Source organism: Herbaspirillum seropedicae (genome assembly GCF_001040945.1).
In the GTDB taxonomy this organism is placed as follows: Bacteria; Pseudomonadota; Gammaproteobacteria; order Burkholderiales; family Burkholderiaceae_D; genus Herbaspirillum; species Herbaspirillum seropedicae.
On the sequence record NZ_CP011930.1, the window covers coordinates 5,134,186 to 5,191,856 of the forward strand.

45 protein-coding genes (2 of these 45 only partly in view) are annotated in these 57,671 nt (G+C 65.6%); 22 read left to right on the forward strand and 23 right to left on the reverse strand.

The features are described from left to right. Both ACP92_RS22400 and ACP92_RS22405 read right to left on the reverse strand, forming a co-directional pair. On the reverse strand, positions 1 to 682 hold the 5' portion of the coding sequence (locus ACP92_RS22400; protein WP_013236411.1) for an aldose epimerase family protein. It extends 383 nt beyond the left edge of the window; the window shows 682 of its 1,065 coding nt (coding positions 1-682); its start codon is at positions 680 to 682; its stop codon lies off the left edge, out of view. Next, complete coding sequence (locus tag ACP92_RS22405; RefSeq protein ID WP_041311335.1) at positions 679 to 1,935, reverse strand: XylR family transcriptional regulator; 1,257 nt, start codon at positions 1,933 to 1,935, stop codon at positions 679 to 681. Before ACP92_RS22405 ends, ACP92_RS22400 begins: the two co-directional genes overlap by 4 nt. 377 nt (positions 1,936 to 2,312) lie before the next feature. On the opposite strand from ACP92_RS22405, the gene xylF reads away from it, so the two are divergent. The 7 genes from xylF (at position 2,313) to ACP92_RS22440 (ending at position 11,506) form a co-directional block, all read left to right on the forward strand. After that, positions 2,313 to 3,293, forward strand: coding sequence for a D-xylose ABC transporter substrate-binding protein (gene xylF / locus ACP92_RS22410; RefSeq protein WP_374726462.1), 981 nt, complete (start codon positions 2,313 to 2,315; stop codon positions 3,291 to 3,293). Positions 3,294 to 3,395: 102 nt separating this feature from the next. Continuing rightward, positions 3,396 to 4,952: a D-xylose ABC transporter ATP-binding protein gene (gene xylG, locus ACP92_RS22415; protein ID WP_013236414.1), complete on the forward strand. Its 1,557-nt coding sequence runs from the start codon at positions 3,396 to 3,398 to the stop codon at positions 4,950 to 4,952. A 25-nt stretch (positions 4,953 to 4,977) separates the two neighbouring features. Continuing rightward, complete coding sequence (locus ACP92_RS22420; protein WP_013236415.1) at positions 4,978 to 6,135, forward strand: sugar ABC transporter permease; 1,158 nt, start codon at positions 4,978 to 4,980, stop codon at positions 6,133 to 6,135. Between the two features lie 263 nt (positions 6,136 to 6,398). Next, positions 6,399 to 7,190, forward strand: coding sequence for a D-xylose 1-dehydrogenase (gene xylB / locus ACP92_RS22425; protein ID WP_013236416.1), 792 nt, complete (start codon positions 6,399 to 6,401; stop codon positions 7,188 to 7,190). A gap of 33 nt (positions 7,191 to 7,223) precedes the next feature. Next, the gene (locus tag ACP92_RS22430) at positions 7,224 to 9,008 is read left to right on the forward strand and encodes an IlvD/Edd family dehydratase (RefSeq protein WP_013236417.1); all 1,785 of its coding nucleotides are present in this window, start codon (positions 7,224 to 7,226) and stop codon (positions 9,006 to 9,008) included. 1 nt (position 9,009) lies between these two features. Then, complete coding sequence (locus tag ACP92_RS22435) at positions 9,010 to 9,936, forward strand: L-fucono-1,5-lactonase (protein ID WP_041311336.1); 927 nt, start codon at positions 9,010 to 9,012, stop codon at positions 9,934 to 9,936. A 142-nt stretch (positions 9,937 to 10,078) separates the two neighbouring features. Beyond that, positions 10,079 to 11,506, forward strand: coding sequence for a sensor domain-containing diguanylate cyclase (locus tag ACP92_RS22440; RefSeq protein WP_013236419.1), 1,428 nt, complete (start codon positions 10,079 to 10,081; stop codon positions 11,504 to 11,506). Between the two features lie 10 nt (positions 11,507 to 11,516). Here ACP92_RS22440 and ACP92_RS22445 read toward each other — a convergent pair whose 3' ends face one another. After that, positions 11,517 to 12,674 carry a serine hydrolase gene (locus tag ACP92_RS22445; protein ID WP_013236420.1) on the reverse strand — a complete coding sequence of 386 codons (1,158 nt, stop codon included), beginning with the start codon at positions 12,672 to 12,674 and terminating at the stop codon, positions 11,517 to 11,519. A 213-nt stretch (positions 12,675 to 12,887) separates the two neighbouring features. Here ACP92_RS22445 and ACP92_RS22450 point away from each other — a divergent pair, with 213 nt between their 5' ends. Next, positions 12,888 to 14,189, forward strand: a complete 1,302-nt coding sequence (locus ACP92_RS22450) for a UDP-N-acetylglucosamine 1-carboxyvinyltransferase (protein WP_013236421.1) — start codon at positions 12,888 to 12,890, stop codon at positions 14,187 to 14,189. Between the two features lie 597 nt (positions 14,190 to 14,786). Next, positions 14,787 to 25,514 carry an adhesin gene (locus ACP92_RS22455; protein WP_156181824.1) on the forward strand — a complete coding sequence of 3,576 codons (10,728 nt, stop codon included), beginning with the start codon at positions 14,787 to 14,789 and terminating at the stop codon, positions 25,512 to 25,514. Between the two features lie 220 nt (positions 25,515 to 25,734). Here ACP92_RS22455 and ACP92_RS22460 read toward each other — a convergent pair whose 3' ends face one another. After that, on the reverse strand, positions 25,735 to 26,856 hold the full coding sequence (locus ACP92_RS22460; protein WP_013236423.1) for a hypothetical protein: 1,122 nt from the start codon (positions 26,854 to 26,856) through the stop codon (positions 25,735 to 25,737). Positions 26,857 to 27,116: 260 nt separating this feature from the next. On the opposite strand from ACP92_RS22460, the gene ACP92_RS22465 reads away from it, so the two are divergent. The 3 genes from ACP92_RS22465 to ACP92_RS22475 all read left to right on the forward strand — a co-directional run bounded on the left by ACP92_RS22465 (position 27,117) and on the right by ACP92_RS22475 (position 29,274). After that, a complete protein-coding gene (locus ACP92_RS22465; RefSeq protein ID WP_041311337.1) occupies positions 27,117 to 27,776 on the forward strand; it encodes an HAD family hydrolase in 660 nt (219 codons plus the stop codon). 309 nt (positions 27,777 to 28,085) lie between these two features. Then, positions 28,086 to 28,661: a TMEM175 family protein gene (locus ACP92_RS22470; protein WP_013236425.1), complete on the forward strand. Its 576-nt coding sequence runs from the start codon at positions 28,086 to 28,088 to the stop codon at positions 28,659 to 28,661. Positions 28,662 to 28,896: 235 nt separating this feature from the next. Next, positions 28,897 to 29,274 (forward strand): glyoxalase superfamily protein, encoded by a 378-nt coding sequence (locus ACP92_RS22475; RefSeq protein WP_013236426.1) that lies wholly within the window; start codon positions 28,897 to 28,899, stop codon positions 29,272 to 29,274. A gap of 97 nt (positions 29,275 to 29,371) precedes the next feature. Here the strand turns inward: ACP92_RS22475 and ACP92_RS22480 are convergent, their stop codons facing one another. Then, positions 29,372 to 30,076 (reverse strand): YoaK family protein, encoded by a 705-nt coding sequence (locus ACP92_RS22480; RefSeq protein ID WP_041311338.1) that lies wholly within the window; start codon positions 30,074 to 30,076, stop codon positions 29,372 to 29,374. A gap of 319 nt (positions 30,077 to 30,395) precedes the next feature. Between ACP92_RS22480 and ACP92_RS22485 the strand changes: the two genes are divergently transcribed. After that, a complete protein-coding gene (locus ACP92_RS22485) occupies positions 30,396 to 31,016 on the forward strand; it encodes a response regulator transcription factor (RefSeq protein WP_013236428.1) in 621 nt (206 codons plus the stop codon). Positions 31,017 to 31,038: 22 nt separating this feature from the next. On the opposite strand, the gene ACP92_RS22490 is transcribed toward ACP92_RS22485, so the two are convergent. Then, complete coding sequence (locus ACP92_RS22490; RefSeq protein WP_013236429.1) at positions 31,039 to 32,274, reverse strand: MFS transporter; 1,236 nt, start codon at positions 32,272 to 32,274, stop codon at positions 31,039 to 31,041. Between the two features lie 265 nt (positions 32,275 to 32,539). On the opposite strand from ACP92_RS22490, the gene ACP92_RS22495 reads away from it, so the two are divergent. After that, positions 32,540 to 33,061 carry a hypothetical protein gene (locus ACP92_RS22495; protein WP_013236430.1) on the forward strand — a complete coding sequence of 174 codons (522 nt, stop codon included), beginning with the start codon at positions 32,540 to 32,542 and terminating at the stop codon, positions 33,059 to 33,061. 25 nt (positions 33,062 to 33,086) lie between these two features. Here the strand turns inward: ACP92_RS22495 and ACP92_RS22500 are convergent, their stop codons facing one another. From ACP92_RS22500 to ACP92_RS22535, 8 genes are all read right to left on the reverse strand, one after another. Beyond that, positions 33,087 to 35,516 carry a TonB-dependent siderophore receptor gene (locus ACP92_RS22500; protein ID WP_232284883.1) on the reverse strand — a complete coding sequence of 810 codons (2,430 nt, stop codon included), beginning with the start codon at positions 35,514 to 35,516 and terminating at the stop codon, positions 33,087 to 33,089. Positions 35,517 to 35,667: 151 nt separating this feature from the next. Next, positions 35,668 to 36,696 (reverse strand): FecR family protein, encoded by a 1,029-nt coding sequence (locus tag ACP92_RS22505; protein ID WP_013236432.1) that lies wholly within the window; start codon positions 36,694 to 36,696, stop codon positions 35,668 to 35,670. Between the two features lies 1 nt (position 36,697). Continuing rightward, positions 36,698 to 37,225, reverse strand: a complete 528-nt coding sequence (locus tag ACP92_RS22510; RefSeq protein WP_081441950.1) for a sigma-70 family RNA polymerase sigma factor — start codon at positions 37,223 to 37,225, stop codon at positions 36,698 to 36,700. Positions 37,226 to 37,363: 138 nt separating this feature from the next. Continuing rightward, positions 37,364 to 38,248, reverse strand: a complete 885-nt coding sequence (locus ACP92_RS22515; protein ID WP_013236434.1) for an AraC family transcriptional regulator — start codon at positions 38,246 to 38,248, stop codon at positions 37,364 to 37,366. A gap of 108 nt (positions 38,249 to 38,356) precedes the next feature. After that, complete coding sequence (locus ACP92_RS22520) at positions 38,357 to 38,890, reverse strand: Dps family protein (RefSeq protein WP_041311340.1); 534 nt, start codon at positions 38,888 to 38,890, stop codon at positions 38,357 to 38,359. 2 nt (positions 38,891 to 38,892) lie between these two features. Beyond that, positions 38,893 to 39,720, reverse strand: coding sequence for an alpha/beta fold hydrolase (locus tag ACP92_RS22525; protein WP_013236436.1), 828 nt, complete (start codon positions 39,718 to 39,720; stop codon positions 38,893 to 38,895). A gap of 136 nt (positions 39,721 to 39,856) precedes the next feature. Further along, a complete protein-coding gene (locus ACP92_RS22530) occupies positions 39,857 to 40,279 on the reverse strand; it encodes a DoxX family protein (RefSeq protein WP_013236437.1) in 423 nt (140 codons plus the stop codon). A 13-nt stretch (positions 40,280 to 40,292) separates the two neighbouring features. Next, entirely contained in the window at positions 40,293 to 42,176 is a 1,884-nt protein-coding gene (locus tag ACP92_RS22535) for an amidohydrolase (protein ID WP_013236438.1), read from the reverse strand. Positions 42,177 to 42,481: 305 nt separating this feature from the next. On the opposite strand from ACP92_RS22535, the gene ACP92_RS22540 reads away from it, so the two are divergent. The 5 genes from ACP92_RS22540 (at position 42,482) to ACP92_RS22555 (ending at position 45,736) form a co-directional block, all read left to right on the forward strand. Then, entirely contained in the window at positions 42,482 to 43,171 is a 690-nt protein-coding gene (locus ACP92_RS22540) for a hydrolase (RefSeq protein ID WP_013236439.1), read from the forward strand. 95 nt (positions 43,172 to 43,266) lie between these two features. Next, on the forward strand, positions 43,267 to 43,431 hold the full coding sequence (locus ACP92_RS24455) for a DUF1427 family protein (protein WP_013236440.1): 165 nt from the start codon (positions 43,267 to 43,269) through the stop codon (positions 43,429 to 43,431). A gap of 12 nt (positions 43,432 to 43,443) precedes the next feature. Further along, positions 43,444 to 43,686: a DUF1427 family protein gene (locus ACP92_RS22545; protein ID WP_013236441.1), complete on the forward strand. Its 243-nt coding sequence runs from the start codon at positions 43,444 to 43,446 to the stop codon at positions 43,684 to 43,686. Positions 43,687 to 43,729: 43 nt separating this feature from the next. Next, on the forward strand, positions 43,730 to 44,107 hold the full coding sequence (locus ACP92_RS22550; protein WP_013236442.1) for a response regulator: 378 nt from the start codon (positions 43,730 to 43,732) through the stop codon (positions 44,105 to 44,107). A gap of 54 nt (positions 44,108 to 44,161) precedes the next feature. Further along, positions 44,162 to 45,736, forward strand: coding sequence for a sensor histidine kinase (locus ACP92_RS22555; protein WP_013236443.1), 1,575 nt, complete (start codon positions 44,162 to 44,164; stop codon positions 45,734 to 45,736). A gap of 12 nt (positions 45,737 to 45,748) precedes the next feature. Here ACP92_RS22555 and ACP92_RS22560 read toward each other — a convergent pair whose 3' ends face one another. The 3 genes from ACP92_RS22560 to ACP92_RS22570 form a co-directional block, all read right to left on the reverse strand. Further along, complete coding sequence (locus tag ACP92_RS22560) at positions 45,749 to 46,648, reverse strand: helix-turn-helix transcriptional regulator (RefSeq protein WP_013236444.1); 900 nt, start codon at positions 46,646 to 46,648, stop codon at positions 45,749 to 45,751. Between the two features lie 63 nt (positions 46,649 to 46,711). After that, on the reverse strand, positions 46,712 to 47,350 hold the full coding sequence (locus ACP92_RS22565; RefSeq protein WP_013236445.1) for an FMN-binding negative transcriptional regulator: 639 nt from the start codon (positions 47,348 to 47,350) through the stop codon (positions 46,712 to 46,714). A gap of 82 nt (positions 47,351 to 47,432) precedes the next feature. Continuing rightward, positions 47,433 to 47,885 (reverse strand): PACE efflux transporter, encoded by a 453-nt coding sequence (locus ACP92_RS22570; protein ID WP_013236446.1) that lies wholly within the window; start codon positions 47,883 to 47,885, stop codon positions 47,433 to 47,435. A 181-nt stretch (positions 47,886 to 48,066) separates the two neighbouring features. Here ACP92_RS22570 and ACP92_RS22575 point away from each other — a divergent pair, with 181 nt between their 5' ends. Beyond that, the gene (locus ACP92_RS22575) at positions 48,067 to 48,972 is read left to right on the forward strand and encodes a LysR family transcriptional regulator (protein WP_013236447.1); all 906 of its coding nucleotides are present in this window, start codon (positions 48,067 to 48,069) and stop codon (positions 48,970 to 48,972) included. 485 nt (positions 48,973 to 49,457) lie between these two features. Here ACP92_RS22575 and ACP92_RS22580 read toward each other — a convergent pair whose 3' ends face one another. Beyond that, positions 49,458 to 50,429, reverse strand: a complete 972-nt coding sequence (locus ACP92_RS22580) for a 3-hydroxyacyl-CoA dehydrogenase NAD-binding domain-containing protein (protein ID WP_013236448.1) — start codon at positions 50,427 to 50,429, stop codon at positions 49,458 to 49,460. Between the two features lie 168 nt (positions 50,430 to 50,597). Between ACP92_RS22580 and ACP92_RS24940 the strand changes: the two genes are divergently transcribed. Beyond that, positions 50,598 to 50,756: a hypothetical protein gene (locus ACP92_RS24940; protein ID WP_167578398.1), complete on the forward strand. Its 159-nt coding sequence runs from the start codon at positions 50,598 to 50,600 to the stop codon at positions 50,754 to 50,756. 13 nt (positions 50,757 to 50,769) lie between these two features. Continuing rightward, entirely contained in the window at positions 50,770 to 51,357 is a 588-nt protein-coding gene (locus ACP92_RS22585) for a disulfide bond formation protein B (RefSeq protein ID WP_013236449.1), read from the forward strand. A 109-nt stretch (positions 51,358 to 51,466) separates the two neighbouring features. Here the strand turns inward: ACP92_RS22585 and ACP92_RS22590 are convergent, their stop codons facing one another. The 5 genes from ACP92_RS22590 to ACP92_RS22610 form a co-directional block, all read right to left on the reverse strand. Further along, complete coding sequence (locus tag ACP92_RS22590) at positions 51,467 to 52,531, reverse strand: porin (protein ID WP_013236450.1); 1,065 nt, start codon at positions 52,529 to 52,531, stop codon at positions 51,467 to 51,469. Between the two features lie 159 nt (positions 52,532 to 52,690). Beyond that, complete coding sequence (locus tag ACP92_RS22595; protein ID WP_013236451.1) at positions 52,691 to 53,779, reverse strand: ABC transporter ATP-binding protein; 1,089 nt, start codon at positions 53,777 to 53,779, stop codon at positions 52,691 to 52,693. Positions 53,780 to 53,856: 77 nt separating this feature from the next. Beyond that, on the reverse strand, positions 53,857 to 55,668 hold the full coding sequence (locus ACP92_RS22600; protein WP_013236452.1) for an ABC transporter permease: 1,812 nt from the start codon (positions 55,666 to 55,668) through the stop codon (positions 53,857 to 53,859). Between the two features lie 234 nt (positions 55,669 to 55,902). Then, the gene (locus ACP92_RS22605; RefSeq protein WP_013236453.1) at positions 55,903 to 57,009 is read right to left on the reverse strand and encodes an ABC transporter substrate-binding protein; all 1,107 of its coding nucleotides are present in this window, start codon (positions 57,007 to 57,009) and stop codon (positions 55,903 to 55,905) included. A gap of 79 nt (positions 57,010 to 57,088) precedes the next feature. Continuing rightward, positions 57,089 to 57,671, reverse strand: partial view of a Bug family tripartite tricarboxylate transporter substrate binding protein gene (locus tag ACP92_RS22610; protein ID WP_013236454.1) — the 3' portion only. It continues 380 nt past the right edge of the window; 583 of the gene's 963 nt are visible here — the last part of the coding sequence; the start codon falls outside the window, past its right edge — the gene reads right to left on this strand; its stop codon occupies positions 57,089 to 57,091.

Here is a 57,671-nt window from a genome sequence, read left to right on the forward strand (position 1 = left end):
GGCCGATGGGCGCGGGCTGGCGGAAATCGAAGGCGCTGCCGGCCACCTCGGCGCGGCCCACCGGGATGAGCTTGGCATCGACCTGCAGATAGGCGTCGGCATCGATGGCGATGATGTGGTCGCGGATGTCGCTGGCGCCGCCGTTGAGGTTGAAGTAGGCGTGCGAGGTCAGGTTGATGGGGGTGGCGGCGTCGCTGGTGGCGGTGTAGTCGATGCGCAGTTGGCCTTCGTCGTCCAGCCGGTACAGCACCGAGGCCATCACCGTGCCGGGAAAGCCGGCCTGGCCAGCCGGCGAGACCAGCATCAGGCGCAAGCCCTCGGGATCAGGCTGGACCTGCCACAACTGGCGGTGGAAGCCTTCCACGCCGCCATGCAGGTGATTCTCCCCTTCATTGCAATCGACCTGGTGCGCCACGCCGTCGAGGTTGAAACGGCCAGCGGCGATGCGGTTGCCCCAGCGGCCCACGATGGCGCCGAAATAGGCCGGATTGTGCTGGTACTGCTGCACATCGGCAAAGCCCAGCAGGACGTCGGCCTCGCGGCCATAGCGGTCCGGCGCCCACCAGTTGATCATGCTGGCGCCGAGGTTGCTGATGGTCACGCGCATGCCGGTGTGGTTGCGCAGGGTGTAGAGCTGGACGCCGTTGGCGGCGGTGGTGTGGGAGAGTGTGAAGTGCGTCATCGTGTCGGTTCTAGTAGGGTGGTCCCTGCGGATTTCTTTTTCTGCCGGGCGGCAGGCGCGGCTGCGCGCTCCAGCCCGGCGGCGAATTGTTCCTGGTATTCCCTGGGCGTGCAGCCCAGTTCACGCTTGAAGACGGCGTGCATGTATTGCACCGAGGTAAAGCCGCAACTCACGGCGATCTCGGCGGCATGGCTGCCGGCCTGCTCCAGCAGGCGCTTGGCGGCGTCGAGCTTGAAGCGCAGGATCTCGTCGTGGACGCTACGGCCCAGCTCGCGGCGGAAATACCATTCCAGCGAGGAGCGCGAGATGCCCACGTAATCGGCCACCTGGTCGGTCTTGATGCCCTGGCAGGCGTACTGCCGGATGAAATGCAGCGCCTGCATCACATGCGGATGGTTGCGCACCTCGTGGCGGCTGGAGGCCAGCACATTGATGCCCACCGGCGGCACCATGATGCGGGTGTCGGGAAAACGCGCCCCATGCAGCATCTGGTGCAGCAGGTGGGCAGCGGTGCGGCCCATTTCCACGCTGCCCTGGATCACCGAACTGAGCGGAATGCGCGTCAACACCCGCGCCAGCGGATCATTGTCGATGCCGATCAGGGCCACCTGTTCCGGCACGGCAATGCCGGCGAACAGGCAGGCCTGCAGCAACTGCCGCGCGCGCGCATCGGTCACTGCAATGATGCCTACCGGCTTGGGCAGGCTGCGCACCCAGGCGATCTGCTGCTCCACGGCGGTATCCCAGGACTGCGCGCTGGTGCCCACGCCCCGGTAGATATGGCCAGCGATGCCGTCGGCCCCGGTCAGGTCGGTGAAGATGCGTTCGCGCTCCTGGGCCCAGCGGTTGCAATCGGACTCGGGCAGGCTGAACAGGGCGAAATGCTGCAGGCCGGCTTCGATCAGATGATCGTAGGCCAGCTTGACCATCTTGTAGTTGTCGGTGGCCACATAGGGGCGATTGGCCGGGTATTGGGAGGGATCGGCGTAGGAACCGCCGATGGCCACCACCGGCAGTTGCACCCCTTCCAGCGCGGCCGTGGTGACCGGGTCGTCGAAGTCGGCAATGATGCCGTGCCCGGCCCAGCGCTCGATGCCCTGCGGGCGGCAGCGGAAATCCTCTTCCAGGTACAGGTCCCAGGAAGCGCGGGTGCTGCTGATGTATTCGCCGATGCCGGCGATGATTTCGCGGTCAAAGATCTTGTTGCCATTGAAGAGCAACGCAATCCGGTGCACCGTGGGTGCTTTTGCCACGCTCTGTCTCCTGTCTGGCGGCGTCGCCGGGCGCGCCGTTTTTTTATCTGGTGAGGAATTGTAGCGAGTCATCGCCGTACTGGCCGATATGTGCTCCTGCAACAAAAAGAATCACTATGACGTTTGGTGAATTTCGTAATTGTAGATTGGATTGGCGCGGGGCTAGTATCCCCTTCGCACCATCATGCGGCGTGACCCCCACCGGACCAGCTTGGCCCCACGCGCCCTCCGGAAGCGAATGCCCCAAAAGGGATCACTCTTGGGGATGACTCTTTCCACCGGACAACGCCGCTTCAAAAATCATAATCAATTCAAATTCAATTCAAATCGGAGACTGGACTATGAAGGCAATGCTGAAGAAGACCGTATTGGCGCTGATGACCGTGACCACCCTGTCCATGGTGGCCGGCAGCGCCATGGCCGACGCCAAGAATCCCAAGATCGGTTTTTCCATCGATGACCTGCGCGTGGAGCGCTGGGCCCGTGACCGCGACTTCTTCACCGCCGCGGCTGAAAAGCTGGGCGCCAAGGTCTACGTGCAATCGGCCGACGCCAGCGAGCAGCGCCAGATCTCCCAGATCGAGAACCTGATCTCGCGCGGCGTGGACGTGATCGTCATCGTCCCCTTCAACGCCACGGTGCTGACCAACACCATCAAGGAAGCCAAGAAGGCCGGCATCAAGGTGCTCTCCTATGACCGCCTGATCCTCAACGCCGACGTCGATGCCTACATCTCCTTCGATAACGAGAAGGTCGGTGAAATGCAGGCCGAGGGCATCCTCAAGGTCAAGAACAAGGGCAACTTCTTCCTCCTGGGCGGCTCGCCCACCGACAACAATGCCAAGATGTTCCGCGAAGGCCAGATGAAGGCCTTGAAGCCCTACATCGACAAGGGCGACATCAAGATCGTCGGCCAGCAGTGGGTCAAGGAATGGAACCCGACCGAGGCGCTGTCCATCGTCGAGAATGCGCTGACGGCCAACAACAACAAGATCGACGCCATCGTGGCGTCCAATGACGGCACCGCTGGCGGTGCGATCCAGGCCCTGGCGGCGCAGAAGCTGGCCGGCAAGGTGCCGGTCTCGGGCCAGGACGCCGACCTGGCCGCGGTCAAGCGCGTCGTGGCCGGCACCCAGACCATGACCGTCTACAAGCCCTTGAAGCAGATCGCCACCGAGGCAGCCAAGCTGTCCGTGGAACTGGCCCGCAACGAGAAGCCGACCTACAACGCCCAGTATGACAACGGCTTCAAGAAGGTCGACAGCCTGTTGCTCAAGCCCATCCTGCTGACCAAGGAAAACGTCAAGGTCCTGGTCGATGACGGCTTCTACACCCAGGCCCAGATCGACGGCCGCTGATCCCTGAGTCAAGCATGCCGGCTGCTCCCCCCGTGGCAGCCGGCATCGCCGTCTGCGCATCCTCCGCGCGCAGACCCCGGAGACTTACTGGAAAGAACAGGCATGTCCGAGTATCTGTTAGAAATGAAAGGCATCGTCAAGAGCTTTGGCGGTGTGCGCGCCCTCAACGGCATCGACATCAAGATCCGGCCCGGCGAATGCGTGGGCCTGTGCGGTGAAAACGGCGCGGGCAAGTCCACGCTGATGAAGATCCTCTCCGGCGTCTATCCCCACGGCACCTGGGAGGGCGAGATCCTCTGGGATGGCAAGCCGCTGCAGGCCCATTCGGTGCGCGACACCGAAGCCGCCGGCATCGTCATCATCCACCAGGAACTGATGCTGGTGCCCGAGCTGTCGGTGGCCGAGAACATCTTCATGGGCCACGAGATCACCCTGCCCGGTGGACGCATGAACTACCCGGCCATGTATCGCCGCGCCGAAGAACTGATGCGCGAACTGAACATGCCCGACATCAACGTGGCCCTGCCGGTCTCGCAATATGGCGGCGGCCACCAGCAGCTGGTGGAAATCGCCAAGGCGCTCAACAAGGATGCGCGCCTCTTGATCCTGGATGAGCCGTCCTCCTCGCTGACCGCCTCCGAGATCGGCGTGCTGCTCAAGATCATCAAGGACCTGAAGGCGCGTGGCGTGGCCTGCGTCTACATCTCGCACAAGCTCGACGAAGTGGCCGAGGTCTGCGACACCATCTCGGTCATCCGCGACGGCAAGCACATCGCCACCACGCCAATGCAAGAGATGGATGTGGACAAGATCATCACCCAGATGGTCGGCCGCGAGATCACCGCCATGTACCCCGAACGCAACCACGCCATCGGCGAGGTGGTGCTGGAGGCGCGCAACATCACCTGCTACGACATCGACAATCCGCGCCGCAAGCGCGTCGATGACGTGTCCTTCTCGGTGCGTCGCGGTGAGATCCTGGGCATTGCCGGCCTGGTCGGCGCGGGCCGCACCGAACTGGTGTCGGCCATCTTCGGCGCCTATCGCGGGCGTTACGAAGGCCAGGTGCTGCTGGAGGGCAAGCCGGCCGATACCAGCTCGCCCCTGAAGTCCATCCGCCGCGGCCTGTGCATGGTGCCGGAAGACCGCAAGCACCATGGCATCGTGCCGGATCTGGATGTGGGCCAGAACATCACCCTGACCGTGCTCAACCGTTTCTCGCGCGGCAGCCGCATCGATGGCAGCGCTGAACTCAAGACCATCCAGGACGAGATCGGCCGCATGCGCGTCAAGACCGCCACGCCCTTCCTGCCCATCACCAGCCTGTCCGGCGGCAACCAGCAAAAGGCCGTGCTGGCCAAGATGCTGCTGGCCCAGCCCAAGGTGCTGATCCTGGACGAACCCACGCGCGGCGTGGACGTCGGCGCCAAGGCCGAGATCTATCGCCTCATCTCCGAACTGGCCAAGGCCGGGCTGGCCATCATCATGGTCTCCTCCGAACTGGCCGAGGTGCTGGGCGTGTCGGACCGCGTGCTGGTGATCGGCGAAGGCCGCCTGCGCGGCGACTTCGTCAACGACAACCTGAGCCAGGAAACCGTGCTGGCCGCAGCGATCAACCAACCCGTGCCACAGGCCACGCCCCGTGCGGCGGCGGGCTGAACAAAAACCACAAGGTGAATCCGGTATGACTTCAAGCACCCTGGCCAGCATGGCCGACCTCAAGCAGGTATTCCGCCGTTACAAGATCATTGCGCTCTTGATCGCCATCGCCATCATCTGGGGCTTCTTCAGCTTCATGACCGATGGCGGCTTCGTGACGCCCCGCAATCTCTCCAACCTGTTGCGCCAGATGTCGGTGACCGGCATCCTGGCCTGTGGCATGGTGCTGGTCATCATCGCCGGTGAAATCGACCTGTCGGTGGGTTCGCTGCTGGGCCTGCTGGGTGGCCTCGCCGCGCTGCTGGACGTGAGCCACCACCTGCCGCTGGCGCTGAACCTGGTGCTGGCGCTGGGCTTCGGCCTGGCGCTGGGCCTGCTCAATGGCTATCTCACCGCCTACCTGGGCATTCCCTCCTTCATCGTCGGCCTGGGCGGGATGCTGGCCTTCCGCGGCATCCTGCTGGGCATCACCGGCGGCCTGACCATCGCCCCGGTGTCGGACAACATGGTCTACCTCGGCCAGGGCTACCTGCCGCCGCAGATGGGCGTGGCGCTGGGCATTGCACTGTTCGTGCTGGCGGTCGCGCTGACCTGGATGAGCCGCGTGAACCGCAGCCGCCATGGCCTGCCGCTGGCGGCGCTCTGGCGCGATGCGCTCAAGGTGGTCGTCATCGGTGCGGTGCTGCTGGCCTTCGTGCGCACGCTCAACAGCTATGACGGCATCCCCGTGCCGGTGCTGCTGTTGCTGGCGCTGCTGGGCCTGTTCAGCTACGTGAGCACGCAGACCGTGTTTGGCCGCCGCATCTATTCGGTGGGCAGCAACATGGAAGCCACCCGCCTGTCGGGCGTGAATGTGCAGGCGGTCAAGCTGTGGGTGTTCGGCATCATGGGTGTGATGTGCGCGCTGGCCGGCCTGGTCAACACCGCGCGCCTGGCTGCCGGTTCGCCCTCGGCGGGCAACATGGGCGAACTGGATGCGATCGCGGCCTGCTTCATCGGCGGCACCTCCATGCGCGGCGGCTCCGGCACCATCTATGGCGCGCTGATCGGCGCGCTGGTGATGGCCAGTCTCGACAACGGCATGTCCATGCTGGACGTAGGCACCTACTGGCAGATGATCGTCAAGGGCAGCATCCTGGTGCTGGCGGTGTGGGTCGATGTGAGCACCCGTTCGGGCCGTTGAACCTGGCAAGGCGATGGCCTCAATACCGTTCGGACGACTGACTGACGTGACGCAAAAAACTGACTACCGTTCGGACTGAGTAGGCCCTTGGGCCGTATCGAAGGCGCTCTGGCGCAAACGTAGGAGCGCCTTCGATACGCGGCCATGCCGCTACTCAGTCCGAACGGAAGGGGATGAAAACGACATCCGTTTTCTTCTCCGAATGACCTGATCAATTTTCCGGGCCGCACCTGCGGCCCATCCTATCCTCTGGAGTACCAAGCATGACCGCAGCCACCACCCCCGCATTCGAACACGCCCTCTATCGCAGCCTCGCCGGCAAGCGGGTCGTCATCACCGGCGGCGGCAGCGGCATCGGCGCGGCCCTGGTGGAAGCCTTCGTCGGACAAGGCGCACAGGTGTGCTTCCTGGATATCGCCGCCGAGCCCTCGCAGGCGCTGGTGGCGTCGCTCAAGGATGCGCCGATCGCGCCGCGCTTCTTCCCCTGCAACCTGATGAACCTGGAAGCCTTGCGCGCCACCTTCACCGAGATCGAAACGGTGATGGGCGGGGTGGACATCCTCATCAACAACGCCGCCAATGATGACCGTCACAAGACCGCCGACGTCACGCCCGCCTATTGGGACGAACGCCTGGCGGTCAACCTGCGCCACCAGTTCTTCTGCGCCCAGGCCGTGCTGCCGGGCATGCGCGAGCGCAAGCAGGGCGTGATCCTCAATTTCGGCTCCATCTCCTGGCATCTCGGCTTGCCTGACCTGACCCTGTACATGACCGCCAAGGCCGGCATCGAAGGCATGACCCACGGCATGGCGCGCGACTTTGGCCGCGATGGCGTGCGGGTCAACGCCATCATTCCCGGCGCCATCCGTACCCCGCGCCAGACCCTGCTCTGGCACACCCCCGAAGAAGAGGCGAAAATCCTGGCTGCGCAATGCCTGCCTACCCGTGTCGATCCGCATGATGTCGCTGCCCTGGCGCTGTTCCTGTCCTCCGACAGCGGCGCCAAGTGCACCGGCCGCGAGTACTACGTCGATGCCGGCTGGCTGGGCGCGTAACCTATCCACACGCCTTTCGGCCCCGAGGAATCCATGAACAAGCCAAACGCCACCCCCCGTCGCTTCCGCTCCCAGGACTGGTTCGACAACCCGGACCACATCGACATGACCGCGCTCTACCTGGAGCGCTTCATGAACTACGGCATCACGGCCGAGGAGCTGCGCTCGGGACGTCCCATCATCGGCATCGCCCAGAGCGGCAGCGACATCAGCCCCTGCAACCGCATCCACCTGGAGCTGGCCAAGCGGGTGCGCGATGGCATCCGCGATGCCGGCGGCATTCCCATGGAATTCCCGCTGCATCCCATCTTCGAGAACTGCCGCCGCCCCACCGCCGCCATCGACCGCAACCTGGCCTACCTGGGCCTGGTGGAAATCCTGCACGGCTATCCCATCGACGCCGTGGTGCTCACCACCGGCTGCGACAAGACCACGCCCTCGCAGATCATGGCCGCAGCCACCGTCGATATCCCCGCCATCGTGCTCTCCGGCGGCCCCATGCTGGACGGCTGGATGGATGGCGAACTGGTCGGCTCCGGCTCGGCCATCTGGAAGGGCCGCAAGCTGCTCTCGGCAGGCAGCATCGACAACGAGAAATTCCTGGAGATCGCGGCGGCCTCCGCGCCCTCGTCCGGCCACTGCAACACCATGGGCACCGCCTCCACCATGAACGCCATGGCCGAGGCCCTGGGCATGTCGCTGACCGGCTGCTCGGCCATTCCCGCGCCCTACCGCGAACGCGGCCAGATGGCCTATGAGACGGGCCGGCGCATCGTCGGCATGGCCTACGAAGACCTGCGTCCTTCCGCCATCCTCACGCGCGACGCCTTCCTCGACGCCATCGTGGTCAATGCCGCCATCGGCGGCTCCACCAATGCCCAGCCGCACATCATGGCCATGGCGCGCCATGCGGGCGTGGAACTGCAGTCGGAAGACTGGATGAAGTACGGCTACGACGTGCCACTGCTGCTGAACATGCAGCCGGCCGGCAAGTACCTGGGCGAACGCTTCCACCGCGCCGGCGGCGTGCCGGCCATCATGTGGGAACTGCAGCAGGCCGGCAAGCTGCGCGCCGAGCGCATCACCGCTACCGGCAAGACCATGGCCGAGAACCTGCAGGGCCGGGCATCGAACGACCGGGAAATGATTTACCCATTTGCCGCCCCGCTGCGCGAGCGCGCCGGCTTCCTGGTGTTGAAGGGCAACCTGTTCGACTTCGCCATCATGAAGACCAGCGTCATCTCGGAAACCTTCCGCGAACGCTATCTCAGCACGCCCGGCCAGGAGAACATCTTCGAATGCCGCGCCGTGGTCTTCGATGGTTCGGACGACTATCACGCCCGCATCAACGACCCGGCGCTCAAGATCGACGAGAACACCCTGCTGGCCATCCGTGGCGCCGGCCCGGTGGGCTGGCCCGGTTCGGCCGAGGTAGTCAACATGCAACCGCCCGACGCCCTGATCAAGCGCGGTGTATCGACCCTGCCGACGCTGGGCGATGGCCGCCAGTCGGGCACCTCCGACAGCCCCTCCATCCTCAACGCCTCCCCCGAGAGCGCCGTCGGTGGCGGCCTGGCCTACCTGCGCGATGGCGACCGCGTGCGCATCGACCTCAACACCGGCGAGTGCAACATGCTGGTCAGCGAGGAAGAGCTGGCGCGCCGCAAGAGCGAGGGCATCCCGCCGGTGCCGCCCAGCCAGACGCCCTGGCAGGAAATCTATCGCAGCACGGTCGGCCAGCTGGAGACCGGCGCCTGCATGGAACTGGCCTTGAAGTACCAGGGTGTGGCCCAGACCCTGCCCCGGCACAATCACTGACATGCTGACCCTGCACCGTGAAGTGCGCATGCCAACGCCGCCCGCAGGGCGGTGCAAGACGCCTTTGCGCATCGACGCCCACCAGCACTTCTGGCGCTATCGCTCGGAAGACTATCCCTGGATAGGCGCAGGCATGGACCTGCTGGCGCAGGATCGCCTGCCCTATCAGTTCCAGCCGCTGCTGGAGGCCCAGGGGCTGCATGCGTCGATCACGGTGCAAGCGCGCCAGGGCCGCGATGAAACCGCGTTCCTGCTGGAGATGGCGCGGCGCGACAAGCGCATCGCCGGCATCATCGGCTGGGAAGACCTGTCTGCGCCCGACCTGGCCGAGCAGATGGAGCGCTGGGGCCGTCACAAGTTGCTGGGACTGCGCCACCAGTTGCAGGAACACGATGACGCCAACACCCTGCTCACCCCGGCGCCGCTGGACCAGGGCGTGCGCTGGCTGCAGGAACGCAGCTATACGCTGGATGTACTGGCGCATGAACGTCATCTGCCGCAGCTGCGCCAGTTCTGCGCCCGCCATGACCAGCACTGGGTAGTGCTCAACCACCTCGGCAAACCGGCCCTGAAGGAATTCCGCAAAGGCCGCGCCGCCTTCGAGCGCTGGCGCCAGGAGTTGCGCGAACTGACCGCCATGCCGCACGTGGCCTGCAAGATCTCGGGGCTGCTGACCGAAGCCGATTGGCTGCGCGGCCTCTGCACGCGCGACTTCGAACACATCGTGCAATGCCTGGATACGGCGCTGGACCTGTTCGGCCCGCAACGCCTCATGTTCGGCTCGGACTGGCCGGTCTGCCTGCTGGCCGCCTCCTATTCCCGCGTGGTGACCGTGGTGCGCGAATGGTCCGCCACCCGGCTTTGTCCCAGTGACCAGGACGCCCTCTGGGGCGAATCCTCGGCCCGCATTTATGGGTTATTGACATAGCGTTTTGCTCCTCTGCCTTTTCGTTGTCAAGCACCAAGGCCTATGCGATGTTTATCGAGAGCCTGGTTAAAGAAAAGGTAGGGGGAATAAAATCAAACGGCTAAAACGCACTTTCACATACACCATCTGGGTGCTGGCGCTGATGACGGCCACCGTCAGCTGCGCCGTGCTCTACCAGAGCCACAGGCAGGTCGAACGCGCCGCCATCGAGCATGGCGCCAACATCGCCCGCATTGCCCAGCGCTCCATCTCGCGCAACGTGGAGCTGCTCACGCTGGCCCTGGACAGCCTGACCTGGCGCTACCGGCATACCCAGCTGCACGAGATGCCCTTGCAGCAGAAGATGGAATTCCTGCTGGGCGAAAATATCGAGGCACGCTATGTCGCCGCGCTGGGCATCGTCGATACCGACGGCGAGCTGGTGGTGGGCTCGGCGGCCTTGTCCCAGATCTTGCCCGGTCCCTATGCGCAAAGCGATTTCTTCACGGCCCATCAGACCCATCACGCCCAGGGCGATACCGGGCTCTACATCTCTGCGCCCCTGACGGTACGGCTGGAGCGGCGCATGCAAGTGGTGGTGCTGTCCAAGCGGCTGGCGCAGCCGGACGGCAGCTTTGCCGGCATCAGCCTGATGGTGCTCTACCTCGACTACTTCCGCGATCTGTTCCAGGGCCTGACGCTGGAAAACGACGGCGTCATCTCGCTCTATTCGGCCGATGGCCTGGCCTACATGCGCATTCCCTACAACGAAGCCTTCATCGGCTCGCGGCTCAACATCTCCGAGGACCTCGAACGCATCTTCTCTCCATCGGGTCCGGCCCAGGGCAGCTACTTCGCCCGCGCGCAACAGGATGGGCCGCGCTGGCTCTACACCTTCGCGCGCGTTCCTGGCACCGGCTGGACCGTCTTCATCGGCCGCACCGGGGCGCGTATCTTCCGCGAGTGGTACAACATGCTCTATGCGGTGCTGTTCCTCATGGCCAGCTTCTGCATCGCCAGCATCTACCTGATCCGGCGCGTGCGCGTGGAACTGCAACGGCGCAGCGCGCTGGACCAGCAACTGGAAGAGCTGGCGCGCACCGACAAGCTCACCAGCCTGCTCAACCGGCGCGCCCTGGACGAAGCCCTGGCGCGCGCCTGGAAAAGGGCCGAGGAGAACCCCGACGCCATTTTCTCGCTGCTGTTCGTGGACGTGGATTTCTTCAAGCTCTACAACGACACCTATGGTCACAAGGCCGGCGACTATGCGCTCATGGCGGTGTCGCGCTGCATCGTCGCGGCGGTCTCGCGGCTGTCCGACCAGTCGGGACGCTATGGGGGCGAGGAATTCGTGGTGCTGCTCAATGGCACCGACACGGTGGGCGCGACCCATGTGGCCAAGCGCATCATCAGCGCCATCCAGAGCCTGAAGATCCCGCACGAGCGCAGTCCCTTTGACATCCTCACCGTCAGCATCGGCGTGACCTCGCTGCTGCGCGAGCACCACAGCAGCATCGAAGACGTCGTCAAGGACGCCGACGCCGCGCTCTATCGCGCCAAGCAGGACGGCCGCAACAAGCACAGCCTGTAGCGGCGCTGGCTCAATTGAGCGAGCAGTTGAGCCACTTGGCGATGCGCACGCCGTCCAGGCGCGAGCCATCGGCGCTGCCGCTGCCCAGCATGGTGACGATCACCGGACGGCGGTCATGCACCAGCATGCGCAAGACCATGTTATGGCCGGACTCGTTGATGAAACCGGTCTTCTGCACGCTGGCATTGACCTGGCCATAGCGGATCAGGCGATTGGAGTTGATGTATTGCAACTGGCCGCGGCCGATGTTGATCATCTTCTGCTTGTCCAGCGAGTCATTGCGGATCAACTGGTAGCGGTTGGCCGCCTGCACCAGTGCAGCCAGCTCGCGCGGGGTGGAGACGTTCTCCGGCGAGAGGCCGGTGGCGTTCTCGAAGTGGGTATGGCTCATGCCCAGCGCCTGGGCGCGGGCGTTCATGGCCGCGATGAAGGCCGGGCGGCCGCCCGGATAGTCGCGGCTCAGCGCTGCAGCGGCGCGGTTCTCGGACGACATCAGGGCGATGTGCAGCATGTCCGCGCGCGACAGGCTGGCCCCCACGCCCAGGCGCGAATGGGTGAACTTGAGGGTATCGAGGTCATCCTCGGTCACTTCCAGGCGGTTGCCCATGGCCAGCTGCTTCTGGTCCAGCCAGACGATGGCCGTCATCAGCTTGGTCACCGAGGCGATGGGCGCGACGGTATCGGCATTGCGCTCGAAGAGGGGCGTGCCGGTCTGTTCATCGAGGACATAGACCCCGCGCGAGAAGATGTGCCGGCGCGAGGCCTCGGTAAAGCCGCAACGCGCAAGCAGCTCCGGCTTGCCCGAGGCCGGCGCGCTGGCCGGGGTGGCTGTGGCCGCTGTGGCTGCCGTGGCCGCTGTACCCGCAACCGCCGCCGCTGCCGCCGGACGGCGCAGCGCACGGCGCGAGCGCGCTGTGCGGGCCGGCTTGTCGGCGCTGGCCTTCTTGCGCACCGTGCGCTTGCGCCCCTTGGCGCCGGTGGCGGCGCTGCGATGCTTGCCGGCGCTGGAGCCGGCCGCCTGGGCCTCGGAAAACTTGCCGGCCAGGGTGGCCAGCATCAGCACCAGCAGGCTGCACATCATCAGACGGGCCACTGCGCCGGCGCGGCGCAGCAAGGACAGGAACAGGGGGGTGGCGTGACCGTAGGGGGGCCGCAGCGTGCTCAACATCGTCGGAAACCTTAGAAACCTTACAAAGCTTGGTGGGTGCATTCTTCCAGAGAGGGGCCATGATACGGAAACTTGGACTTTGGTGCAGCCCCTGCGGCCTTCCGGCAGTGATGTCAGCCAGGCAACCCGGCAGAAAAATCCTTCCCCGGCGCGGGGCTGGCGGCGCATAATCTGTCCCATTGCCTTTGTCTGCCTGATCCCTTCATTCGTCCCATGTCCAATCTGATCGTACACGGCGGCCGTCCGCTGCGCGGCGACATCATCCCCTCCGCCAACAAGAACGCCGTCCTCCCCATCCTCTGCGCCACTCTCTTGACCGACCAGCCGCTGCGCCTGATCGGCATTCCCGAGATCACCGACGTCAAGAAGATCCTCGAGATCTTCCGCGTGCTCGGCAGCGAGGTGACGGTGGACTATGCCAGCGGGGTGTTGGAACTGCATCACCGCGATACCCATTTCGACCCCAAGCTGCACCACCTGCCGGAAGAGATGCGCTCTTCCATCATGCTGGTGCCGCCGCTGCTGGCGCGCTTCGGTGTGGCGCGACTGGAGAATGACGTCAAGGGCTGCACCCTGGGCGTGCGCGAGATCGATCCGCATGTGGAAGTGTTCCAGCGCTTCGGTGCGCAGGTCGAGAGCAGTCCCGATTCGCTCATCATCCGCACCCCTGGCCGCATGCAGGCCAATGACCACTGGCTGGACTACGCCTCGGTGACCACCACCGAGAACTTCGTGCTGTGCGCGGCCAGCGCCGAAGGCACGTCGGTCCTCACCAATGCCGCCTCCGAGCCGCACGTGCAAGAGTTCTGCCGCTTCATGGCCATGCTGGGCGTGCAGATCGAGGGCCTCGGCACCTCTCGCGTGAGCGTGCGGGGCGGCGGCCCGCTGGGCGGCGGCGAGTTCCGCTTCGATGAAGACTTCCACGAGATCGCCACCTTCCTCGCCATGGGCGCCATCACCGGCGGCCAGGTGCGGGTGCGCAACAGCGCGCCGCAGCAGTTCCCGCTGATCGACCGCACCTTCGCCAAGTTCGGCGTGGAAGTGGTGCATGAGAACGGCTGGTCGCACACCCGCCAGAACGGGCCGCTGAAGGTGGTCAAGCCCTTCACCAGCAATATCCTGACCAAGGTCGAAGCCGCGCCCTGGCCCTACCTGCCGGTGGACCTGCTGCCCATCTTCATTGCGCTGGGCGTCAAGGCCGAGGGCAATACCATGTTCTGGAACAAGATCTATGACGGCGCCATGGGCTGGAGCAGCGAGCTCTCCAAGTTCGGCGCGCACGTCTTCCTGGGCGACCCGCATCGCCTGATCACCTTCGGCGGACTGCCGCTGTCGCCGGCCTCGGTGGAGAGTCCCTACATCATCCGCGTGGCCATTGCGCTGTTCATGGTGGCGGCCAGCATCGAAGGCCGTTCGGAAATCCGCAACGCCCTGCCGATCCGGCGCGCCCATCCCAAGTTCGTGGAAAACCTGCGCTCGCTGGGCGCGGTGGTGGACTGGGTCGAGGAAGACTGAGGCGACTTGCCTGCACCGGCAAGCCGGTCCGCCCTTCCCAGCAAATGGCATCCGACGCATGGAGCCGTGCTCCTGCGTCGGTTTTTTTTGCGCATTGGCAGCGTATCGGCAAGGGACCGGCTGCGCCCGCACATTCCCCCTGGCAATGCGATTTCTGATGGCCTGCCACTTTCTTCTGCTTCATCTCCCGCACCCTCCGACCGTCTTTTGAAGGCTGCCAAAACAAGTGCTTGTTGATTGAATAAATCACATTTATTCGATAGTTCAACGCGGAGCAGACCCGCAGAATTGCCGCCTTTAGTCTACGCCGTGGCGGCAGTTGAGGTCACGTAGACCGATGTGCGAGACCCAGCGCAAGCAAGCCAAGGTTTCACGCTTCGGCCTGCGGAGATCGTTTCTTCACGCCTCCACCGAGACAGGATTCGCCCACTGCTCCGGGAAAAGATCCTCCGTCCGGACAGCCCTGTCTCCACCGCACTGATCGTCGTGCCGCGCCACTGGGGTGGCGGGCCTGGCGTATCGGCGTCTGCGGTGGGCGTAGTCCACATGCATGCCGGACGAAGCGATCCGGCATGCCTTCTACGACGGAGAGCCATCATGAGCATTACTGTATCGAACCTCACCGAAGCCAGCGCCCTGCTGCGTACGATCAAGAAACGCGACATCCTCGACGTGCGCGCCATCGACCTCGATCTGGTGCTGATCCTGGAGAACGGCCACAAGCTCATCATCAGCAGGGGCGCAGCCGCCGCCGCCAACACGCCGCAACTGACCCTGGAATTCGCCGACGGCGACGTGGCCCTGGGCGAGGTCTTCGAGAAACTGAACCATATCGAAGTCCCGCCCGACACGCCCCCCGCGGCGACGCTCACTCCTCAGGAAATCAAGCGCTATGGCATCAAGCGCGTGGTCAAGGGCAAGACCACGAAGAACGACGAGAACACCGACGAGCAGCAGACCGCCTCCAAGCCCGAGACCACCGACGGCAAGCCCGCCGACGCCCTGGCCAGTAGCGACAGCCCGAGTGTGAGCCAGCACAGCGACGCGAGCAGCACGGCCATCAAGTCGAGCCTCGCCACACCCTCCGTGACCGAGGCCAGCGCCGGCAGCGCAGCCGACAGCAGCGGCAGCAGCAGCTTTTCCTGGCCGGTGATCGCCGGCGGCCTGGGCTTGCTGGCCGCCGCCGGTGGTGGCGGTGGCGGCGGGGGTGCAGCAGCAGCAGCGCCAGCAGCCGGTAGCGGCCCCGCACTGTCCACGCTCGGCGGCGCCACGTCCCTGGGCCCGCTCACCAACGCCACCGTGACCGCCTACGACAGCCAGGGCCGCATGATCGGCAAGCCAGTCCCAGTGATCAATGGCCGCTATTCGCTGGTGCTGGACGTGCCTGGCTACAAGGGCCTGATCCTCTTGGCGGTGCGCGACAGCACGCCCGGCGTGGCCGACAACTTCGCCGACGAAGCCACGCTGCGCATCGCCGACCTCGGCGACACTGTGCTGCGCTCGGTGGTGCAGGCCGAGGGTGGCAACCAGACCATCAACATCACGGCGCTGACCGAACTGGCCGCACTCAAGGCAGGCCTGGCGAGCGGCCAGACCAACCTGGGCGCCGCCAGCCAGGTCACCGCACCCACGGTGGCGGCAGCCAATGCGGCGGTCAGCGCCCTGTTCATGGTCAACATCTCTTCCGGCGATGTGCTCACCACCACCGTCACCGACGCCAACGGCGCAGCCGCCATCAATCCGGCCTTCGCCCGCAGCAGCAACACCTCGGCCCGCCACTACGGTATCGCCCTCAAAGCCATCGCCAACCTCCAGCTGACCGACGCCACCCGCTATCCCGACCAGGGCGTGGCGATCCAGAAGCTGGCCGACAGCCTGGGGTTCAGCGATACCCAGCCGAACAAGCTCAAGTGGCGCGATACCGTCACGCAATCCGACCTCTTCAACGAGCGCATCGCCAGCCGCGCCAACGACAGCAGCCTGTCCGCCGAGCAGCGCCAGCAGGCGCGCGCGCTGCTGGACGTGCTGCAGAAACTGCCCGATGGCGGCAGCGTCAACGATTACCTGGTGCAAAACCGCGTCGCCCTCCCCGAACCCACGCTCCTGACCAAGAACGCCACCCCGGGCGCATCGCCCTGGCAGACACCCGCGACCGATGGCAGGCTGGTGCTGGACCAAGGCGAACTGGCCAACGGCGGCCTGGCAGTGAAGGCGCCGCCCCAGGCCAGGGTCGAAGTGACCCTGGTCGGCCATGACGCGCAGGGCCGCGAAGTGACGGTGACGCTGCCGGCCAGCGCCGCCGACAGCAACGGCATCGCCGTGCTCAGGGCCGACCAGGCGGCGCTGGACCTGTTCAGGCAGATATCGCGCGAGCAGCCGGTCACAGCGCGGGTCACGGTTACCGATGGCGACAACAGTCGCGCCAACCAGGACGTGTGGAAGAACAATGCGGACGTACGCATCGACGTCAGCACCCCACCCGGCCTGACCGACTTCGCCTCCAACAAGATCGCATTGGTCAACGATACCTTCTACAACGGCGGCGACGGCAACGATCCCTTGCGCACCACGCCGCTGGGCAATGAGGACCAGATCACCACCGACGCGGCCGTGCGGGTGCTGCTGACCCGCGTGCTCAAGCCCGAGGAACGTCTGGAATTCAAGGTCGCTACCAGCGCGGGCGCCGATAATGCGCCGCGCTATGGCGAATGGTTCAATCCAGCCGATCTGAGGATCGAAGGCACAGACAGCAACGGCCAGGTCCGCTACGTGGCCCGCAATCTCACCACCAGCGAAGGACCGGTCTGGATCAAGGCGCGCATCCTGCTGACCGCCGCCCAGTCGGGCGCCAGCCAGGGCAGCGCGCGCGAACTGGAGACGCCACTGCGCCTGACACTGGACAAGACCGCACCGGCCCAGGTGCGGCTGGCCATGACCGAGAACCGCGATGACGGCCTGAGCAGCGAGGACGGCGTCTCCAGCCAGACGGGCGTGATCCTCATGCCGCGCACGTCCTTCGAGACCAGCGCCGAAGTCCACCTGCGCCTGCTGGGCGGCAGCGGCACCGATGGCACCACGCTGCTCTTGCTGCGCGCCAATGGCGAGCGCCTGGCGCTCGCGCCCGAGAGCTGGATGCGCTGGCAAGCCGGCGACCAGTTGCAACTGATCGGCCAGACCCTGCAAGGCAATGGCAAGGCGCGCCTGCAGGTGCGCCAGCTCGACGCAGCCGGCAACTTCACCGATAGCATCCAGACCTTTATCTCCGACAGCACCCGCGTGATCGAACAGGTCGTGCTGCTGGCCGTCCGCGAGAAGGCCTTCAATGAAGCCAAGGCCGCCGTCATCGCTGCCCAGGAAGCCTATGATCAAGCCGCTGCCGCCGACAAGCCGGCCAAGCAGACCACCCTGGCAGCGGCCCAGAACGCGCTGCAACAGGCCCAGGCCGCACGCGACCAGGCGCCGGAGCAGGTCAGGTTGGGCCTGCTCAAGAGCGACGGTTCGACCCGCCTGTCGGACCTGATGGGCAGGACCATCGATCCCGCCTTGCTGCCGGCCATCCTGCGCGCCGTGGCCGCCACTGGCGATCCGGAGCAGGTCAATGACGGCCCTGGCCTCAGGACCCTGGTCAACAACGTGGTCAGCGCCGTTACTGCGGTCCTGCTGAAGGCTTCGGTCTATGGTGACAACGATGCCAATCCCGCGCTGACGGCAGCCGACTTCGACCGCCTGGGCATCCCCGGCGCCGATCATCAGGCCACGCTCACGCTCGCCAACGCCGCCTTGAAGACCCTGCCGGCGAGCCGCAGCAATACCATCGCCGCGCTGCGCACCATCGTGGACGCCGCCGCCCGCGTGGCCGCGCTGGCCGATGGCGCAGCCGGCAACAGCAGCGGGGCCGCCCTGCCCAGCGCTGCCGACTACACCGCGCTGGGCGTGACCACCCCGTTGAGCGAGGCCGCCGCGCGCGTGACGGGCCAGGTCATCGATGGCAAGCCGCTCACTGAAGTCTCCACCACCGCGCAACTGGAGACCATCGCCGCCGCCGCGCAGCGGGTGACCCAGCATGCGGCCGGGGTCAACCTGGCCACGCCGTTGACGGCGCAGGACTTCAGCGCCCTCGGCATCCGTGGCGTCACCGCTGACAACGTGGGCCGCCTGGCCGACGCCCTGCGCGATGTGCCGTCCTCGCTGCGCCCCGCGACCGTGGACGGCGTGGTCGATACCCTGGCCGAGATCCGCGCCATCGTCGCGCTCGATCTGGGCACGCTGCAGACGCTGCTGAACTTCGCCCAGCACCTGAGCCCCATCGATCCCGCCAACCCCGCGCTGCTGGCGCCGACCCTGGCACAGTACGACCATCCCGACCTGCGCGCCGCCGGGGCCGAGGTCACTGCCGCGCGGCTGGCCTCGATCAACGATGCGCTCTCCAGGGTGGGGGCCGAAGCCGTGGATTCGTGGGCCAAGGTCGGCGCGCTGGTGCGCTCCTATACCGCCATCCTCAATGCCGCCGATGGCGTGAGCAACGCCGCCGCACTGCCCACCGAAGCCGACTACAGCCGCATCGGCGTCAAGACCCTGCAGAACAAGTTCTCCGCCGCCACCGACAACGCCGCCCGCGCCAATGCGGCAACACTGCTGGGCAACGTCATCGACCGCAGCAATCGCGCTGAAGTCGATACCGTCGCCAAGCTCGAGAGCCTGGCCGACATCGTCAGCCGGGTCACCCGCATTGCCGCCGGCAAGCCCGAGACGGTCAGCGCGGAGGAATGGAAGCGCCTGCACGTGAGCCCCGAACTGAGCGCCGACCAGTTGCGCATCGTCCTGCCGGCCATCGCCGCGAGCGCCGACGACGGCAGCGAAGTCACCACCCTGGCCGCCCTGTCCACCCGCGCCAGCAACGCCCTGGGCAGCGCCCAGCGCATCACCGACTATGCCAACGACGCCGCCAACACCGCACCCGCACAGGCCGACTACAAGAACATCGGCGTGAGCGGAGTGGACGACGCCCAGCTGGTGGGCGCCATCAATTCCGCGCTGGCCACGCCCGCCGTCACCGGCAGCCAGGTCGCCAGCCTCGCAGCGCTGCAGACACTGGTCGATACCTATCGACAGTTGCTGCAGCAAGCCGATGGCAAGGCCGGCAACACGGCCACTGCCAACCTGGCCAAGCTGGCCGACTTCGAGCGCATCGGCGTGGACATGAGCGCGCTCAAGGCGCTGGACAGCACCGTATCCGGCGCCACCGGCAATGCGGTGCAACTGCTCAGTTCCATCATCGACAGCCGCAACGCCAGCGCCATCGATACCGCCCCGGAAATCCAGCAGCTGGCCGGCCTGGCGCACAAGCTGGCGCTGGCCATGCAAGGTCGGGACGCCGGCCAGTTGCAATCGGCCGACCTGGCCCTGATCGGCCTGGACGTGGACGCCGGCACGCTGGTCCAGGTGCGCCAGCAGTTGGCCTCCTTGGCCGATAACGGCAGCGAGCTCAATACCTTCAGCCAGTTGCGCGCGCTGGTGCTGGGCGTGGCCGGCGTGCCGACCTGGAACGTGGTGGCCGGCGACGATGTGATCAACCTGGCCGAACGCCAGGCCGGCGTGAGCCTGAGCGGCAGCGCCGGAGCGAACGATGTGCTCACGCTCTTCTATCCCGATGGCAGCGTCATGAAGAGCGGCATCACGGTACAGAACGAAGGCGGCAAGTGGGTCTGGAAATACACCCTCACCAGCGAGAACTGGACCCGCCTGAACGCCGACGGCGCCGATGGCGTGGAGAAGATCTTGCAGCTGCAGGCGCGCAATACCAGTACCGGCGTGGATTCGCTCAAGGTCGCCCACAAGCTGAGCATCGACACCGTGGCGCCTCCGGCCAACCTGCTGCTCAGCCTGGACAAGGACACCGGCAGTTCCGACACCGACGGCGTCACCCACCAGGGCAAGGTCAACGTCACCCGTCTGGCCGCAGGCGCACAGTGGGAGTACCAGATCGACAACGCACTCTTCCAGACCGGTTCGGGCAACAGCGTCCAGGTCACGCAAGAGGGTGCGCACACCCTGACCGTGCGCCAGTACGACAGCGCCGGCAATCGCAGCGCCGCGCAGACGCTGAACATGACGCTGGACACCACGCCCCCGGGCGCACCGATCATCGCCCTGGAGAAGATAGGCGGCACCGTCAACGCGCTGCCCGTGACCAACAATGACACCATCCGTGTCACCGGACTGGAAGCCAAGGCCACCTGGCAATGGCGCCTGAACCGCAGCGACTTCAGCGAGAACCCCGACTGGAGCAACGGCAGCGGCAACAGCTTCAGCCCCACCGGCATGACGCCCAACCAGACCCGGAACTGGTACGTGGAAGTACGCCAGCTGGACCAGGCCGGCAACCCCGGCAGCGTGAGCCGCCTGAGCTTCACGCTCGACACCACGCCGCCGCGCACTCCGCGCCTGGCGCTGGTGGCCAACAGCGGCGGCGACGATGCGCTGCGCGTCACCAATGATGGTCGCATCGACGTGCTGGACCTGGACGCCGACAGCGCCTGGCAATACAGCACCGACGGCGGCGCCACCTGGAGCACCGGCAGCGGCAACCGCTTCACCGTCAATGGCGATGGCGACAAGCAATTGCGCGTGCGGCAGACCGACGTGGCCGGCAACACCAGCACCAGCACGGTGCTGACCATGAAGCTCGACACTGTCGCGCCGGTCAAGCCAGGCCTGGCAACGCTGGTCAACGACAGCGGCCGGCTCCAGACCGACCTGCTCACCAACGACGCACGCCTGCAAGCGCCCACGCCCAGCGAAGCCGACCTGCGCTTCGAATACAGCGTCAACAACGGCGCCTGGACCGACATCAGCCAAGCCATCAAGGGCGCCAAGGACGGCGGCAGCGACGGCGACAAGAACGTGCGCCTGCGCAGCCGCGATCGCGCCGGCAATGTCAGCGAGGCCGGCGACGTCTTCAGCTTCAAGCTCGATACGCAGGGACCGGCCAAACCCGCGCCCGCCATCCTGGCCAACGATACCGGTGACGACAGGACCGACGGCATCACCAGCAATGGCCGGGTGGTGCCCAGCGGTCCGCCCGAACCGGGGACGAGCTTTGAATACAGTCTCGATGGCGGTGCGTGGACCGACATCAACGTGGGCATCAAGGGCGAGAAGGACGGCGGCACGGATGGCCGCAAGAACGTGCGCCTGCGGACCAAGGATGCGGCAGGCAACGCCAGCGACCCCAGCGAGGTGTTCGGCTACACGCTGGACACCAAGGCTCCCGCCAAGGCGACACTGGCGCTGGTGAAGCCCGCGGTCAATGGCGTCACCGATGATGGCACGGTGAAAGTCGCCAACCTCGACGCCGATGCGCGCTGGGAATACAGCCAGGATCGTGGCGCCACCTGGAGCGCCGGCAGCGGCGACCGATTCAGGGTCAAGGGCGGCATCGACGGCGGCGGCCATACCGATGGCGCCAAGGGCGTACAGGTCCGCCAGATCGACAAGGCGGGCAACACCACGGTGAGCGACGTGCTGGAACTGAACCTCTCCACCCGCTTCGAGGCGCCCACGGTGAGCGTGACCTCGCCCCTGAAGACGCTGAGCGATGGCACCGCCTTGCTGGATGCGTCCACCGGCCCCAACAGGACGGTGGCGCTGGAGGTCAGCGGACGGCGCGGCAACGTCGCCGTCCTGACCCGCGACGACGGGACGGAGATCGAGCGCAAGAACCTCGACGCCAACGGCAAGGCCAGCTTCAACCTCAACCGCAGCCTGACCGTGAGCGGCCTGAAGACCGTGGCCGGCGGCAACACCACGGCCAATGCGGTCTATACCCTGTTGTCCTCGGACGAGGCGCTGGCCCTGCGCAACGGCAACGGCGGCGGCGTTCCCTTCAGCGCCGCCTACCTGGCCAAGGGCGGAGTCAGCATCGACCTGGGCAAACCGGTCTACAGCACCGGCAATGCAGCAGGTGACTGGTTCGTCTGGTCGGCCATCGGCGGCGGCTATGTGATCTCGCGCAAGAACGACAGCAGCGAGTGGTTCCGCGAAGCGCCCTCCAGCCAGCCGGCGCAGACGCCGGAAACGGTCGGCGCGTGGGTGGCGCTCAATCGCGGCGCCAGCCAGGTGGCCGATGACCTGCTGCGCAACAATGGCGTCTCCACCCACCAGAGCCGGCTCGATGGCGTGAACGTGCTCAACGCCAACGGCGCGCGCGACGCCGCCTGGCGCTACCAGCTCAAGCAGGTCGACGCCCAGGGCCGCATCAGCGAGGCGGCCGATCTCAAGCTGCGCATGGTCACCACCGCCCCGTCGCTATTGGATCTGGATGCCTTCACCGATGGCGTGCAGGCCAGCCGCAGCATCGTCGTCAGCAATGCCGATGTGTCTTCCGCGAGCGGCGTCGCCCTGATGCCGCAGGTGGCCACGCCCAAGGCCAGCGACATCCGCTTCATCGAACTGGTGTCCGACAATGCCGGTGCGTCGCCGGTGGACTCGCTGCTGCTGGATCGCGCCGTGGGGATCAACAACAACCTGGCGCAGGTCGATAACCGCAGCATCGGCGGCGTGACAGGGCTGAGCTACAAGGTCTCCACCGTCGCCAAAAAGAGCACGGTGACGCTCACCAAGACCGATGGCAGCGCCTTCACCGGTGACGAAGCGCGCAATGTGCTGCAAAGCCTGCGCCTGCAGAATCTGGGCTTCGACACTGGCAAGAAGAGCCGCAGTGTCGACATCAGCCTGGGCGACGGCAGCGGTCATCGCAGCGCCGACCTGAACCGGGTCACGGTGCTGACCGATGGCAGCGGCTTGCTGGTGGATCTGGACGCCCGCCAGGCAGGCGTGCAGACCAGCCACACGCGCTATATCAACTCGCCCACCAAGCTCGCCTTTGATGCGGCCGGGGGCGAACGCTTCCTGGACAACGTGGCGGCCCCGGCCTCGGCCACGGCCGAAATCCAGCTGCGCTTCAATGGGCTCGACGGCAACAAGGACGCAGTCCTCTTGTCCGACAATTACCGCTACAGCCCTGCCCGCCCGAATGTCTTCTACGGCGACATCGGCGGCGTGACTGGCGTGTTCTGGTTCCTGCCGGCCGACAAGCCCGGACTGACGGTGATCAGAAAACAGCAGGACGGCGCCCTGCTCACCCCTGCGGAAGTCAAAGCCATCCTGGAAGGCATCGCGATCCGTTGCGGCACGCCGCCGGGCAGTCTGGAACGCAGCATGGACATCACCCTGGTCACGGCCACGGGATCGGGCACCACCTCGCGCGCTACGCTGGTGCTCGACACCCGGGCGCCGGTCCTGGACCTGGACGCCAACACCCCCGGCATCCAGATACAGAGCAGCAAGTCCGTCAGGCTGGACGAGGCCATCACGGGCGTCAAGCTGTTCAACGGCGAGATGTCCGCCCCCATTGCCCAGGACATCGGCTCCCTGCGCCTGACCCTGCCCCGCAGCGGTGACGCCAGCAACGACGACCTGATCCTGGGTAATGAACGCTTCGCCACGCGCAGCAATATCGACTTCAGCGGCAGCCTGGGCGGCGTAAGCGGACTGGAACTGCATTACGCGGCCAGCACCGGCCAGGCCGCCATCAGCCGCACCGGCGGCGCGCCGATGGATGGGCTGCAGGTCAAGGCCATCCTGGAATCGCTCAAGTACCGCTTCGCCTCCGCCGGGGCGCGCAACATCGCCGTCGAAGTCGCGGACCAGGCCGGCAACGTGGCCCGGGGCGACGTGACACTGACGCTGGACACCACCGTACCGGCCCAGCTGACCACGACCATGCTCGCGGAAACGCAGAAGGCCTTCGGGGTAGCGAAGATGGAGAACATCTTCGGCAGTCCATTCTTCCCAATCACTAGCCCGCACAACCTGAACAAGGGCGAAGGCGTCGCCCTGACCAACCTGCCCTCGGGCTTTGCCAACGCGGCCAGCTTCCTGGGCGCCATCCGCGGCGTCTCGGCAGAATGGGGGGGCGTCGCCCTCACCGGCAACCCCAACAGCAGCAACCCCAACCTGAAGAGCTACACCCTCTTCAACCAGCCGCTGAACCCTGGACAGGAAGTGGCCGTGATGCAGCAGGCAGGCAGCGACGCGCTGGGCAGCTGGCTCAGTTTCACCTTGGTGCGGCAGGCGGGCCGACAGGCCGATGATGTCTACCTCAACCACCTGGGCAGCTTCGTGCTGAACCATCTCGACCTGTACCGCTCCGAGACCTCGCGTGACAAGAGCCAGTCCGGCTACGACCTGGCCAATGTCGGCCTGCTCTACCAGATCGATACTCACCGGCCCAACAAGACCCCGACCCTCCAGGTCGGCTACGACGCCAGCCGCGCCGCCGTGGGCGACGTGGTGGCCCTCTTCGAGGGCGGCACGATGCTGGCGCGCAAGGTCTTGACCGCGGCCGACCTCGGCAGCGGCACCAAGACCGTGAACCTGACGGTGGCGCAAAGCCTGGCCCCGGGCGAGCATGACATCGTGGCGCGTTACACCGACCTGGCCGGCAATACCGTCAACGGGACGGCGCAACATGTCTCGGTGGCGGGCGGCGGCGATCCCGTGACCCTCACCGATCTCGCCGTGCGCAGCAGCAAGCAGGCGCCCGCTGCCGTGCAGGCGCTCAACGCCTCGGAGAACCGCTATGCCGTAATCAATGATCTCGACACCTCGGACATCTCGGGCCATTCTGCGAGCGGTCCGGTGATCTCCGGCAAGGTCGGCGGCGGACGCGACAGTGATCGTTACGTGGTGACCGTCGAGATGGGCGGCAAGGTGCTGGCCTTCGACGAGGTGGGTGCGGGTGACTTCTCGATCAGCCTGTCGGCGGGATCACTGGCGCCGGGCCTGTACCGCGACCTGACCGTGACGGCCTCGCGCGCCAGCGGCAACGAGCCTGGGCAGAGCACTGCGGTGCAAGGCCTGAAGCTGGGCTGGTACTGGGCGGCGCAATCGGTGAGCGACATCTTCGGCGGCAACGGCAATGACGACATCGTGATCGGTACGACCCACTATAGCGCAGCAAGCTTTGTCCAGACCGGCGCCGGCCAGGACAAGGTGATCGTCGGCGCCTTTGGCCGCAGCGACAACCTGGCCGCCACCGTCGGTGATTTCGTGCTGGGGGTGGACAAGGTGGAGGTGTTCAACCAGAGCCTCACCCAGGCCAACCTCTCACGGTTCGTGACGGCCTCGGCCGGCGTCAATCCCAACGACACGCGCCTGAGCATCGATCTGGATGGCGCCGGACCGGGTACGCTGACCTATACCCTGATGTTGCAGAACGTGGCGTACAACAGCGCCAATACCGCCACCATCTTCGGTCTGTAACCAGGAGCGCGGCAGGCAGCGGGATGTGCCTCCATGCCTGCCCCGCCCCGGGGCCGATAGCGTAGCGCCCCACGACAAAGGGCGGCCAGTTCACACTGGCCGCCCTTTGTCATTTTCCTTCGCTTGCGCCGGGACCTCAGAACAGCAGGATCAGCAGCAGGATGATGGGAATCGGAATACCCAAGAGCCAAAGCAGAATGGCGCCCATGTCAGTCTCCTATCAAAGTTGGTGTTCGGGTCCGCCGGCGCGATGCTCGTGCACTTCGTGACGCAGCACCGGCTCGGCATAGAGTTCGTTGCGGTCACGCAGGCGACCGCCGTAGGTGGCCAGCAGGCTGGCGATGAAAGCACCGCACAGCAGCGCCAGGAACATCCACAGCGAGGCGTAGGCAGCGGCCTTGCGGGCCGCGTCGGCGGCTTCCTTGGCCTTGGTGGCGGCCTGCTCCAGGTTGCGCTGGTAGGCGGCGAAGGTATCGCCCACGCGCTTCTCGGCATCGGCTTGCGACATGCCCGTGTGACGCGCCACCAATTGGCCCAGGTAGCGCTTGTCGCCATCGGCCAGTTGCTGGTTGGCCAGCGAATAGGCGAACACGCGCGCCACTTCCATGCGCTGGGCCGAGCTCAGCTCACGGCCATCGGCCGGGGTCGAAGCGGCCAGCGGTGCGGCCGGTGCTGAAGCTGCGGCCGCACCCGTGGCGGCATCGCTGCCGGCGGCCGGGGTCACCGGCGCGGCGGGTGCAGCGCTGCTGTTGGTGCTGTTGCTGCCGCCCGCAGTCGGGGTACGGAACATGGCATCGATGAAGTAACCCGAGGCGCGATCGGCCAGGTTGCCGGCCTGTTGCGCACCTTCCGACCCCACGGCCGCAGCGGTCGCTGCAGCGCCGGTTCCGAGTGCACCCCCGGCGGCGCCCACGGTCTTGGCGCCACCCGAGATGACGCTGCCCACGGCCGAGCCCAACAGCGCAGCCGTGGCCAGCGAGGCGACCGCCCAGGCCAGCAGGCCGTGCGCGGTGTCGCGGAAATAGACTTCACGGGTATGCAGGCCCGCCCACTTCACACGCAAGCGACCGGCCAGGAAACCGCCGATGGCCGACGCCGCGATCTGGGTGAAGAGCAGCCAGCCGGCGGTGGAATAGCCGATGGTCTTGGCCGAGACGCCTTCGCCGGACCACGGCGAGATCGACGAAAAGCCCAGGCCGAAGCCCAGCATCACCAGGATGAAGGACAGCGCCGCCGCTGCGAAAGCGCCCGCCAGGATGGCGCCCCAGGAGACGCCGGAGCCATTGTTGTTGACGGCCTCGACGCTGGCCGGTGGAAGGGAATGGATGGTTGAGGTGGTCATGAGTCTCCTCGCGATTCTTGATGGATTGATCTCTGCGGCGAGCGCAGGGCCGGGGGGCATTGCCACGATGAGACTGTAGGGGCGTGCTAGCGAGGACGCCATCGGCGCAGTTCGTCAGCCCACGTAGGAGAGATGGAAAAAATCAGCGCGGCGTAGCGGAAAGACGGCACAGCACATCCGCGCCGGGTCTTATAGAATGGGCGCTTCACTCTTTGCATCCATTGCATCCATTGCATCCATTGCGCTCACCCCACTCTCTCATGCCCATCACCCATTTCCTGTTCGACCTCGACGGCACGCTCATGGACAGCGACGCCCTGCACCACGCCGCCTTCAACACCATCCTGGCGCGCTGGGACCGGCACATCGACGTGGAGTACTACAAGACCCACATCATGGGCGCCTCCAACGCCATGATCTTCGGCCATCTGTTCCCGGGCATGCCCGCCGAGCAGTACCTTCCCCTGGCCGAAGAAAAGGAAAGCCTGTTCCGCTCGCAGCTGGACCAGCGCGTCGAACCCACCCCGGGCATCGAGCGCCTGCTGGAGCACATCCGTCGCATCGGCGGGCGCAGCGCGGTGGTGACCAATGCGCCGCGCGCCAATGCCGAGCTGATGTTGAAGGCCACCGGCCTGGCCGGCCAGTTCGATACCCTGGTGATCGGCGACGAACTGGCGCGCGCCAAGCCCGATCCGCTGCCCTACCTGACCGGCCTGCAGTTGCTGGGCGGCGAGGCCGGCGCAGCGGTCGCCTTCGAGGATTCCAGCTCAGGCGTGAAAGCCGCCAGCAGCGCCGGCATCTGGACCTTCGGCATGCTCGGCGGCCTGGATGAGGCGCGCCTGCGTGCCGCCGGTGCGCATGCGGTGATCCGCGACTTCAATGCTGCGGCGCTGTGGGACAAGCTGGGCGAACAGGCCTGATTGCCTGGTCGCGTCACTGCCCGATGCGGTAATCGGGCAGGAAGCACAACAGCGTCGGCGTCATCGCGATGAGGTCGCAACCGGGGACTGCGTGGCGCCAAGGTGGGATCGCCCCATTACCTGCGCTATCAGCTGGCCCGGATCATCCAACCATGGCTACGCGCCTATTATCCGCAGAGACAATTTGCGACCAGGACAGGAGCTGATACGGTGCGCGCAACGCCTAGGCATCGATGCAGAGGGTGAAACAAGGCGCCGCCTTGACCAGACTGCAGAGACGGATTGCTCTAGGCATCTGCATGGACAAACATGAACAAGTCGCGCGTCGAGGCATTCAGTGATGGCGTCATCGCCATTGCGATCACCATCATGGTTCTGGAGCTCCACACTCCGGACTCGGCGTCGCTGGATGCACTGCTGAGCCTGGCGCCGCAGATATTGAGTTATCTGCTCAGCTTCATCTATGTGGGGATTTACTGGCTCAACCATCACCATCTCTTCAGCATGGCCGAACGGGTAGATCGGTCTGTGCTGCTGGCCAATCTCAATTTGCTTTTCTGGCTCTCGCTGATTCCCTTCGTGACCGGATGGATTGCCGGTCATCATCGAGATAGCTTGCCGGTCGCCTCATATGGCGTTGTATTGCTGATGTGTTCCGTTTCATTTCTCTGGTTGAAGCTGACGCTGCGCGATGCGGTAAAAGACCATCCGCTTGCGGCGACCGCCATAGGAAACAGCAGGAAGAACAAGTGGTCGATCCTGCTATATGGGATGGCGATCGCTTCATCCTTCTGGCTGCCTCTGGGCGCCTCATTGCTCTACGTGATACTGGCGCTTCTGTGGTTCATCCCGGATCGTCGATTCTCAAAACTTCTGCAGAACTAGGCGACGAAATCAGTCGCCTGGGCATCAAGCGCTGGGTAGTACCGAGATTTTTCAGCACACTTACCATTCCATCTTGGTGTGCAAGGAAAGCCATTGCGATATATTTCGGAGCGATTGCAAAACATTCGGGTCCATCGGTAATTGCAAACTTCAAAAGAGCAATTCAATAAAGAGACCGCATCCGGATGCCGTCTGCTTGCTTGCGAAAGACATCCTTAAATTCTCGCCCATCGACATGCCGAACAGAATCCACTCTCCCATCCCGATCCTTAGAATCTTCGACGAAGGAAAGGCGCTGTCCTTTTACATTGATTGGCTCAATTTCCGGATCGATTGGCAACATCGTTTTGAGAAACACTTGCCGCTGTATCTGCAGATTTCCCGCGACGGCTGCGTGCTGCACCTCTCGGAGCATCATGGGGACGCCTGCCCCGGCTCCGCTGTGCGCATTCCCCTGGAAGACGTGGATGCGCTGTACGAGGAACTGAAAAGCCGTCCGTATTCCGGATACTTCCCCGAGGTCCAGGCAACGCCTTGGGGAAGCCGGGACATGTCGATTCTCGATCCCTTTGGTAATCGGCTGGTCTTCACCACCGATACCGGAAACAATTGACGGCAGCCATTGGCCGGCCGTACGGACGAAGCTGAGCAGCTGACTCAGCAAAGGCCGCACACGCCGCCACCAATCCCCCAGCGCCGCGACGTGTCGATCATCCCCGCGCGGAGTCCGCTGGCAAGGGCTGACGAAACTCCGCCACGATCAGCGCAACCAGGATCAGCACCGGCGCGATCAGCCCGGCAAAGCCGATCGCATGATAGGCAAAGGCCGCCGCGATCGCCCCCACGCCGAAGGACAGCACCGGCCACACGAACTTGACGCAGCGCTCGGTCGTGCCGGCGTCAGCCGCGCCGCGCAGCATGTCCACCACATCGATCACCACCTGGGTGACGTTGCCCGTCATCAGCGAGGTCGGCGCAAGATGCGCCAGCAAGAGCCGGCTGATGGCGCTATGCACGCCCATCGACGCCGTGCCCAGGAGGCCCGCCGCCATCACCCAGCCCGCCGTGGGCGATTGCACAGGCGCAGCGGCCACGCCGCACACCATGAAGCCCAGCAGCAACACCAGCTGCAGCAGCAGCGACCAGCCCAGCGCGCGGCCCTGGCGGCGCTGGATGGCGGCGATGAACAGGCGCGCTGCCGCCACGCCCAGGATGAAGGCGGGAAAGGCCAGGAACTTGAGCAGGATGGACATCTGCGAACTGTCGGCCAGCGCCGCGCCGATGAGGATGAAGTTGCCCGTCACATGGGCGGTGAACAGGCCGAACAAGGCGATGAAGCCCAGCGTATCGACATAGGCGGCGAGAAAGGCCAGTGTGGAAGACTGGAGGCGGTTGCGTTGGGCGGCAGCATTCATGGGGGGGCTCGCTGTTAGGGCGTCATTGGACTCAAGGGGAGGCCGCCACCATAGCATCGCGATGAAGGTCCGCCCATTATCCCTGTGGATAAGACAAGTCCGGATGGGATTGTCAGGGCGGCAAGATCAAGGTGGCGAAGAGCGCCCAGGGCAGAGCCTGGCGCATTTTCTACAAAAAACAGCACATTCGTACAATCCAAAGCCGGGCTGAATGCAGATCATAGGCTGCATTGCAAAGCACGGCACCGGGCGTCTCGCCGCCCTCCCAAGTACGCCATGCCTTGCGCAGATTTCGCAACAGAGCATGACGGACATTCCCATGGAAAGAACAGTATTTGTCGTCGACGACGACAACATGGTCAGGACCGCCTTGCTGCGCCTGCTGGCTTCGGCCGGCTACGCGGCCCACGGCTTTGCCTCAGCCGATGAATTCCTGCAGGCCCGCCTGCCAGCCGTCCCCTGCTGCCTGCTGCTGGACATGAAGATGCCCGGCTCGGACGGCTTCGAGGTGGTGCGCCGGCTGGAGCGCCGGGGGGACGCCATTCCGGTGATCTTCATTTCCGGTTACGGAACCATCCCCACCACGGTGCAGGCGATGAAGGCCGGGGCGCATGAATTCCTGACCAAGCCGATCCAGGACGAGCGCCTGCTGGGCGCAGTCGAAGAAGCGCTGCAGATCGCCGAGCGGCAATTGCAGAGCCGCACCGAGCACGCGGCCTGCACCTCGCGGCTGGAGACGCTGACCCCGCGTGAACGCGAAGTACTGGAGCTGGCCATCGGCGGCCTGCTCAACAAGCAGATCGCCACCGAACTGGGCATCAGCGAAATTACCGTGAAGGTCCACAAGCGGCGCGTGATGGACAAGATGCAGACCAAGACCCTGGCCGACCTGGTGCGGGCGGCGGAGCGGCTGCAGATCAGTTCGGCGCGGCAGCGCTAGGGCGCTGTGGCGGCCTGGCGCATCATTGTCCAGGCCCGCCGCCCAAGGCCGCGGCATTGCGCTCGATCGCCCTCTGCACGCACCACGACAAGGGCAAGGTCAGCAGCAGCAACCCCGCCAGTATCTGCAGCGCGCTGGGAATGCTGGTGAGGTCGCCGAGCCGGCCGAAGAGGATGGGCGCCAGCGCGCCCGCGCCGATGGTGCCGGTATAGAAGCGCGCAAAGGCCTGGTCGCGCTTGCCGGCCTCGGCCAGTTCGGGCACTGCGCCATAGAGCACCGAGGAGGTGCCGTTGAGCGCCAGTCCCAGCAGCGGCAACAAGCTCATCAGCCAGGTCAGCGGCAGCCAGATCGCCAGCACGATGCACAGCGCCGTAGTCGCTTCGGTCACCCACACCGTCTTCATCATGCCAATGCGCGCACCCAGGTAGCCGCACAAGAGCTTGCCAAAGGCGCCGCCGACGAACAGCAGCGACAACGCCACGCCGGTGGCGGCCGTGCCCGCCCCCTTGCCTTGCAGCAGGAAGGGCAGGAAAGTCAGGAAACCCATGCGCACGGCGCTGTCGATGGTGCCGGTGCCCAGCAGCGCCCACAGACCTTTGCCGGAGCCGCTGCGCTGCGGACCGCTCTTCTTGCCGGCGGCAGCCTGGCCGGTATCGGCGGGGATCAGACGCCACAGCAACAGCGCTGCGGCCAATCCGAGGAGACCGACCAGCGCCGTGCCCACTTCCCAGCTGGCGACGACCAGCAGCAGGCCGAGCAGGCCAGGGATCAGGGTCTTGCCGATATCACCGGCAAAATTGTAGTTGGACAGGGCTTGCTTGACCTTGCCGCTGTCCTCGTAACTCTCGGCCACCAGCGACGACGCCAGCGGATGCTGGGTGCTCGCGCCCAGTCCCCCCAGCACCAGCGCCAGCAGGAGCCAGCCGACATGGCCGGCCAGGCTGGCCAGCAGGTAGGCGCTGCCGGCCAACGCGGTTCCCCCCACCAGCAGAGCCTTGCGTCCCCAGCGCCGCGCCAGCCGGCCGGCCAGCAGCTGGCACCCTGCCATCACCCCGGAATACGACCCCCTGAGCATGCCCACCATGGCGTAACTGAGGGCGAACTGCGACTGCCACAGCGGCAGCAGCACATACACCACATCGGTGAGGCCATCATGGACGGCATGGGCGCTGCAGGCGGCAAAGAGGCTGCGTTTCCTGGCGGCGGCGGGCGGTGTCTCCGCGGTCGGCGTCCGGGCGGCGGTGGTCTGGAGGGTCATGGCGTGGATGTCATTATCGTTATCGGCGTGGCAAGGCACGGGGCCGGCACGCAGCGTTACGATTCTACCTCGCCTGTGGATAAGACAAAGCGGGCGCTGCGGCCGATCTTCACCAGTGCTTACATTCTTATTGAGCGGGAATAACGTCTGCGTATAAAATTCCGTACGGAAACAATTACGCTGCTTGCTTGCGGTAGAGGGCTGTGGAAAAGATAAAACAGTCCTCCCGGCCAGCCCATCCCTGACCAAGAGAACCCTCACACCGATGAAGTCACTGAAGACCGCCGCACTGATCCTCGCCACCACCACCACCCTGCTGCTGGGCGGCTGCGCCAGCTACGACTACACCGACGCCCCGCCCACCTTGGGCGTGCTCTACTCCAAATACCTGGTCATCGGTTACCCCGGCGACATCCAGCCTATCAATGAGGTCGGGGTGGTCACGACCGATGGCCTGATCCAGATCCACTCAGTCGATGGCAAATCGGTCAACACCTTGCGCCGCATGAAGGAGAGCGGTTTCTATTCGGGCGGCCGGTATCAGCTGCACCTGCTGCCGGGCACGCATACGCTCGGCATGGGCTTCCACGATGACCGTGGCGGCCCGAGCAAGTCGTGGTCCACTTCGGACATCACCAAGGTCATCGAGATCAAGGCCGGCTCGGTGGTGCATCTGTCGAAATGGGAGTCGGGCTATCGCTGGGGCGCCAATATCAACGATGGCGCAGCGGCGCTGCCGACCATCACCGCAGACTTCGAGAGCCTGCGCACGCGCACGCCGGACTGAGGCGTGGCGGCTCTCGAACCCGACTTCACCAGCGATAGCTGGCCGTAGCGAGGACGCTGCGCTGGTCGCCGTAGTAGCACATCGACGCCGTCGTATCGCAGTTGGTCAGATAGCGCTTGTCGGTCAGGTTGCGCAGGTTCAGCGCCAGGCTCCAGCGGGCAAAGTCATAGCCCAGCAAGCCGTCCAGCAAGGTATAGCCGGGCACCTTGACCGGTGTGCCGCCGCCATTGCCGCTGGTGGCGCTGACATAGCGCGCACCCAGCCCCAGCCGCACGCCATTGCCCAGGCGGTGATCCCCCCACACCGAGAACTGATGGAGCAGAACAGCCGCGGCCTGCTTGCCGATCTCGGCTGGACGGCTGCTGGCGGTGACCACGGCGCGCGGCGTGTAGCTATAGGCGGCGGTCAGCCGCAGCGCCGCCATGGGCTGGGTCACCGCTTCCAGTTCCAGACCGCGCACGGCGATCTCGCCCTTCTGGGTCGGCATGAAATTGGCGTCGTAGCTGATGTAGTTCTGGCGCTTCAGGTCGAACAGCGCGGCGCTGTACAGATCATTCGTGCCGGGCGGCTGGTAGCGCAGGCCGACTTCGGTCTGCTTGCCCGTCTCGGGGCCGAAGGACTGGTTGGTCAGTGGATTGACCGTGGCCGTGGGATTGAAGGATTCGGTATAGCTCAGGTAGGGCGCCAGACCGTTGGCCGCGTGATAGAGCACGGCCGCGCGCCGGGTGAACTTGCGATCGGTGCTGCTGGTGCGGCTGCCATCGAGGCGGTTGTCCACGGTACTGCTGGCGCTGTCATGGCGGCCGCCCAGCGTCACTTCCCAGCCATTGTTCCATTTGATCTGGTCTTGCAGGTAGATCCCGGTCTGCGTGAGCACGGCGCGGTTATCGCTATACGGTGCAGGCACCACGAAGGGTCCATTCGGATAGCTGGGCGCGGCGATGTTGAGCAGCGGCGCACTGCCGCCGCTGAAGCTGACCGCATCGAAACGGCTGCGCTGGTAATCCACCCCCGCCAGCACGGTGTGACGGACTGCACCGGTGCTGAAGTCGGCCTGCAACTGGTTGTCGATGCTGAACATGGTGGCCGATTCACGACTGCCGAAGAGATTGCGGGTGAGGTTCTGGAAATTCACCGGGTCATTCGGATTGGCGGCATTGAGGGTGGCGAAGCGCGGTGTCTGCACGGCCCGGTAATCGGTGCTCATATGCCCCACCCGCGCGCTCTGGGTGAAGGCGAAGCGCTCGTCGAAACGATGCGCCAGGCGATAGCCGAACAGCTCCTGGTCCTGGCTGAAGTGGTCGAAGTGCGGATTGCCCGTGTACAGCTCGCTGGGAATGGTGGTGCCAATGGCGGTGGGCACCAGTGAGCCTACCAGCGGCCGGGTACGGGTATAGACGCCGCCCTGGTCGCGCAGCAGCGCGGCCTGCAAGGTCAGCGAAGTCGCGGCGCTGATCTTCCAGACCAGCGAAGGGGCCAGGTAGAGGCGGTCATTCTTCATCCCGCCGGCGGGCAGTTCGGCATCGCGCACCACGCCGATGACGCGGTAGAGCAGCCTGCCGTCGGCGTCAATGGCGCCGCCGATATCCGCGCCGACCTGGCGCCGCCGGTCCGATCCCAGTTGCACCTGCAATTCACGCGGGGCGTCGGCGCTGGGCAACTTGCTGACCACGTTGACGACCCCGCCCGGCCCGGCCTGTCCATACAGGACCGAGGCCGGACCGCGCAGCACGGCAAGTTGCTCGATGCCGTAGTTCTCCGTACGCCAGACCGCGAAGCTGTTGGCATTGCGCAGCGGCAAGCCATCCAGGTAGAAGCCCGGGCTGTAGGCATCGAAGCCGCGCAGGTTGATCCAGTCATAACGGGAATCCGACCCATAGGGAGAGATGTTCACCCCCGGGGTATAGCCCAGCGCATCGCGGGCGGTGGTCGCGCCCATGGCCGCGATGCGCTCGGCGGTCACCACCGAGATCGACTGCGGCACCTCGATGAGGGGCGTGGCGGTCTTGGTGGTGCTGGCGCTGTCGCGCGCCGTCCAGCGCTGTTCGCCAGGATCGGCGCTGGCGCTGATCTGGATGGCCGGCAGGCTGCCCGATGCCGCAGGGGTGGTGGCAGCGGACGGCGTCGCCGCCTCGCTGGCCGGCACCAGTACATAGCCCGAGGCGGTCTTGCCGATGCGATAGCCGCTGCCGGCCAGCAGCGCGTCGAAGCCGGCTTGCACGCTATAGCTGCCCGCCAGGCCCGGCGAGTGCTGCCCCTGCAGCTTGCCCGACTGCAAGGCCAGCGGCACATCGGCGGCCTGGGCAAAGCGGGCCAGCACTTGCTCCAGCGGTCCGGGCGGGATATCGAAACGCTGCTGCACAGCCTGCGCATGCAGTGCAGCCGTGACCATGAGGGCCGGGGCCAGCGGCCACCATCGTGGCGACAATGCGCGCGGGCGCGATAGCGGGGACATGTGGGTACGCCTGAACAAGCTCATGCTGGTCTTCCTCTCCGTTCCTGGATGATCGATGGCACAGGGCCAGCGGCGGCCCTGTTGGATGGACTTCACAGGACATGACGCGCCAGAACGGCAAACCCGCAAGGCAATGAAAAAAACCGCCGGCTCAGGAGGCCGGCGCCAGATCGATATAGGTCAGATAGGGCGTGAACTGCCGCACCCGCAGGCCGGGCACGCCATCCACCAGCAATTGCAGGGCGCGCTGGGTATCGTCCAGCGGCAACACCACGGTCATGTGCAGACCTGCCAATTGCGCCTGGTCGTAGAGGATGCGGCCAGGACGATGACGATTGAGTTCGTCCAGCACCTCGGTGAGCGGACGGGCGTTGCTGACCAGCTGGTGCCGCCGCCAGGCGCGCTCCAGCGCCGCCGCATCGATGTGCTCCAGCGGCCCGGCGGCGCCGCCATGCAATCGCACGCGCTGCCCTGCCTCCAGCACCAGCGGGGCCTGCGTGGTATCGGCGCCGGGCTGGATGGACACCTTCGACTCCAGCATGCTCACCAGCGTGCCCGCCCGGTCACGGCGCACCAGGAAGCGCGTGCCCAGCGCCCGGATGCTGCCGTCGGCGGTCTGGATCACGAAGGGCCGCGCCGGGTCGCGCGCCACCTCCACCAGCAGTTCGCCCTGGACCAGCTCGACGGTGCGGCGCTGCGCATCGAAGTGGAAATTGGCGGCGCTGCTGCCAGAGAGCAGCAGGCGCGAGCCATCAGCCAGGGTGCGCGCATCCCAGTGGCCGGTGGCCGTGCGCATGTCGGCCAGCAGATAGCGGGCCGGATAGGCCTGCAAACCCAGCCACAGCGGCAGGCCGATGCAGCAGGCCAGCGCCAGCGCAGCCACGGCGCGACGGCCACGACCGGGCCGCGGCGACGGCGCCATGGCCGCTTCCAGGCCGGCCAGCAGCGGCGACGGATCGCCCTGGGCGCTGTGCAAGAGGCCCTCGCAATGCGCCAGCACGCCCTGCAATTCGCGCGCGGCCTGGGCGTGCTGGCGGCTCTGGCCTTGCCAGCGGGCGAAGGCGGCGGCGGTTTCCTGTTGCTGGGCCGCGTCGCCGGCGGACAGGCGCACGATCCAGTCGGCCGCCATTGCGGTGATATCCTCGCTGCTGGCGCCAGGCTGCGCTGTCGGCTCCCTCATGCTATGCGCCCGGCGCTGCAAGATGACGGTGGCACTGGATCAGCGCCTGCGCCAGCCAGCCCTGCACGGTGCGCAGCGAGACGTTGAAGTGGCTGGCCAGCTCCTCCTGCCTGCGCCCCTGCACGTAATGCAGGATGAAGGCCTCGGCGGCCTCGGCGCGCGCCGCCTGCAGCGCCCGGCCCAGCGCCTCGATGGCCTGCACGGCTTGCAGGATGGTCTCGGCCGAGGGCGCATGCATGAGTTCGGGGCAGGCCCCGAACTGCCGTTCGAGCTGGTCCAGGTAGGCCTGGCGGATCTGTTGCCGGCGGCTGCGATCGATCAGCAGGTGACGGGCGGCAGTGACCAGGTAGGCGCGCGGTTCCTTGAGCGCGGAGAGCACGTCGCGGGTGGCGAGCAGGCGCAGGAAGGTGTCATGCGCCAGATCGGCGGCCTGCTCGGTACAGCCCAGCTTGCGGCGCAACCATGCGCGCAGCCATCCGTGATGGTCGCGATAGAGCGTTTCAAGCGGATCCACATGCAGCTCTTCCATGGCCGGCATCGAGTAGGAGAAAGAAGGGGCGCATCGCCATTGATGAGAATGCTTATCATTATAAACAATAACATCACGGCGGCGCTCGGCAATTTCAGCGCGCTCGCCTGCCGGCCAAGGCGAGGGTCCGGGCGCGCCTCAGCTGCGCCGGCGCAGCCACGCCGCCGGCCCCATCCCCTGTACCTGCTTGAAGACCCGGCTGAAGTGACTCTGGTCGGAAAAGCCGCATTCCAGGGCAATCGTGGTCATGCTCTTGCCACCCTCGTGCAACAGGCGGCACGCCAGGGCGATACGCTGCTGTTGCAGCCAGGCATGTGGCGACAGGCCGAAGCTCTGCTTGAAGGCGCGGCTGAAATGGGCGCGCGAGAGGCCGCTCTGGGCGGCGATCTCGGCCAGGCTCAGGCGCTGCGCCAGGTGCGAGAGCATGAAGTCGCGCACCCGCGCTTCCTGCCAGCCGGCCAGGCGACCCGCAGCGCTGGCCGGGCGCGAGCTCTGCTGGCCATAGCGCTGCCAGAGATGGGTGGTCAGGGCCAGCATCATGGAATCCAGAAACAGCGTCTCGCTGGCAACACTGGCAGCACCTGCGGCACCAGCCGTGCGGGCCGCCGGCAGCATGGCCTGGGCCAGATGGAACAGCACCGGGTCGGCCGCGCCCTGCACCGGGCGCAATTCGCCCACCGGGCGGGCAATCTCCTCGCCCAGCTCTTCCATGGCAGTGCGCGGCACCAGCAGGCGGACGTTTTCGTAGCCCGACAGATGCTGGCAACGCCATTGCTCGCGCAGGTCGGTCACCGCGACCTCGCCGCGCCGGTGCGCACCGGCATGCACCAGGCGCTGGCCGCGCCAGAGCTTGTGCTCGCGGAAATCCTGCAGCTGGACGATGACCGACCAGGCATCGGCCCCGGGAATCTCGATCACCGGCGCCGGCACGCGCGCCTGCGGCTGCGCCTGGGCGGCATGCACCAGGGCCATGCCATGCTGCAGGGGAATGAGCTTCATGAAGCGGGAGGGAGAATCCTGCATCGGGCGTTGTTAGTTTTGCTTCGGGGAAAAATAAATCCGGGTAGTACGGAGAATAACAAAATGGGCAGGACCTTGCGGGCCTGCCCATCTACCTAGTCCGGCCTGCGTTCAGAACGAAGAGCGGCCCGACTCGAACAGGAACCAGGCGCGCTGCTCGGCCTCGTCGATCCAGTTTTCCAGCAGGCTGGCGGTGGCCACGTCGCCGTGCTGGTCGCACAGTTCATGCGTGGCCATCATGAAACCGACCAGGCGCAGATTGTCTTCGCGCAGCTCGGCCAGCATGTCGGCGGGCGTGACGAAGTCGGCGTCGTTATCGGACAGCCGTTGCAGCTTGCCGATATGACCGGTGGAGCGCAAGGTGGTGCCGCCGATCTTGCGCACCCGTTCGGCCACCGCATCGGTGATGGCGATGATCTGCTGGGACTGGTCGTCCAGCAGCAGGTGGTAGTCGCGGAAATGCGGACCGGACATGTGCCAGTGGAAATTCTTCGTCTTCAGGTAGAGGGCGAAGACGTCGGCCAGCAGCATGGTCAATGCCCCGCCGACTTCCTGGCGGGCCTGTTCGGACAGCACGCCGGGCGTGGCCAGCGGCGCCATGCGGCGCTTTTCCAGTTGCTGGCGTTGGGTAGCATCCAGGCTCATGATCACCCCTTCAGGAAGGCCAGCAGGTCGGCATTGACCTGGTCCTTGTGGGTGGCGCACAGGGCGTGCGGCGCGCCGCTGTAGATCTTCAGTTGCGCGCCCGGCACCATCTCGGCCACCAGCTTGCCGGTGCTCTGCAGGGGCACGATCTGGTCGTCGTCACCGTGGATGACCAGGGTGGGGAAGTTGAACTTCTTGATGTCTGCGCGGAAGTCGGTGCCGGAGAAGGCGGTCACGCAATCCAGCGTGCCCTTGAGCGAAGCCAGCATGGCGATGTTGAAGGTCTGCGCCAAGACGCCAGGGCTGACGGCGTCAGCCTTGCCAGGACGATTGGTGCCGAAGAAGACAGCAGCGAAGTCGCTGATGAATTGTGCGCGATCCTTGAGCAGGCCTTCCTTGATGCCGGCGAAGACCTCGGCCGGCACGCCCTGCGGGAAGTCCGGGGCCTGGCCGAAGATGGGCGTGACCGCGCCCAGCAGCGCGGCCTTGGCCACGCGCTTGCTGCCGTGGCGGCCGATGTAGCGGGCCACGTCGCCGCCGCCCATGGAGAAGCCCACCAGGGTCGCGCCCTGCAGGTCCAGATGCTCCATCAGCTCGGCCAGGTCATCGGCGAAGGTGTCGTAGTCGTAGCCGCTCCAGGGCTGGCTGGAACGACCGAAGCCACGGCGGTCATAGGCGATCACGCGGTAGCCGCGCTCGGCCAGGAAGTTCATCTGGTATTCCCACATGTCGCCGTCCAGCGGCCAGCCATGGCCAAAGACGACTGGTTGGCCGCTGCCCCAGTCCTTGTAGTAGATCTCGGTGCCGTCGCGGGTGGTGATGGTGCTCATGGGTGTGCTCCTTGGGTGAGGGATGAGGGATGCCGTGCAGGACGCACCGCCTTGCGCAGAGTCAGGCAAGGCGGTGACGAAAAACTAAGTTTTCGTCCCGGCAAAACTTAGGGACTGCGTGGAGAGAACTTAGTGCCTACGGCTGAGCCATGCCATGTCCTACACGCCACTGGCCGGGACCGCACAGGGCGATGGCGGTGAAGATCACCAGCAGCAGCCAGCCGAATTGGCCTTCGGCAATGCTCCAGTCGGGATGCACGGCCAGCATGGCCACCAGCAGCACGCCGATGATGGGCAGGCAGGCCAGGCGGGTGAAGAGGCCAGCGGCGATCAAGAGCGGGCACAGCGCTTCGGCGAAGATGGCGGCCCAGAGTGATACGGTCGGACCGAGGCCGAAGGGATCTTCGATCACCGTCAGTTCGTGTGCGTAGTGCAGCAGCTTGGGCAGGCCATGCACGTAGAACAGCATGAAGCTGCCCGCCAGGCGAAGGAACAAGAGCCCCAGGTCCAGCGGCGGGACCGGCAGCGCCTGGCGTTGGGTGGGATGACGCGTCTGCATGATCAGCCCCTTGTCAGAACGCGAAGCAGCTGCATCCCAACGCGCCCCAGAAGCCGGCGAAGTTGGAGACCGGGACGCTGGACTTGCGCGCCACATCATGCGCGTGACCATGCACGCCGCAGGAACCCACGCACGCATGCGGCAGCGTGGCCTTCTTCTGGCGCGCGGCATCGGTCTTGGCGACGGCCCGGTAATGACCCGGCACCTTGGCCACCGGTGACCACTCGGGCAGCACCGGGATCTCACCGGGGCCGTGCGACGAGAACGGACCCGCGCCATAGACCACCTTGCCATCGACCACGGTCATGAGCGATTCGATGCCCTTGATCTCGTCTTCATGGACGCTGAAGAAGTCCGCCGACAGCACCGCCAGGTCGGCCAGCTGGCCAGCCTGGATGCGGCCCTTCTTGGCCTGCTCGCTGGAGAACCAGGCGCTGCCTGCGGTCCACAGTTCCAGCGCGGTTTCGCGCGGCAGGCGGCCCGCTGCGCCATACAGCTTGGCGCCACCCACGGTGCGGCCCGAGACCAGCCAGTACAGCGCGGTCCAGGGGTTGTAGCTGGCCACGCGGGTGGCGTCGGTGCCGGCGCCCACCGGCACGCCCATCTCCAGCATCTTGGCAATCGGCGGCGTGTGTTCGGCCGCCTCGCTGCCATAGCGGTCGATGAAGTATTCGCCCTGGAAGGCCATGCGGTGCTGGATGGCGATGCCGCCGCCCAGCGCCTTGACGCGCTCGATGTTGCGCTCGGTGATGGTCTCGGCGTGGTCGAACATCCAGTGCAGGCCGTCGAAGGGGATGTCGCGGTTGACCTTCTCGAACACGTCCAGCATGCGCGCGATCGACTCGTCATAGGTGGCGTGCAGGCGGAACGGCCAGCGGTTCGAGACCAGATGGCGCACCACGCGCTCCAGTTCTTCTTCCATGCCCTCGGCCAGGTCGGGACGCGGCTCCAGGAAGTCTTCGAAGTCGGCGGCCGAGAACACCAGCATCTCGCCGGCGCCGTTGTGGCGCAGGAAATCGTCGCCGTCACCGGGCTTGACCATGCCGGTCCACTTCTGGAAGTCGGCCAGTTCGCCGCCCTTGTTCTGGGTGAACAGGTTGTAGGCGATGCGGATGGTCAGTTGGCCATCGGCGGCCAGCTTGTTGATGATCTGGTAATCGTCCGGATAGTTCTGGAAACCACCACCGGCATCGATGGCGCTGGTCACGCCCAGGCGGTTCAGCTCGCGCATGAACTGGCGGGTGGAATTGACCTGATATTCCTGCGGCAGCGTCGGTCCCTTGGCCAGCGTGGCGTACAGGATCATGGCGTTGGGACGGGCGATGAGCATGCCGGTCGGGTTGCCCGAGGCGTCGCGCACGATCTCGCCGCCCGGCGGGTTGGGCGTGTCCTTGGTATAGCCCACTGCCTGCAGCGCGGCGCGGTTGAGCAGCGCGCGGTCATACAGGTGCAGCACGAAGACCGGCGTATCGGGCGCGGCGGCGTTCAATTCTTCCAGGGTGGGCATGCGCTTTTCGGCGAACTGGAACTCGGTCCATCCGCCCACCACGCGCACCCACTGCGGATGCGGGGTGCGGGCGGCCTGGTCCTTCAACATGCGCAGCGCATCGGCCAGCGAGGGTACGCCTTCCCAGCGCAGCTCCAGGTTGTAGTTCAGGCCGCCACGGATCAAGTGCAGGTGCGAGTCGTTCAGGCCGGGGATGACGGTGCGGCCGCCCAGGTCGATGACCTGGGTCGCGGCTTGTTTCAGGCGCATCACCTCGGCGGCGCTGCCGACTTCGAGGAATTTGCCGCCGCCGATGGCGACAGCCTCGGCGATGGGGTTTTGCTTGTCGACGGTGTGGATCTTGCCGTTCAACAGGATCAGGTCAGGGGTCACACTGGCTGCGGTCGTCATGGAGGCTCCGGGCATGGAATAGGGCAAATAGGGCGATTACGGCGATGAAGAGGGCGTATTGCGTACATGGTGCGCGCCGCTGCACAGGCAGCGATGATCATCCCATACGCTTTTATTGGTGATGGCAGTGTGCAAAAACGCCGTGCCAGCGTCTAGCTATACGAACAGATAATGGCAGCGCCCTGCCCGCTTGCCTATGATCGCCTCCGGCAGCCTGACTCCCGCTGCCCTGCCGGTGGGCGCCGTCTCTCCCCGACCGCCGGACCGGCGCTGTTCTCCCTACCCATCCCACCTACGGAACCATCATGACCACCAATACCAAGCTCGACGTGCTGACCCCGACCAATTGCCAGCTCATCATCATCGATCATCAGCCGCAGATGGCCTTCGGCGTGCAGTCGATGGACCGCCAAGCCCTCAAGAACAACGTCGTGGCCCTGGCCAAGTCGGCCAAGGTCTTCAACATCCCCACCGTCATCACCACCGTGGAAACCCAGGGCTTCTCCGGCTACACCTATCCGGAACTGCTGTCGGTCTTCCCCGAGCACGACATCCTGGAACGCACCTCGATGAACTCCTGGGATGACCAGAAGGTGCGCGACGCGCTCAAGGCCAATGGCAAGAAGAAGATCGTCGTGGCGGGCCTGTGGACCGAAGTCTGCAACAACAGCTTCGCCCTGTGCGCCATGGCCGAAGGCGACTACGAGATCTACATGGTGGCCGACGCCTCCGGCGGCACCTCCAAGGAAGCCCACGACTACGCCATGCAGCGCATGATCCAGGCCGGTGTGATCCCCGTGACCTGGCAGCAGGTGATGCTGGAATGGCAACGCGACTGGGCCCGCAAGGAGACCTACAGCGCCGTCATGGACATCGTGCGCGAACATTCGGGCGCCTACGGCATGGGCGTGGACTACGCCTACACCATGGTGCACAAGGCTGACCAGCGTCCGCACGGCAACCAGAAGACCCTGGCGCCGGTGCCGGCCAAGTAATCCATCGGCCTGCCAAGCTGCCAGCGCGCCGGCTCCCTGCGGGGTCGGCGCGCTGGCCTCAGAAGTCACGAATCACGAATCACGAGGAAACGGCCATGTCCGCCTACCTGATTTCATTGTGCGCCGGCATCCTGATCGGCGTGGTCTATGCCTTGTTCCGGGTGCGCTCGCCGGCCCCGCCGGGGATCGCCCTGGTGGGCTTGCTGGGCATGGTGCTGGGCGAACGCCTGGCCGCCAGCCTGCACCTGCTGGGCAGTTGAGAGGAAGCCTGCATGAAACCCTATCTGATCTCCCTGTTCATGGGCATCCTGGCCGGCCTGATCTACGCCGCCCTGCATGTGCAATCGCCGGCGCCGCCCATCATCGCGCTGCTGGGCCTGCTGGGCATGCTCATCGGCGAGCAAGTGGTGCCCATCGTCAGGCGCAAGCTGGCCGGAGAGCCGCTGACGGCTTCGTGGTTCCATCGCGAATGCATGCCGAAGATCACCGGGACGCCGCCGCCAGAAGAGCCTTGAGGGGCATTGACCATCCATCATGACGAGCGGGGGGGGGGAGAACATGCCGTCATCACATGGCGCCATCGCGGTGATCGATGACGACCACGGCGTGCGCGCCGCCTTGTGCAATCTGCTGGATTCGGCCGGGTATCGCAGTTGCCGGTTTTCCTCCGGGGAAGAGTTCCTGGCCAGCGACTGCATGCCGGTGGCGGTGTGCGCCATCATCGATCTGCAGCTGGCCTGCATGAGCGGGTTCGAACTGGCCGAGCGCCTGGCGCTGGCGCGGCCGGACCTGCCCTTACTGTTCATCTCGGCCCAGGTCACGCCGCGCCAGCAGCAGCGCGCCAGCGCACTGGGCGGCGCGTTGCTGGCCAAGCCGGTCGACGCCGATACCCTGCTGGCGCTGCTGACGGCCTGCCTGCTGTATGGTCGCCCATGAGCGGCGGCAATGCGGCACAATGCTGGCCTGATCCATCCGCTCCCGGAGCCCCGATTGTCCGCCCATGCGCACCTGCCCGCCGGCCCTGCCGACCCCGATGACAGCACGCGCCTGTTGCAGGCGCTGCGCGAACTGTCGGCACTGCTCGACCCGCTGCGGCTCAAGCCCGCCATCGCCCGCGCCGCCTGCGCAGTGACCGGCGCGCGCCATTGCCTGCTGGTGCGCACTACCCCGGAAGGCCTGCTGATTGAGGCCGAAGCGCTGTGCCAGGACCAGAGCATCCTCGACGCCAGGCGCAACCGGGCAGTCGCTGAAGACGAACTGCAGGGACTGCTGGCGCTGCCGCTGATGCACGGCCAGCAGGCGCTGGGGACGCTCTATCTGCAATGGGAAGCGGCCCTGCCGGAGCGCACGCGCGCGCTGGCTGCACAGTTCGCGGACTATGCCGCCGTCGCCCTCGCCAACGCCCTGGCGCATGCCCACCTGCTGCAGGAAAACGAACAACTGACCTGCGCCGAAAAGGAATTGCGCACCAGCCAGGAATTGCTGAAGCAGGGCGAGCGCTTCAACCATACCGGCAGCATGCGCTACCTGGTGCGCGAAGACCTGATGTACTGCTCCGACGAGCTGTGCCGCATCTACGGACTGGCGCCGGGCCGCAACTGCATCACCTACGAGGAATTCGCGGCCATCATGCATCCTGATGACCGCCAGGAAGTGGTCGAGACCGTCAATGCCGCCGTGGCCATGGGCGGCACCATCCGCGTGGAGCACCGCATCTGCCGCCAGGACACCGGCGAGGTGCGCTACCTGTCGGGCATCGGTAAGCCGATCTGGCGCGACGGCACCTTTACCGAATACGTCGGGACGGCCACCGACATCACCGTGCGGCGTCAGAACGAATACGCCATCCGCGCCGCCCAGATCGACATGGAGCGGGTCTCGCGGGCCAATACCGTGGGCCAGCTGACGGCCTCCATCGCCCACGAGATCAACCAGCCGCTCATGTCCATCGTGGCCAATGCCGGCGCCAGCCTGCGCTGGCTGGACCGGCCCGTGCCCGACCTGGAGCATGCGCGTACGGGCCTGCGCGACATCATCGCCGAAGGCCAGCGCGCCGGCGGCATCATCAGCGGCCTGCGCGACCTCACGCGCAACGCCGCGCCGGTGTGCGAGCGGGTCAACCTGCATGCGGTGATCCGCCACATCCTCACGCTCTCGCGCAGCGAACTGGAACGCCGCGAAGTGTCCTTGCTGCTTTCGCTGACACCCGCCGACGCCTTCGTCCTGGGTGATCAGGTGCAGCTGCAGCAGGTGATGCTGAACCTGGTGGTCAACGCCATCGAAGCCATGAGCAGCATGCCCGAGCATGCCCGGGTGCTGAGCATCACGGCCAGCAGCTGCGACGAGCAGCGCATCGAGGTCAAGGTGCAGGACAGTGGCGAGGGCATTGCGCCGGAGGCGATGCGGCGCGTCTTTGACGCCTTCTACACCACCAAGGACAGCGGCATGGGCATGGGACTGGCGATCTGCCGCTCCATCATCGAAAACCATCGCGGCCGCCTACGCGTGGCCGCCGCCCAACCCCACGGGGCCCTCTTCAGTTTCGACCTGCCGCGCGTACCGTGATGTCTGATCTGCCTAGCGCAGGCGGCGTCGCCACGCGCCGGGCGTGCTGCCCACCACCTGCGAGAACACCCGGCTGAAATGGCTCTGGTCGTAGAAGTCGCAGGCCAGTGCGATCTCGGCCAGCGTGAGCTGGGTGCTGCGCAGGTACTGCTGCGCCATCTCCACCCTTTGCACCATGAGCCACTGATGCGGCGTATGGCCGGTGCTGGCCTTGAAGGCGCGCAGGAAATAGCTGGCCGACATATTGCATTCGCGGGCGATCTCGGGGATGGAGACATTACCCTTGACCTTCTCCAGCAGCATCATCTTGGCGCGCTCTTCGTGCAGCCGTGACAGCGGCGCGGTGCGCAAGGTGGGCGCGGGTGCGCCGCCATAGCGTTGCAGCAGATGGGTGCCCAGGGCCACGCCAAGCTGATCAATGAAGAGACGGCTGTCGGGGTCCGGATTGGCCAGCGCCGGCGTGAGCGCATAGGCCAGGTGCTGCAGCACCGGATCGTGCTGGCCGGTAACCGTGGCCAGGCCGGCGACCCGGCGGCGGCGCAGCTCATCGCTGGCGGCGGCGAACCAGGACAAGGGCATTTCCACCAGCAGGAAATCGAAGGGCGCTTGCAGGTCGGCGCGATAGTCTTCGGAGAAATCGCGGGTATAGATAGCGCCAGGGGCGAACTCGAACTTGGCGCCCTGGCGGCCGCGGAAGATGCTGCGGCGATGCGGGGCCAGCGAGATGCCCAGCAGGAAGCCCCGGTCCGACGCCGGTGTGACGACCTGGGCGATTTCCTCGCCTTCGACGCGCTTGCGATAGAAGCTGAAGTCGCTGCCCTGCAGCTCCTGGCTATGCTTGAGGCTGCGTGCCGAACAACCCAGCGAGTCGCTGCGCTCGGCAATGGTAGACAAAGGGGCCAGTGCAGCCATGTTGGACCTCGTTGTAGAGCGGCGCTCCCGGATGGCGGCGCCGTGGCAGGATTCTACCCGGCCTCAGGATTGCTTGCGCTGCGCCTCGGCCAGCATGGCCTGGCCCAGCGCCTCATGACCGCGCGCCACCAGGGTGTGGCCGGCGCCTTCGATATCACGCACCTCTTTGTTCTGGCTGAGCTTGCGCTTGCCTTCCAGGCGCGTGATCTCGATCTCGATGCCGACGATGGCCTTGAGCAGGGTATCGGTAAAGTCGGCGGGCGCGTCCGACATCTTCCAGGGCTTTTCCTCGCCGGCCTCGTGGGTGCGCGTCAGGCGCGCTACCACGCCGCGCAGGTAGCGCTCGTCGTCGCGGATGGTGACGCGGCCATGGGCGTGCGCCACGCTGTAGTTCCAGGTCGGCACCTGGCGGTGCGCCTCATGCTTGCTGGGATACCAGCTCGGCGACACATAGGCGTCGCCCGCCGAAAAGACCACCAGCACCGGGTCGCCATCGGCCAGCTCGCGCCACAGCGCATTGGCGCGCGCCACGTGCAGGTGCAGCGTACCCAGGGGGCCCTGCGCGGTGTCGAGGTGACAGGGCAGATGGTTGGCGTCCAGACCGCTGGCGGTGTGCGAGACCAGCACGCCGAAGGGATGGGCGGCAATCAGCTGGTGCAGGCTGGCGGTATCGTTGTCGGCGAAGTGGGCGGGGATGTACATGGCGGTCCTGGCGGATGGCGGATGGCGGATGGCGGAGCGCCTTATTGTAAGGGCATTGCCGCCACCGATGCCGCCGCGCTCTTCAGCGCACCTGCGCCGCCTGGCCGGACGGGGCCGGCATGGCCGAGCTGGGCAAGCCGAAGATGCGGTCGAACAGCAGGTTGAACAGGTAGGTGTAGATCATGAAGAAGACGATCAGGCCCAGGTCCAGCACAAAGGCGTTCCACAGGCTGATATCGAGCCACCAGGCGAACAGCGGCACCAGCATCAGCACCAGCCCGCCCTCGAAACCGATGGCATGGGCGGCGCGCCGGGCGAAGTTGCGGCCACGCCGGGGCTGGCGCGCCTCCCAGCGTTCGAACAGGCCATTGAAGATGAAATTCCACACGAAGGCGATGGTCGAGGACGCCACGGCAGCCGCCGTGGCGTGGCCGCTGTCATGGCCGCCCAGGACCGACAGGCCGACGGTGGTGAAGACGATGGCCAGCGCCTCGAACAGGCAGGCATAGACCAGTTTGCGTTTGAAACCTTGCATGATGAACTCCGGACGATGGAAGGCGCATGGCGTTGGCCCGGCGGTGTTGATCAATGTTGCTGCGAGCACATCCGCACCCATGGCGGCCTTGGGAATGGCGTCATTCTATGGTTTAATTTTTGATAGAAGAAATCAGCTTCTTTCAATTTTATTGATAGGTAAATGGATAGGTGAAACCGTCATGGCCTTCTCCAGCGACAACGTCAGGGTGTTTCTCGCGGTACTCGACAGCGGTTCGTTTTCGGCGGCGGCGCGCGAGCTGGGCCGCGTGCCCTCCTCGGTGAGCATGACCATCAGCCAGCTCGAAGCCGAGCTGGACCTGCAACTGTTCGACCGCACCGCCCGCGACGCCCGGCCCACCGACATGGCGCGTGCGCTTGAACCGGATGCGCGCCTGCTGGCCAGCACCCTGCGCCAGCTCGATGCGCACGCCCTGGCCATGCACCAGGGGCTGGAGCGCAAGCTGACCCTGGCGGTGGCGCCGGAACTGCTCTCCGCGCCCTGGGCAAAGCCGCTGGCGGTGCTGGCTCAGGAATTTCCTTCGCTGGAGGTGGAGGTGCTGTCCTCGCCGCAGGCCGACGCCATGCGTATGCTCTATGACGATACGGCGCAGCTGGCGCTGGTGTTCGAGCGTCCGGCCGGCAATGATCGCGAGGCCTTCCAGGAATTCAGCAGCGAGATGCTGGTGGCGGTGATCGCGCCAGACCATCCGGCCTTGCGCCGCAAGAAGCGCAAGCTGCGCTATGAGGACCTGTACGACATCCGCCAGATCGCCGTGGCCAGCCGCGATGCACGCGTCTCGGACCCGCGCTTCTTCCTGGCGCGCCAGATCTGGCGCACCGACAACCACCTGGCCACGCTGTCGCTGGTGCGCGAAGGGCTGGGCTGGGCCTACCTGCCGCAGAGCCTGGTGCAGGCGCAGATCGAGGCCGGTGCGCTGACGGTGATCGACTTCGACAACATCAGCAACCAGCAGCGCCAGTGGGTGGACGTGGTGTGGTGCAAGGACAGGCCACTGGGGCTGGGAGCGCAGCGCTTCGTGGCGCTGATGCGCGAGATGGCGCCGGCGCGGCGCAAGCGCAGGTGAGATGCATTGACGGAAGAACATCCGTCACCCCCGTTCGGACTGAGTAGGCCCGCAGGGCCGTATCGAAGGCGCTACCCCGCTTGCGTCTTCGATACGCGGCTGCGCCGCTACTCAGTACGAACGGTCTTTGGCTGCGCAACGTCAATGTTCGTGGCGCTGAGGCGCGAGACAGAGCCGGCGCGGCCAAAGCGCAGATGAAAGCATTGCCGGAAAAGATGCGCACACAAGCAGCGCCAACTGCGTCTGATGCTCCTCACGTCGGACGGGCATGAAAGAATGACCACATCCATCACCAACCGTTCGGACTGAGTAGGCCCGCAGGGCCGTATCGAAGACGCTACCCCGCTTGCGCCTTCGATACGCGGCTGCGCCGCTACTCAGTACGAACGGTCTGTAGTGGAGCAACACCAATGTAAGCACTATATCCGTTTCTATAACTTTTCTGGATCTCCCTCCTTGGGAAGAAGACCCAAGAAAATTAGTTTTCAGGGTATCACCCTGGCCCGGCTCTTGGCCGCCAGCAATTGCACCAGCAACTGGTCGCGCTCGGCGGCAATGTCGGTGGAGGTCTTGCCGGCCATCTGCTCTTCCACGCCTGCGCGCACGGTCGCCTTGAGCGCATCGGTGAGCGCGGGCGCGCCGAGGTCGGCCCACCAGCTTTCTATCGGAGCGCCCAGGTGGTCCAGCAAGTGCTGTATCCCGCCCTCCCCGCCCGACATGTGCAGGTTCAGGTAAGGCCCCATCAATGCCCAGCGCAGGCCGGGGCCGTAGGCGATGGCCGTGTCGATGTCCTCGGTGCTGGCCACGCCCTGCTCGACCAGGTGGAAGGCTTCGCGCCAGAGCGCTGCCTGCAGGCGGTTGGCGATGTGTCCCTTGACTTCCTTGCGCACGTGGATGGGCTTCTTGCCGATGGCGGCATAGAAATCCAGCGCCGTCTGCACCGCCTCCGGCGAAGTCTGCGCACCGCCGATCACTTCCACCAGCGGGATCAGGTGCGGCGGATTGAAGGGATGGCCCAGCACCACCCGCTGTGGATGGCGGCAGGCTGCCTGCACCTTGCTCATCAAGAGGCCCGAGGAACTGGAAGCCAGCACCACCTGCGCGGGCAATGCCGCATCCATGCGCCGGAACAGGTCGATCTTCAGGTCTTCCCGCTCGGGGCCGTTCTCTTGCACGAAGTCTGCGCCTTCCAGCGCCGCTTCGAGCTGGTCGTAAAAGCGCAGGCGCTCCTGGGAGGCGTGCTCGGCCAGGCCCAAGGCCTGCAGGCTCGGCCAGTGGCGCGCGATGGCTGCGCGCAGCTTCTGCTCGGCCTGCGGCATCGGATCGACCGCGCTCACCTCCAGGCCCTGCGCCAGGAAATAGGCGGCCCAGCTGGCGCCGATGACGCCGGTGCCGACCACGGCCACGCGGGCGATCCCCGACTTGGTCTTCCCTTTGATGCTGACTTGTTGCTGCATTGCTGTCTCCTCAGTGGATAGAAGTGTCATGCGGGAAAGAATATCGCGAATAAGGTAGCTAATCTCGAATTATTACGAGGCCTCCCAGGGCAGTTTCGAGAGGGCGCTGGGCTACGATAGCGAACAAAGCTTTCACTCTAATCGACTTCTGAACGAACGCCATTCGCCATGTTCCTGTACCTTCCCTTCATTCTCGCCTTCCTGACTGTGCTCGGTATTGCACTGGGCTGGAGAACCTTCAGCAATACCCTGTGGCTGGCCACCATGGCGGTGACCTTGTGGTGGTTCGGACGCTATGTGAGCGTGCCGCACTGGATTTCGCTCTGACCGGGAGGCCGTCGTGAACCGATCCATCGTCTTCACCCCGCGCGAGCCGGTCATGCCGGGCGGGCTCGTGCTCAATGGCCTGTGCCTGCTGGCGGTGAGCAATTGCCTGGTGGCGCTGCTCTATACGGAATGGTACCTGCGGGTGCCGCCCTGTGAACTGTGCATGCTGCAGCGCACCGGCATCATCCTCACCGGCATGGGCTTCATGAAGAATCTCTGCCAGGGCGTCAAGAGCGCGCACTACGGCGTGGCGCTGCTGGGGGCCTTGCTGACCGGCCTGATCGCCCTGCGCCAGCTGTGGATGCAACCGGTGGCGGCCATGCTGAGCCAGCCGGTGTGCCTGTTTGCAGCCTTGTTCGCACTGGTGGCCATCATCGTCATCGCCTGCCTGCTGGGCGTCAAGAGCGCCGAGTATCCCGGCACCCTGCTGCTGCTGCAGACCGCCGAGGCGACGGACGAGAAACATGGCGTGCCGTGGGGCCGCATCCTCGTGTGCGCGGTCTTTATCGCCACGGTCGCCGTCACCCTGTCCGGCAGCATGATCAACTGCACCAGCGCCACCTGCGGTGCGAGTGTGCTGGAGCGGCTGGGCACGCCCTGAGCACGCCGAAAAAAAAACGGCGCAGCGGGTCCGCAGACCAGGTGCGCCGTGCAAATAACGGCTCAAGACTATCCCGGGGCGGCGCGGGCCGCCGCCCCGGACGAAGACATCAGAAGCGGTGCTGCATGCCCAGGGTCATGCCGAACTGGCTGCTGCCATAGCCCGCATCATCACGCGAGAGACCGACCAGCTGACCGTTCTTGGCCTTGGCATAGGCCGTGCTCAGGTACAGGTCGGTGCGCTTGGACATGGCGTACTTCAGGCGCAGCGAGTACATGATGGGATCGGCGTCGTTGGCCACATTCTTGATGTTCTGGTAGTAGATCGCGCCGATCAGGGTCATGGCCGGTGTGAACTTGTAGGCAGCGCCACCCCAGAAGAAATCGCTGCGCAGATCGGCAGCACCGGTGGCCAGCGACTTCTTGTAGTAGCGATAGCCGAGGTTGAACTTCCAGGCTTCGCTGGGCTGGTAGCCTGCGGCCAGGTGGGCGCTGGTGGCGCGGTCATAGGGGGTGTTGGTAGCGGTGGCGCTGTTGTTGCGGTCATAGGTGGCCACCACGCTGAACGGGCCCGTGCCCCAGCCCAGGCCCACGCCATACTTGGCGCCGTTGCGGGTCTCGCCGGCCACTTCGCCGAAGCCGTACATGGCGCCGATCTTCACGCCGCTGAACTCACCCTGGTACTTCACCAGGTTGGACACGCCAGTGGGCATGCCATCCTTGCGGTTGCCGGTGGCGCCAGCGGTGGTGGCCCACGAGTAGTTGGCGGAATAGCCCATGGGATCGAAGGGCCCCAGGAAGTCATAGGTGGTGGAGTAGGAACGGCCTGCCACCACGCGTCCGAAGCCGCCTTCCAGGCCGACGGTGGACTGGCGGTTGAAGAGCTGGTTGGCATCGCCATCAAAGCTGCCGTTGTCGAGCTTGAAGCCGTTTTCCAGTTGGAAGAGCGCCTTCAGGCCGCCGCCCAGGTCTTCGGTGCCGCGAAAACCGATACGCGAGGTATTGGTCGCGCCCGAGGTCATGCGGGTGACGCTGCCGGCGCCGTTGGGACCGGCGTTGTTGAGGTATTCCACGCCGGTATCGACCAGGCCGTAGATGGTGACGCTGGATTGCGCCTGGACGCTGCCGGCGGCGGCCAGGGCGGCCAGGGCGGCCGCGAGGTATTTCTTTTGCACTGAGGTCTCCTTGTTGAAAGCAGAAGTTGAGTGCGCCGCGACCCGGCATGGACCGGGACGGCGTCTTCTTGGAAATGCGCCGGCGAGCCGGCGCGGTAGCTGGAACGGACGGTGCAGGCCGTCCGCCCCGACTTCAGGAGCGCAGGAAGATGCGCAGAATCAGAACGCCCACAGCGACTGCTCGGGCAGGGACAGCCAATACTCGCCCTGGTCCAGGCGCTGCGGCGCATAGGCGCGCAGGCCGACGCTGCCAGCCGGGCCGCCATCGACCTTGAACAGGCATTCCCAGCGGTCGCCCAGGTACATGCAGGTGGACAGGGGCAGGCGGATGGCGTTGTCGCTGGCCTCGCCGGAGATGCGCACCTGCTCGACGCGGATGATGCCGGTGAGCTGTTCGCCCGGACGGACATCACTGCGCCCGCGCAGGGTCGCCACGGCGGTGCCGCCGTCGAGCTTGACGGTGACGCGCTCGCCTTCGCGGCTGAGCACTTCGGCGGCCAGCTTGTTGTTGCTGCCCATGAATTCGGCGGTGAAGAGGGTATTGGGCGCCTGGTACATGCTCTGCGGCGTGCCCTGCTGTTCGATGCGGCCATTGTTGAGCAGCAGGATGCGGTCGGAGATGGCCATGGCTTCGCCCTGGTCGTGGGTCACCATCAGCGCCGACAGGCCCAGGCGTACGATCAGCTCGCGCAGGAAGGCGCGGGCTTCTTCGCGCAGCTTGGCGTCGAGGTTGGAGAGCGGTTCGTCCAGCAGGATCACCTGCGGGTTGTAGACCAGCGCGCGGGCAATGGCCACGCGCTGCTGCTGGCCGCCGGAGAGCTGGTGCGGATAGCGCTCGCCCAGATGGCCCAGGCCCAGTTGCGAGAGCACCGCCTTGACGCGGGTGGCGATCTCGCCCGAGGGCGTCTTGCGCAGCTTCAGGCCATAGGCGACGTTGTCGGCCACGGTCTTGTGCGGCCACAGCGCATAGGACTGGAACACCAGGCCCAGGTTGCGCTCTTCAGCCGGCATCTCGAAGTTGCGCGCGCCATCGAAGACGCGGCGCTTGCCGATGTCGATGGCGCCGGCCTTGGGCGATTCCAGCCCGGCCACGGCGCGCAGCAACGTGGTCTTGCCGCTGCCGGAGGGGCCCAGCAGGGCCACCACTTCGCCGCGTTGCAGCTCCATGGAGACGCCCTTGAGGATGGGATTGGCGTGCGCGCCGGTACCGTAGTCCAGGTGCAGGTCGTTGACGGAAAGTTCGGTCATGATGGTTCCTTAGATGCTGTTGCTCATTGAGGCGGTGCGGGCGCTGCGCCCCACCGCCTGCCATTCGGTTGAGAGGATCAGTCGTGCAGCTTGACGCCGAAGCGCAGCGCAATACCCAGGCCCACGGCCACCAGCGTGATGTTGATGAAGGACAGCGCCGCCACCAGTTCCACCGCGCCCGCAGCCCACATCGACACGATCATCGAGCCGATCACTTCGGTGCCGGGCGAGAGCAGGTACACGCCGGTGGAGTATTCACGCTCGAAGATCAGGAACACCATCAGCCAGGCGCCGACCAGGCCGTAACGCACCAGCGGCAGGGTGACGTCACGGGTGACGCGGGAGCGCGAAGCACCGACCGCGCGCGCCGCTTCTTCCAGTTCCGGGCCGACCTGCAGCAGGGCGGTATTGATCAGGCGCAGGCCATAGGCCATCCACACCACCGAGTAGGCCAGCCAGACCGAGAAGATGGTCGAGCGCAGGCCGCGCAGGGCGGGGATGAAGCTGTCCACCAGCCACAGGGCGATGGGGTTGTCGATGCCCTTCAAGGCCGAGTCCAGCAGCGAGGGCACGAACAGGAACACCCACAGGAAGGACAGGCCGGCCAAGAGGCCCGGCACCGCACGCGGCACCAGGACGCTATAGTCGAGGAAGCGGGTCACGCCGTCCTGCTTGCGGTGCATGGCCAGGGCGATGGCGGTATAGCAGGCCACTGCCAGGGCGCCGCCGATGACGCCGATCAGGACGGTGTTGATGATGCCGCGCACCAGCGAGGGCTGGTCCCAGACGTTCAACAGGTTCTCGAAGGTCAGCACTTCCAGCAGGCTCACGCCATCACCCCAGTGCGACACGAAGGTGCGCAGGCCGATGCCCGAGAGCGGAATGATGACGGTGAAGAGCAGCCAGCCGGCGATGAGCACAAAGGCCACCCAGCGCCACTTGCCCAGTGGCAGCGCCTTCTGGCGCGCGCCCTTGCCCTTGATGGCCACGTACTTGTTGGCCGAGCGCAGCAGCCAGCGCTGCAGCATCACCAGCGGCATGGTCACCGCCACCAGGCACACGGCCACGGCGGCCATGAGGTGGTAGGAAGGCGTGCCCAGCTTGTTGGTCAGCTTGTAGAGATAGGTCGGCAGCACCAGGTGGCCTTCCGGATCGCCCAGCACCAGCACCAGGCCGAACACTTCGAAACCGAGGAAGAACACCAGCACGCCCGAATAGGCCAGCGCCGGCATGATCATCGGCAGGGACACGTTCAGCGCCACCTGCAACGGCGAAGCGCCGGCCACGCGGGCGGCTTCTTCCACATCCGAACCGAGGCTGCGCAACGCGGCCGAGGCGTACAGGTAGACGTGCGGCACGTGGGTCAGGCCGGCGATGATGACGATGCTGGTGAAGGAATAGATGTTCCAGGGATCGCCCTCGAAGCCGAACACCGACAACAGGTTCTTGACCCAGACGGTATAGAAGCCCACCGGCCCCATCGAGACCACGTAGCCGAAGCCGATCACCATGGGCGAGACGAAGATGGGCACCATCAGCGCGGGCGCGATGAAGCTGCGGCCGGGCAGGTCGGTGCGCACCATCAGGAAGGCCAGCATGCCGCCCAGCGGCACGGCGATCAGGGCCAGGCCGGTGGCCAGGGTGAGGCCATTGACGAAGGCCTGGCGGAAGTCTGGATCATCGAAGATGAAACGGTAGGAATCAAAGGTCAGCTCCTTGACCGGCGCGAAGAAAGGCGCCGACAGGAAGCTTTGATAGAAGATCAGCAGCAGCGGCACGAAGATGGCCAGGGCCGCCAGCAGCACGACCAGCCCGCGCGGCCAGTTCAACCGGAAGCGACGGGCCGGCAGGGCTTGCTCGCTGCGCGGTAGGGTGGTGGTGGTTTGCATGTTGCGCCTCATGAGTGGGCAGATGGATCAGGACTGGCGGGACGACGCCGACGCGCCGCCCGCGGAGACGGCCAGGGCCGCACTCCGCAAAGCAATGACACAAGGTAATGAACGAACCTCCCGTTCGGACTGAGTAGACCCGCAGGGTCGTATCGAAGGCGTGAGGGCCTCTGATCTTCAGGCTACCCGATCCGCGACGGAAATGATGTAAATGCCGTAAATGATGTAAATAATTTACTTCTTGGTGGCTTCCTTCCACTGCTTCAGGAAGTCCAGGCGCTTCTTCTGGTCCAGGTATTCCAGCAGTTCGGTAGACACCGGCATGGGCTTCAGGGCCGCGCCCAGTTGCTTGGTCAGTTCGGCCGAGGTGGTCGCGCCGCTCACGTCGCTGCGGATGGCGAAGAGCTGCGCATCGTTGGCGATGATGGTCTGGCCGCGCTTGGACAGGATGTAGTCCACCCACAGCTTGGCGGCATTGGTGTTCTTGCCGGCCTTGTTGATGAAGATCACGCGCGAGAGCACCAGGTTGTAATCCTTGGTAAAGGCCACGCCGATGGAGGGGTCCTTCTTGGCGCGCACCAGGGCGTAGGGGCCGAGGATGTTGTAGCCGATAAGGTTTTCACCGGAGGAGATGCGCTCGAGCATGGTGCCGGTGGAAGACTGCACCCGCGCGGCCACGCCGCCCATGGCCTTGGCGAAGTCCCAGAATTGCGGGTTGTACTTCAGGTCATAGGTCATGAGGCTGAAGCCCACGCCGGATTTCTCGATGTCGTAGGTGGTGACCTTGTTCTTGAACTTGTCCTGCTTGCTGGCCAGCAGGCGGGTGAATTCGGCATGGCTGGTCGGCACTTCGGACTCGGCCACCAGGCGCTTGTTGTAGACGATGGCAGCGGGCTCGAAGGTGGTGCCGTAGGCGGTGTCCTTCCAGTTGGCCCAGGCCGGCACGGCGGCGGCCTCGGGCGACTTGTAGGGCAGCGCATAGCCTTCGGCGGCCAGCTTGACCTGCAGGTCCATCGAGGCCGACCACATCACGTCGGCGGTGGCGCCACCGGCGGCGGCTTCGGAGATGAAGCGGTTGTAGGCTTCGGTGGAGTTCATGTCGTTGTACTCGACCTTGACGGCCGGGTACAGCGCGCTGAAGTCCTTGATCAGCGCCTCAGCGGCCTTGGAGTCGGTGGTGCTGTAGATCACGACCTTGCCTTCCTTCTTGGCCCCTTCGATGACCTTGGCGTAATCGGCCGGATAGCCGGCCGGCGTGTCGGCATGGGCGACACCGCTGAAAGTGACGGGCAAAGCGAGGGCCAGGCCGAGCGCGAGGCTCAGGCGACGTTTGTGCAACATGGGTTCTCCTTGATGATGATGAGGGCTTGGGGCTGGCCGGGCTGCAGAGCACGCCTGTCGGCGTGTGCGGCCCAGCAGGTCAGCGCACCAGGCCCAGCTCCTGGGACTGCTTGCGGTACTGCGTGACGGTCTGGTTGATGTACTGCGACAACTGGCTGCCGGTCATGGCGAATGGCTGCAATCCGGACGTGCTGCGCTGGGCCAGGAACACCGGATCAGCCATCATCCGGTCGAAATAGCGCACCCAGCGCTGGTAGTCAGCCTCGGGAACATGCGGGCTCATGTAGAAGCCGCGGATGATGGGCCAGACCACCTCATACCCTTGTTCGCGCGCCGTCGGCACGGCTTGCAGCGGGCCGGGCAGGCGCTGTTCGGACAGCACCGCCAGCACCCGGACCTTGCCCTCGGCCATGAAGTAGGCGGCCTCCGAGGCGTCCCCCGAGATCACCTGCACATGGCCGGCCTGCAAGGCCGCAAACGAATCGCCGCCCCCCTCCAGCGCGACGAAACGGAACTGGCGCGGCACGATGCCGGCGCGCTGCCCCAACAGCGCCATCTTCAGCCAGTCCTGGCTGCCCACCGTGCCGGACAGGCCGATGGTGACGGCCGACGGATCACGGCGGATGGCTTGCAGCAATTGCTTCAGGTTGCGCCAGGGCGCA

Bases quoted from the DNA above. Each gene is read 5' to 3' on its own strand.
- xylF (WP_374726462.1), top strand. From the start codon at position 2,313: ATGACCGTGACCACCCTGTCCATGGTGGCCGGCAGCGCCATGGCCGAC.
- xylG (WP_013236414.1), top strand. From the start codon at position 3,396: ATGTCCGAGTATCTGTTAGAAATGAAAGGCATCGTCAAGAGCTTTGGC.
- ACP92_RS22420 (WP_013236415.1), top strand. From the start codon at position 4,978: ATGACTTCAAGCACCCTGGCCAGCATGGCCGACCTCAAGCAGGTATTC.
- xylB (WP_013236416.1), top strand. From the start codon at position 6,399: ATGACCGCAGCCACCACCCCCGCATTCGAACACGCCCTCTATCGCAGC.
- ACP92_RS22430 (WP_013236417.1), top strand. From the start codon at position 7,224: ATGAACAAGCCAAACGCCACCCCCCGTCGCTTCCGCTCCCAGGACTGG.
- ACP92_RS22435 (WP_041311336.1), top strand. From the start codon at position 9,010: ATGCTGACCCTGCACCGTGAAGTGCGCATGCCAACGCCGCCCGCAGGG.
- ACP92_RS22440 (WP_013236419.1), top strand. From the start codon at position 10,079: ATGACGGCCACCGTCAGCTGCGCCGTGCTCTACCAGAGCCACAGGCAG.
- ACP92_RS22445 (WP_013236420.1), bottom strand. From the start codon at position 12,674: ATGTTGAGCACGCTGCGGCCCCCCTACGGTCACGCCACCCCCCTGTTC.
- ACP92_RS22450 (WP_013236421.1), top strand. From the start codon at position 12,888: ATGTCCAATCTGATCGTACACGGCGGCCGTCCGCTGCGCGGCGACATC.
- ACP92_RS22455 (WP_156181824.1), top strand. From the start codon at position 14,787: ATGAGCATTACTGTATCGAACCTCACCGAAGCCAGCGCCCTGCTGCGT.
- ACP92_RS22460 (WP_013236423.1), bottom strand. From the start codon at position 26,856: ATGACCACCTCAACCATCCATTCCCTTCCACCGGCCAGCGTCGAGGCC.
- ACP92_RS22465 (WP_041311337.1), top strand. From the start codon at position 27,117: ATGCCCATCACCCATTTCCTGTTCGACCTCGACGGCACGCTCATGGAC.
- ACP92_RS22470 (WP_013236425.1), top strand. From the start codon at position 28,086: ATGAACAAGTCGCGCGTCGAGGCATTCAGTGATGGCGTCATCGCCATT.
- ACP92_RS22475 (WP_013236426.1), top strand. From the start codon at position 28,897: ATGCCGAACAGAATCCACTCTCCCATCCCGATCCTTAGAATCTTCGAC.
- ACP92_RS22480 (WP_041311338.1), bottom strand. From the start codon at position 30,076: ATGAATGCTGCCGCCCAACGCAACCGCCTCCAGTCTTCCACACTGGCC.
- ACP92_RS22485 (WP_013236428.1), top strand. From the start codon at position 30,396: ATGGAAAGAACAGTATTTGTCGTCGACGACGACAACATGGTCAGGACC.
- ACP92_RS22490 (WP_013236429.1), bottom strand. From the start codon at position 32,274: ATGACCCTCCAGACCACCGCCGCCCGGACGCCGACCGCGGAGACACCG.
- ACP92_RS22495 (WP_013236430.1), top strand. From the start codon at position 32,540: ATGAAGTCACTGAAGACCGCCGCACTGATCCTCGCCACCACCACCACC.
- ACP92_RS22500 (WP_232284883.1), bottom strand. From the start codon at position 35,516: ATGTCCCCGCTATCGCGCCCGCGCGCATTGTCGCCACGATGGTGGCCG.
- ACP92_RS22505 (WP_013236432.1), bottom strand. From the start codon at position 36,696: ATGAGGGAGCCGACAGCGCAGCCTGGCGCCAGCAGCGAGGATATCACC.
- ACP92_RS22510 (WP_081441950.1), bottom strand. From the start codon at position 37,225: ATGGAAGAGCTGCATGTGGATCCGCTTGAAACGCTCTATCGCGACCAT.
- ACP92_RS22515 (WP_013236434.1), bottom strand. From the start codon at position 38,248: ATGCAGGATTCTCCCTCCCGCTTCATGAAGCTCATTCCCCTGCAGCAT.
- ACP92_RS22520 (WP_041311340.1), bottom strand. From the start codon at position 38,890: ATGAGCCTGGATGCTACCCAACGCCAGCAACTGGAAAAGCGCCGCATG.
- ACP92_RS22525 (WP_013236436.1), bottom strand. From the start codon at position 39,720: ATGAGCACCATCACCACCCGCGACGGCACCGAGATCTACTACAAGGAC.
- ACP92_RS22530 (WP_013236437.1), bottom strand. From the start codon at position 40,279: ATGCAGACGCGTCATCCCACCCAACGCCAGGCGCTGCCGGTCCCGCCG.
- ACP92_RS22535 (WP_013236438.1), bottom strand. From the start codon at position 42,176: ATGACGACCGCAGCCAGTGTGACCCCTGACCTGATCCTGTTGAACGGC.
- ACP92_RS22540 (WP_013236439.1), top strand. From the start codon at position 42,482: ATGACCACCAATACCAAGCTCGACGTGCTGACCCCGACCAATTGCCAG.
- ACP92_RS24455 (WP_013236440.1), top strand. From the start codon at position 43,267: ATGTCCGCCTACCTGATTTCATTGTGCGCCGGCATCCTGATCGGCGTG.
- ACP92_RS22545 (WP_013236441.1), top strand. From the start codon at position 43,444: ATGAAACCCTATCTGATCTCCCTGTTCATGGGCATCCTGGCCGGCCTG.
- ACP92_RS22550 (WP_013236442.1), top strand. From the start codon at position 43,730: ATGCCGTCATCACATGGCGCCATCGCGGTGATCGATGACGACCACGGC.
- ACP92_RS22560 (WP_013236444.1), bottom strand. From the start codon at position 46,648: ATGGCTGCACTGGCCCCTTTGTCTACCATTGCCGAGCGCAGCGACTCG.
- ACP92_RS22565 (WP_013236445.1), bottom strand. From the start codon at position 47,350: ATGTACATCCCCGCCCACTTCGCCGACAACGATACCGCCAGCCTGCAC.
- ACP92_RS22570 (WP_013236446.1), bottom strand. From the start codon at position 47,885: ATGCAAGGTTTCAAACGCAAACTGGTCTATGCCTGCCTGTTCGAGGCG.
- ACP92_RS22575 (WP_013236447.1), top strand. From the start codon at position 48,067: ATGGCCTTCTCCAGCGACAACGTCAGGGTGTTTCTCGCGGTACTCGAC.
- ACP92_RS22580 (WP_013236448.1), bottom strand. From the start codon at position 50,429: ATGCAGCAACAAGTCAGCATCAAAGGGAAGACCAAGTCGGGGATCGCC.
- ACP92_RS24940 (WP_167578398.1), top strand. From the start codon at position 50,598: ATGTTCCTGTACCTTCCCTTCATTCTCGCCTTCCTGACTGTGCTCGGT.
- ACP92_RS22595 (WP_013236451.1), bottom strand. From the start codon at position 53,779: ATGACCGAACTTTCCGTCAACGACCTGCACCTGGACTACGGTACCGGC.
- ACP92_RS22600 (WP_013236452.1), bottom strand. From the start codon at position 55,668: ATGCAAACCACCACCACCCTACCGCGCAGCGAGCAAGCCCTGCCGGCC.
- ACP92_RS22605 (WP_013236453.1), bottom strand. From the start codon at position 57,009: ATGTTGCACAAACGTCGCCTGAGCCTCGCGCTCGGCCTGGCCCTCGCT.